This window comes from Pseudomonas baltica, assembly GCF_031880315.1.
Taxonomy (GTDB): domain Bacteria; phylum Pseudomonadota; class Gammaproteobacteria; order Pseudomonadales; family Pseudomonadaceae; genus Aquipseudomonas.
In genome coordinates this window covers 1,321,842-1,377,881 of record NZ_CP134771.1, presented here as the reverse complement: position 1 = coordinate 1,377,881, position 56,040 = coordinate 1,321,842, and the positions used below count along the sequence as shown (strand labels likewise).

Below are 56,040 nucleotides of genomic sequence, written 5' to 3'. Positions count from 1 at the left end.
AGCAAGGTGTTTCTGATGCCGGTGGGCAGCGTCGCCGGCATCGCGCCGGGCGCCCGCGTAGTGCCATTGGCCGATACCGGCCGCCTGCCCATGGGCATGACCATGCTCGGGCGGGTGCTTGACGGTGCCGGCCGCGCGCTCGACGGCAAGGGCGGGATGAAGGCCGAAGACTGGGTGCCGATGGATGGCCCGACCATCAACCCGCTCAAGCGCGACCCCATCAGCCAGCCGCTGGACGTGGGCATCCGCTCGATCAACGGCTTGCTCACCGTCGGTCGCGGCCAGCGCCTGGGGCTGTTCGCCGGTACCGGGGTGGGCAAGAGTGTGCTGCTCGGCATGATGACGCGCTTTACCGAGGCCGACATCATCGTGGTCGGGCTGATCGGCGAGCGTGGCCGTGAGGTCAAGGAGTTCATCGAGCACAGCCTAGGGCCCGAAGGTCTCAAGCGCTCCGTGGTGGTCGCTTCGCCAGCGGACGATGCGCCGCTGATGCGCCTGCGGGCCGCCATGTATTGCACGCGTATTGCCGAGTATTTCCGCGACAAGGGCAAGAACGTCTTGTTGCTGATGGACTCCTTGACCCGTTTTGCCCAGGCTCAGCGCGAAATCGCCCTGGCCATCGGCGAGCCGCCGGCGACCAAGGGCTATCCACCGTCGGTGTTTGCCAAATTGCCCAAGCTGGTGGAACGTGCTGGCAACGCCGAGGCAGGGGGCGGCTCGATCACGGCGTTCTATACCGTACTGTCCGAGGGCGACGATCAGCAGGACCCCATCGCCGACTCGGCGCGTGGCGTACTCGACGGCCATATCGTGCTGTCTCGTCGCCTGGCCGAGGAGGGGCATTACCCGGCCATCGACATCGAGGCCTCGATCAGTCGGGTCATGCCCTCGGTAGTCAGCCCGCAGCACATGACCCAGGCTCAGCAGTTCAAGCAGCTGTGGTCGCGTTATCAACAGAGCCGCGATTTGATCAGCGTCGGCGCCTACGTGGCCGGCGGTGATCGCGAGACCGACTTGGCGATCGCGCTGCAGCCCACGTTGGTGCGCTACCTGCGCCAGGGTCTGCAGGAAAACGAAAGCCTGCAGGACAGTAGCGACCGCCTCGCGGCCGTGTTCAATCCTGTGGCGCCAGGCTGATAGACCATGGCGATGAGTCGAGCGGCGCGTCTGGCGCCCGTGGTGGAAATGGCCGAGAGCGTCGAGAAAAAGGCGGCGCAGCGGATGGGGCATTTTCAGGGCCAGGTCAACCTGTCTCACGCCAAGCTCGCGGAGCTGGAAAAATTTCGCAGCGACTATCAGCAGCAATGGATGACCCACGGTAGCCGCGGCGTCTCCGGGCAGTGGCTGATGAACTATCAGCGCTTCCTCAATCAGCTTGAGACCGCCGTGGCCCAGCAGCACAAGAGCCTGGCGTGGCACCAAGGCAACCTCAACGGCGCCCGGGTCGTGTGGCAAAAAGCCTATGCGCGCGTCGAGGGCCTGCGCAAGCTGGTGCTGCGCTATGCTGAAGAAGCGCGGCGGCTCGAGGATCGACGCGAACAGCGATTGCTCGATGAATTGGCGCAGCGCCTGCCGCAACGCGAGCAATACTGAGGCCGCGACGAGAAAAACATTTTTTTACCGCCCGCCGGGGTTGCTGGAGGCGTGTGGCGATGCTAAACCTTTGTCAGTATTGGCAATAATCCTGAAGGAATATCCCATGACCGATGTAACTGCCAAACCTTCTGAAGATGGGAAAACATTGACCATCGAGATCAGGGGACGCTTCGACTTTGGCGCCCATCAGGCGTTTCGTGATGCTTATGAAAGGGTTCACCCCAAGCCGGCGAAGTTCATCATCAATCTCAAGGATACGAACTACCTCGACAGTTCCGCTTTGGGCATGCTGTTGCTGTTGCGTGATCATGCGGGTGGCGATCACGCGCAGGTGCAGGTTATCCACAGCACTCCCGATGTACGCAAGATCCTCGGCATCTCCAACTTCGACAAGCTGTTCAACATCTCTTGACCCTGCCCAAGCCCGACCCGCTAACGGTGTTGATCGCCGACGACAACATGACCGATCGCATGTTGCTGTCCTCTATCGTCCGCCGGCAGGGCCATTACGTGGTGCAGGCCGAGAACGGTGAAGAAGCGGTGCGGGTATTCGAAACCCAGCGTCCGCAACTTGTACTGCTCGACGCGATGATGCCGGTGATGGATGGCTTCGAAGCGGCGCGGCGGATCAAGGCCATGGCCGGCGAAGAGCTGGTACCGATCATCTTCCTGACGTCCATGACCGAAGAACAGGCACTGGTAGCCTGCCTCGAAGCCGGCGGCGACGATTTTCTGGCCAAGCCCTATAACCAGGTGATACTGGCCGCCAAGATCACCGCGATGGATCGCCTGCGACGCCTGCAGGCCACGGTCCTGGAGCAGCGCAACCAGATCTCCCAGCACCATGAATACCTGCTCAACGAGCAGCGAGTCGCCAAGGCGGTGTTCGATCAGATCGCCCACTCCGGTTGCCTCAGCTCGCTGAACATTCGTTACATGCAGTCGCCCTATGCCTTGTTCAACGGCGACCTGCTGCTGGCCTCGTTCACCCCGTCGGGCGACATGCACGTGCTGCTCGGCGATTTTACCGGCCATGGCCTGCCGGCGGCCGTCGGTGCCATGCCGGTGGCCGAAGTGTTCTATGGCATGACCGCCAAGGGCTACGGCCTGGCGGAAATCCTGCGGGAGATGAACGCCAAGCTCAAGCGCATCTTGCCGGTGGACATGTTCTGCTGCGCCACGATGCTCAATGTCAGCTTCCAGCGCTTGCAGGTGGAGGTCTGGAACGGCGGGCTGCCGGACGGCTACATTCTCTGTCAGGGCGGCGAGCGTATCGCGCTGCAATCGCGCCATCTGCCGCTGGGCGTACTATCGCGCCAGAGCTTCAACGACAAGACCGAGGTGCACTCGCTCAGTCAGGGCGACCAATTGTTCCTGCTGTCCGATGGCGTGATCGACACCGCCAACGGCGAGGACCAATTGTTCGGAGCCGAGCGGCTCGATACCGTATTGAGTAACAACCGCTGGCCGCATCGGTTGTTCGAGGAAATACAGAGCGCGCTCGATGAGTTCCGTGGCGAATCACGGGACGACGTCAGCATGGTGCAGATTTTCGTGGTCGAGACGGCCAGCTTGCCGCACACCCCGGTGATTTTTTCCGACAGCGGCCAGTCGAGTCCGCTGGACTGGTCGGCCGCTTTTGAATATCGTGGGGAAACCTTGCGTCGCTTCAACCCGCTGCCCAACTTGCTGCAGTCGCTGCAAGAGGTGCATGGTCTGCGAGTTCAGAGTGGCGCTCTCTATAGCGTGTTGACCGAGCTATACTCCAATGCGCTGGAGCATGGTGTGCTGGGCCTGGACTCGGCGCTCAAGCGTGACGCTCAGGGGTTTGCCCAGTATTACCGTCAGCGCAACGAGCGTCTCGACGCATTGGCCGAAGGCTTCATCCGCCTGCAGTTGCGGGTATCGCCGGATGCGCAGGGCGGTGGTAGGCTGACCATTCGCGTCGAAGACAGCGGTAATGGTTTCGATGTACCCGAGATACTGGCACGTCCCACACCGTCCCAGGGGCTGTCCGGGCGTGGGATGAGCCTGGTCCGGCAGCTCAGCGAGCATGCAGTCTGGGCTGAGGACGGGCGCAGTGTATGTGTCGAATTTTCCTGGCAGCGTCCGGTCGGCAATTGAACCGGTGATTCTCCAGCTGGCGGTATGCCCAATACCCAGCTTGATCAAGGAGCGAACAAGTGATGACCGAATCAGCAACCAATCCCCATGTCGACGAGAAAGTGCTGTCCGCGCTGCAGGAGGTCATGGAAGATGAATACCCGGCGCTGCTTGACACCTTCCTCAGTGACTCCCAGCATCGCCTCCTGGCATTGCAGGCGGCCTCCGACCCCCAGGCGATCAGCCAGGCGGCGCACAGCTTCAAGGGCAGCAGCAGCAATATGGGTGCGCTCGTGCTGGCGCAGTTATGTTCCCGACTCGAACAATGCGCCAATCAGCCAAATGGTGGCGACATCCAGCAATTGATTCGCGAAATCGACCATGAATTCGGTGAAGTGAAGCCCGTCTACGAGCGTGAACGCGAGCGATATTCCGCCTGATCGCCCGAGCCGGGCGTATTGGCCCGGCTTTTGCTTTGTCTCTGCTATCTGTGCCACTGATTGCCGCGCAGCGGAGACCTTCCCATGCCTGTTGCCTCAAATCCATTACTGCAAACTGCGTCTACCAACCAGACGTCCGCCGCCAATGCCTTGCTGTCCAGCAAGCCACAGGAAGCTCCGCCCTCGGGCGCCGACAGCTTTGCTTCGGTGTATTCACGCCAGAGCCAGGCTGACTATGCGCAAAAAGCTGACGCTGCCCAGGCCTATTCCGACAAGCTGGCCAATGCGGCCGCCAACAAGTCGTCGTTTGCCAGCCAGCCCGATCCGGCCAAGCCCATCGTTGCCGATAGCGGCAAGGATCTGCCTGCCAAGGCCAAACCAGCGGCTGACGACAACAAGGTGGACAGCACCAAGGTAGACAACAACAAGGTCGACAGCACCAAAGGCAATGACAAGAAGGTCGCCAGCAAGGACAAAGACAAGGATCAGGATCAGGACACCACGGCCAAGGCCGGTGATGCCAAGGCGACCAAGAGCGACAAGGCCGATGAAGCGGCGGCCAGCGATGATGCCAAGGCGGATGACGCCCTTGTCAAAGCCACGGACCCTGCGGTCGATCCTGCTACGTTGCTCAAGCCAGCGGTTGATCCGCTGGCGACCGCTGCTGCGCCTGCTGCAACGACCCCTGCCGTGGACCCGAACCTGCTGGCGATGGTCGCGCCGCAAACCACTGCGGCCAAAGATGCGGCCAAGGACGCCAGCAAGTCGGACGACGATTTCGATCCGAACGCCGATCCCCTCGCCGACATGCCGGCTTTGCGCCTGGCCCTGGAGCAGAATGCCAAGGCTCAGGGCACGACCTCCGCTCACGCGGCCGATAACAACCAGGCAGCCAATGGCACCCAGCAGGCTGACGACAATGCTGCCGCCGCCGGCCTGACCACGCTGATCCAGCAACAGGCTGGCGCTGAAGGCAAAGCCGGCAGCGGTGACAAGGGCTTGGGCGCGGCCGCCACCGAGGAGGGCGTCAAGGGCATCAAGGGCGGTATCGGTGATACCGGCGCCACAAACTTTGGCGATCGCCTGAGTGCCTTGACCCAGGCCACCGGCAAGTCGGTGAGCAGCGCGCCCGCCACACCGCCGGCATCTCCTCTGGCCATGAACCAGTCGGGCTGGACCGAAGGCGTGGTCAACCGGGTGATGTACCTGTCGAGCCAGAATCTCAAGTCCGCCGACATTCAGTTGTCGCCGGCCGAGCTGGGGCGCCTGGACATCAAGGTCACCATGAACAGTGACCAGCAGACCCAAGTGACCTTCATGAGCGCCCACGTGGGCGTGCGCGAGGCACTGGAAAACCAGCAAGGGCGCCTCAAGGAGATGTTCGCCCAACAGGGGCTCGGTCAGATGGACGTCAATGTGTCCGACCAGTCGCGTCAACAGCAGCAAAGCGGCCAGCCTCAGGCTCAACAGACTTCCGGCGGCAGCGGCGGGCGTCTGGGGCGCAGCGATGGCGTGGACAGCGACGTCACGGTCAGCGATGCCTCGTCCGTTATCCACAGCACCTCGGTGATCGGTACCAGCGCGGTGGATTACTACGCTTGATGTCTACCCCCTTCGCGGGCAGTGCCCGCTGCCACAGGCGCCTATGTGTACCTGTGGCAGCGAGTTCTGAGCGCGAAGAGGCCATCTGCTGCACCCCATTCATGTCGTCTTTGACACCTCCAATCAGACTTCTGGCATAACACTTGCTCTCCCCTAATCGTGCGGTAGTTTAAAACCGATTAGCGACGGATTATTGGCATGGCGCAGAGCGAAGAAGCGAAAGACCCCGCAGTCAAAGGCAAAGGCAAACTCAAGTTCATCATCATCATCGTTGTCGCCATGTTGGTGGTCATTGGTGGCTCGGTGGGCGGCACCTGGTTCTTCCTGCACAAATCCATGGCCAAGCCAGACGACCATCCCGCCGTGGCGACGACCCCGGCCGGCAAGGCGCCGGCTATCTATGAAGCGCTGTCACCGGCGTTTGTGGTCAACCTCGATCAGAATGGTCGCCAGCGCTATCTGCAGGTCAGCATCACCCTGATGACCCGCGATCAAGCGGGCCTGGATGCCCTCAAGGTGCACATGCCGGTGATCCGCAACAACCTGGTGATGCTGTTCTCGGGGCAGAGTTTCGATGCACTGGCAACGCCGATCGGCCAGGAGATGTTGCGTCAGAAAGCCACCGCGAGTGTGCAGGAAGTGGCGCAAAAGGAAGTCGGCAAGCTGGTCGTCGATCAGTTGCTGTTCACCAATTTCGTATTGCAGTAGGAGCACGACATGGCCGTGCAGGATCTGCTCTCCCAGGATGAAATCGACGCGCTGTTGCATGGCGTCGACGATGGCCTGGTTCAAACCGAAAGCAATGGCGAACCCGGCTCGGTCAAAAGCTACGACCTGACCAGCCAGGACCGTATCGTGCGGGGGCGGATGCCGACCCTCGAGATGATCAACGAACGGTTCGCCCGCTACACCCGCATAAGCATGTTCAACATGCTGCGCCGGTCCGCCGATGTGGCGGTGGGTGGCGTGCAGGTGATGAAATTCGGCGAGTACGTGCATTCGCTGTACGTGCCCACCAGCCTCAACCTGGTCAAGATCAAGCCCCTGCGTGGGACCGGGCTGTTCATTCTCGACGCCAAGCTGGTATTCAAGCTGGTGGACAACTTTTTCGGTGGCGATGGCCGTCACGCCAAGATCGAAGGCCGTGAATTCACGCCCACCGAGCTGCGCGTCGTGCGCATGGTGCTCGACCAGGTTTTCGTCGACATGAAAGAGGCGTGGCAGGCGATCATGGATCTCAACTTCGAGTACATCAACTCTGAAGTGAACCCGGCCATGGCCAACATTGTCGGTCCTAGTGAGGCGGTGGTGGTGTCTACATTCCACATCGAGCTAGATGGCGGTGGCGGCGATCTGCACGTGACCATGCCGTATTCGATGATCGAGCCGGTGCGCGAAATGCTCGATGCCGGTTTCCAGTCCGATCTCGACGATCAGGACGAGCGCTGGAGCAAAGCCCTGCGTGAAGACGTGCTGGATGTGAGCGTGCCGTTGGGCGCCACCGTAGCGCGTCGCCAGCTCAAGCTGCGGGATATCCTGCACATGCAGCCGGGCGACGTGATCCCGATAGAACTGCCGGATGAACTGGTCCTGCGCGCCAATGGCGTGCCGTCGTTCAAGGCCAAGCTGGGGTCCCACAAGGGCCACCTGGCACTGCAAGTCATCGAGCCGATAGAGCGCCGCTGAACAGCGCGTTATGCGGCCTGTAATCACTGAATTTTTGCCTGTCGAGGACCCTCATGGCTGACGAAAACGAAATAACCTCCGCGGAAGACCAGGCGCTTGCCGATGAATGGGCCGCGGCCCTGGGCGAATCCGGTGACGGTGGTCAGGGCGATATCGATGCGCTGCTGGCGGCCGATGCTGCGTCCAAGCCACAGGGCACGCGCTTGCCCATGGAAGAGTTCGGTTCCATGCCCAAGGCGAGCCACGCGGTGAGCCTCGAAGGCCCCAACCTGGACGTGATCCTGGATATCCCGGTGACCATCTCCATGGAGGTTGGCGCCACCGAGATCAACATCCGCAACCTGCTGCAACTCAACCAGGGCTCGGTGATCGAACTCGATCGTCTGGCCGGCGAACCCCTCGACGTGCTGGTCAACGGCACCTTGATCGCCCATGGCGAGGTGGTGGTGGTCAACGAGAAGTTCGGCATCCGCCTGACGGACGTGATCAGCCCCAGCGAACGTATCAAGAAGCTGCGCTGATGAAGCGCTGGCTGATGGCGCTCGCCGTTCTGCCGTTCTCGGCTCTGGCCGCCACCGTCGGGGCGCCGGCAACCAACGAAGCGGGTCCTGGGGCCGCAGGGCCTGCCGCGACGGTGGCGGCTGCAACCGGCGGCAGTATGGCCGGGCAGTTGACCCAGCTGATGCTCGGGCTGCTGGTGGTTCTGGCGGTGATCGTTGCCCTGGCCTGGGTGGTCCGCCGTGTCCAGCAGGCCGCGCCTCGGGGTGGGCAGGTCATCGATATCGTCAGTGCGCGGGCGCTGGGGCCGCGCGATCGGCTGGTGCTGGTACAGATTGGCGACGAGCAGGTCCTGCTGGGGGTCAGCCCGGGCCGGATCACCTCGCTGCATGTCATGAAGGAGCCCGTGCGCAGCCCCGCTCGCAGCGAGCAGGCTGCGCCCGAATTCGCCCAGCGCCTGATGGAACTGCTGGGCAAGGATCAGAAGGATAAGAAGTAATGGGCGCCGTGCGCATCCTCTTGACGCTGTTGCTGGTGGTCGTGGCGCCTATGGCGCTGGCCGCCGATCCGCTGTCGATCCCGGCCATCACCCTGTCCAATGGTGCCAACGGCCAGCAGGAATATTCGGTCAGCCTGCAGATTTTGCTGATCATGACCGCGCTGAGCTTCATCCCGGCGGGCGTCATGCTGATGACCAGCTTCACGCGGATCATCATCGTCTTCTCCATCTTGCGTCAGGCCCTGGGCCTGCAGCAGACACCGTCCAACCAGTTGTTGACCGGCATGGCGCTGTTCCTGACCCTGTTCATCATGGCGCCGGTGTTCGACCGCGTGAACACCGACGCCTTGCAGCCCTATATGGCCGAGAAGATGAGCGCCCAGGATGCCTTGGCCAAGGCCCAGGTGCCGTTGAAGGATTTCATGCTGGCGCAAACCCGGCAGAGCGATCTGGACCTGTTCGTGCGCTTGTCCAAGCGCACCGACATCATCGGGCCGGATCAGGCACCCTTGACCATCATCGTCCCGGCGTTCGTGATCTCCGAGCTCAAGACGGCGTTTCAGATCGGTTTCATGATCTTCATTCCGTTCCTCGTCATCGACCTGGTGATCGCCAGTATCCTCATGGCCATGGGCATGATGATGCTGTCGCCGCTGATCATCTCGTTGCCATTCAAGATCATGCTGTTCGTGCTGGTCGACGGCTGGGCCCTGATCATTGGTACCTTGGCTGGCAGTTTCGGCGGTGTCTGACGCCATTGCCGATTGCAGGAGAATCGCCCCATGACTCCAGAAGTCGCGCTTGACCTGTTTCGCGATGCCCTGTGGCTGACCGTGGTGATGGTGTCCTTTTCGGTCTTGCCCAGCTTGATCGTCGGGCTGATCGTGGCGATGTTCCAGGCCGCCACGCAAATCAACGAGCAGACCCTGGGCTTTCTGCCGCGCCTGCTGGTGATGCTGGTGACCGTCATCGTCGGCGGGCCCTGGGTGGTGCAGACCTTCATGGACTACATCACGCGCCTGTACACCAGCATCCCGCAGTTGATTGGCTGACCCGCAGTGCTGCAACTGACCGATCTGCAGATCAGCACCTGGGTGGCGACCTTCATCCTGCCGCTGTTCCGCGTGGCCGCGCTGCTGACCACCATGCCGATCTTCGGTGCCAATACCGTTTCGCGGCGTATCCGCCTGTACCTCGCGGTGGCCATTACCGTGTGCATCGTGCCGGGGTTGCCGCCGATGCCGCAGGTCAATCCGCTGGACCCGAGCGGCATGCTGCTGATCGCCGAGCAGATCATCGTCGGGGCGATGATGGGCTTGTCGCTGCAGATGCTGTTTCAGGTGTTCGCCATCGCCGGGCAGATCCTGGCGGTGCAGATGGGCATGTCGTTCGCGTCCATGATCGACCCCACCAATGGCGTGTCGTCGGCGGTAGTCGGGCAGTTTTTCACCATGCTGGTAACGCTGTTGTTCCTGTCGATGAACGGCCATCTGGTGGTGTTCGAGGTACTGACCGAGAGTTTCACGACGCTGCCCGTAGGCCACGCACTGTTCACCAATAACCTCTGGGAGCTGGTGCTGCGCATGGGCTGGGTGCTGGGCGCCGCGCTGATGTTGGTGCTGCCGGCGATCACGGCGCTGCTGGTGGTCAACATCTGCTTCGGGGTGATGACCAAGGCTGCGCCGCAGTTGAACATCTTTTCGATCGGCTTTCCGCTGATCCTGGTGATGGGCATGGTGATCCTGTGGATCAGCATGGCCGATCTTCTTAGTCAGTATCAGCCGATTGCCGCCGACGCGTTGCAGTGGCTGCGCGGCATGATCAGGGCGCAATGAGCCATGGCAGAGAGCGAGAGCGGCGGCGACAAGACAGAAGACCCCACAGACAAACGCAAGCGCGACTCGCGCGAACAAGGTGAGGTCATTCGCTCCAAGGAGCTCAATACCGTTGCGGTGATGCTGGCGGGGACCGGCGCCATCCTGACCTACGGCGGCGCCCTGGCGCAGACCTTCGTGACCTTGATGCAGAAGAGTTTCACCCTGCCGCGCGAAGTGATTATGGATCAGCGCTATATGCAGATATTTCTGCTGCAGGCCGCCAAGGACGCGTATATGGCCACCCAGCCGATCCTGGTAGTGCTGTTGTTGGCATCCCTGCTGAGTCCGTTGGCGCTGGGTGGCTGGTTGTTCGCGCCAGGCGGGATGGCGCCCAAGTTCAGCCGCATGAACCCGCTGAGCGGCATCAAGCGCATGTTCTCGATCAACGCCTTGATCGAGCTGATCAAGGCGATGGGCAAGTTTGCCGTGATTCTGCTGGTGGCTTTGCAGGTGCTGCGCAGGGATCAGGCGCAGTTGCTGGCGATCGGCAAGGAGCCGTTGGAGCAGGCCATCATCCATAGCGTCCAGGTAGTGGGCTGGAGCGCGCTGTGGATGGCCGCCGGGCTGTTGATCGTCGCCGCGATCGATGTGCCGATCCAGATCTACCAGGGCCGTCAGAAACTGTTGATGACCAAGCAGGAAGTGCGCGACGAGTACAAGGACGCCGAGGGGCGGCCCGAGGTCAAGGGCCGGATCCGTCAGCTGCAGCGCGAAGCCTCGCAGCGGCGCATGATGGCCAACGTGCCGACGGCCGACGTGATCATCACCAACCCAACCCACTATGCGGTAGCGCTCAAGTACGACCCGGAGCAGGGCGGGGCGCCGGTATTGCTGGCCAAGGGTACGGATTTCGTGGCCCTGAAGATCCGCGAAATCGCCGTGGCACACGAGATTCAACTGCTGGAGTCGCCGGCCCTGGCGCGGTCTATCTACTACTCCACCGAAGTCGATACGCAGATCCCCGCCGGCCTCTACCTGGCGGTGGCCCAGGTGCTGGCGTACGTCTATCAGATTCGCCAGTACCGCGCCGGCCGCGGCAAGCGCCCCAAACCCCTCGACGACCTGCCGATTCCAGAGGATCTCAAGCGCGACGCCGATCCGGATGACGCTGATCTTCCTTGACTCCCTCAGGGGTTTTTTAGCGGTTTCGAAAGTTGGAAGGCTTCTTGCACAAGCACTATTGCGCCCGCCCAGGCGTCAAAAGTTTGCTTGCGATCATGAGGAAGACCGGTGGACCGTTCCCAACTTATCAACACCGCCCGCAGCAACATCGTCGGCCTGAGCCGCGGCAACATCGGCGTACCGCTGTTGCTGCTGGTGATGCTGGCCATGATGATGCTGCCGGTGCCGCCGTTCCTCCTGGACGTGTTCTTCACCTTCAACATCGCGCTGTCCATCGTCGTCCTGCTGGTGTGCGTGTATGCCATGCGCCCGCTCGATTTCGCCGTGTTCCCGACCATCCTGCTAGTGGCGACGCTGCTGCGCCTGGCGCTCAACGTCGCGTCGACACGGGTAGTCATGCTTCACGGACATACGGGTCACGAGGCGGCGGGCAAGGTGATCCAGGCGTTTGGCGAGGTGGTGATCGGCGGTAACTATGTGGTCGGTATCGTGGTGTTCGCGATCCTCATGATCATCAACTTCGTGGTGGTGACCAAGGGCGCCGGGCGGATTTCCGAGGTGAGTGCGCGTTTCACCCTCGATGCCATGCCCGGCAAGCAGATGGCCATCGACGCCGACCTCAATGCCGGCTTGATCGACCAGGCGGGTGCCAAGGCCCGTCGTTCCGAGGTCGCTGCCGAGGCCGAGTTCTATGGGTCGATGGACGGTGCCAGCAAGTTCGTCCGCGGTGACGCCGTCGCCGGCCTCTTGATCCTCTTCATCAACCTGCTTGGCGGCATGGCCGTGGGCATGTTCCAGCACGGCTTGACCTTCGCCGATGCCGGCAAGGTCTATGCACTGTTGACCATCGGTGACGGTTTGGTGGCGCAGTTGCCATCGCTGCTGTTGTCCACTGCCGCCGCGATCATGGTGACCCGGGCCTCCGGCTCGGAAGAAATGGGCAAGCAGATCACCCGGCAGATGTTTGCGTCGCCCAAGGCCCTGGCGGTCTCGGCGGGGTTGATGCTGATCATGGGCTCGGTGCCCGGCATGCCCCACGTCGCGTTTATCAGCCTGGCGGCCGTGGCGGCCGGTGGTGCCTACCTGTTGTGGAAAAAACAGAACGAAGTCAAAGAGTTGCTGGTCATAGAGGCGCAGCGTCAACAAGACTTGCTGCCATCGCCGACGCGCAATCAGGAAACCAAGGAGCTGGGCTGGGACGACGTCACGCCCATCGACATGATTGGCCTGGAAGTGGGCTACCGGTTGATCCCGCTGGTGGACCGCAACCAGGGTGGGCAACTGCTGGCACGGATCAAGGGGGTGCGCAAGAAGCTCTCCCAGGACCTGGGCTTCCTCATGCCGACCGTGCATATTCGCGACAACCTCGACCTGGCGCCCAGCGCCTACCGCCTGACCTTGATGGGCGTGATCCTCGCCGAAGCGGAGATCTATCCCGATCGCGAGCTGGCAATCAACCCCGGCCAGGTGTTCGGTACGCTCAACGGTATCAACGCCAAGGATCCGGCTTTTGGCCTGGACGCGGTGTGGATCGAACTCAGTTTGCGTAGCCAGGCGCAGTCATTGGGGTACACTGTCGTCGATGCCAGTACTGTAGTGGCCACTCACCTGAACCAGATTCTGCAAAAGCACGCCCATGAATTGATCGGGCATGAAGAAGTCCAGCAACTGCTGCAAGTGCTGGGCAAGGGCTCGCCCAAGCTGGCCGAGGAGCTGGTACCCGGCGTGCTGTCGCTGTCGTCCTTGCTCAAGGTCCTGCAGGCGTTGCTCGCTGAACAGGTGCCGGTGCGCGATATCCGCAGCATTGCCGAAGCCATCGCCAACAACGCGGGTCGGAGTCAAGATACCGGCGCGCTGGTCGCTGCGGTGCGCGTCGGATTGTCCCGCGCCATCGTGCAAAGCATTGTGGGCATTGAGTCCGAGTTGCCAGTTATCACCTTGGAGCCAAGGTTGGAACAGATTTTGCTCAATAGTCTGCAGAAGGCTGGAATGGGTCAGGAAGACGGCGTTTTGCTGGAGCCAAGCATGGCAGAGAAACTCCAGCGTTCGCTGATCGATGCCTGCCAGCGTCAAGAAATGCAAGGCCAGCCGGCGATTCTGCTGGTGGCCGGGCCGGTACGAGCGATGTTGTCGCGCTTTGGCCGGTTGGCGGTTCCGAATTTACATGTACTGGCGTATCAGGAAATTCCTGACAACAAGCAAGTTACGATCGTCGCGACAGTAGGGCCCAACGGCTGAGGGTGATGGGTTATGCAAGTTAAGCGTTTTTTCGCAGCCGATATGCGTCAGGCCATGAAACTGGTCCGTGACGAGCTGGGCGCCGAAGCCGCGATCATCGGCAACCGTCGGATCGCCGGCGGTGTGGAACTGACTGCCGCGCTGGATTACAAGCTCTCGGCACTGGCGCCGCGGGTGCCTAACGTCGAGCTCGAAGACGAGCTGCGCAAGACCCAGTCGCGCATCGTTACCGCTCAGGCGGAACTCGGCCAGCGTGGCGAGAGCCCTGCGCACACCAATCGCCAGCTGTTTGCCGGGCTGCCGCTGACGGCGGCCGAGCCATTGATCGAAGCGCGTTTCGAAGAGCCTGCGCGTCCGGCGGCGCCTGTCGCGCCAGCCCAGCCTGGAGTCGACCAGCGCCTGTTCGACTCCATGCGCTCGGAGCTCAACGGCCTGCGCGAACTGCTCGAAGTGCAACTTGGCTCGTTGGCCTGGACCCAGCTGCAGGGCAGCCGTCCGCAGCAGGCCAACCTCTGGCGCCGTCTGCAGCGCATCGGCCTCAGCGGCCCGTTGTCGCGCGACCTGCTCGCGCTCACCGCCGATATCGAAGAACCCCGTCAGGCCTGGCGCATGCTGCTCGCGCACCTGACCCGGATGATCGTCACCCCTGAAGTCGAGCCTCTGGAAGAGGGCGGTGTGATCGCCATGGTCGGCCCTGCCGGCATGGGCAAGACCACCACCCTCGCCAAGCTGGCCGCCCGTTACGTCCTCAAGTACGGCGCGCAGAACATTGCACTGGTGAGCATGGACAGCTTTCGTATCGGTGCACAGGAGCAACTCAAGACGCTGGGGCGCATTCTCAATGTCTCGGTGACCCACGTCGACCCTGGGCAATCCTTGGGGCAGGCGCTCGAGCCGCTGTTGCGCAAGCGCGTGGTGTTGATCGACACCGCCGGCCTGCAAGCCAGCGACCCGGCCCTGCGCCTGCAACTGGAGAGCCTCGCCGGTCGCGGTATCAAGGCGCGCAATTACCTGGTCCTGGCTACCACCAGCCAGAAGCAGGTGCTGACCGCGGCCTATCACAGTTACAAGCGTTGTGGCCTGTCGGGCTGCATCCTCACCAAGCTGGACGAAAGCGCCAGCCTGGGCGAGGTGTTGAGCCTGGCCATCCACCACGCCTTGCCCGTGGCCTATCTGACTGATGGCCCGCGCATCCCGGATGACCTGCATTTGCCGCGCAAACATCAATTGGTCACCCGCGCGGTGAACATGCAAATGCAAGAGGAGCCCAGCGAAGAGGCCATGGCCGATATGTTCGCTGATCTCTACCACAGCCCCGGCAAGCGCGCGGGTTGAGGTAAACAAACAATGAAAACGTTGCAATCCACCTGCATCGATGGTCTGCCAGGCAATCTTCAGATGATGAAGCGCAGTCAGTCGTGTGGCCTCGGTCTAAGTGACAAGGTAAAGAACGAACATGGGTAGCATGCATCCCGTACAGGTGATCGCCGTAACCGGCGGTAAAGGTGGCGTCGGCAAGACCAACGTGTCGGTGAACCTCTCACTGGCGCTGGCGGAACTTGGCCGCAGAGTCATGTTGATGGACGCCGACCTCGGTCTGGCCAACGTCGACGTGTTGCTCGGCCTGACGCCTAAACGCACGCTGGCAGACGTCATCGAAGGGCGCTGCGAGTTACGTGACGTGCTCCTGCAGGGGCCCGGCGGGATTCGTATCGTGCCGGCTGCCTCCGGGACCCAGAGCATGGTGCATCTGACGCCTGCCCAGCATGCCGGCTTGATCCAGGCCTTCAGCGACATCGGCGACAACCTCGATGTGCTGGTGATCGACACCGCAGCCGGCATCGGCGACTCGGTGGTCAGCTTTGTGCGCGCCGCTCAGGAAGTCTTGCTGGTGGTGTGCGACGAGCCCACCTCGATCACCGATGCCTACGCATTGATCAAGCTGCTCAACCGCGACTACGGCATGAATCGCTTCCGGGTCCTGGCCAACATGGCCCAGAGCCCGCAGGAAGGTCGCAACCTGTTCGCCAAGCTGACCAAGGTAACTGACCGTTTCCTCGACGTGGCCCTGCAGTATGTGGGCGCCGTGCCGTACGACGAATCGGTACGCAAGGCTGTGCAGAAACAACGTGCCGTCTACGAGGCCTTCCCGCGCTCCAAATGCGCGCTGGCCTTCAAGGCGATCGCCCAAAAGGTCGACACCTGGCCCTTGCCTGCCAACCCACGCGGGCACCTGGAGTTCTTCGTCGAACGTTTGGTTCAGCAAACCAGTGCGGGACCTGTCTCATGAGCGCAAGCGGATATCGGATGTACAACAAGGCGTCGCGCGAGTCTCAGCAGTATCAACTGATCGAGACCTACGCGCCGCTGGTCAAGCGCATCGCCTACCACCTGCTGGCGCGCCTGCCGGCCAGCGTGCAGGTCGAGGACCTGATTCAGGCCGGGATGATCGGCCTGCTTGAAGTTTCGACCAAGTACGACTCCAGCAAAGGCGCTAGTTTCGAGACCTATGCCGGTATCCGCATCCGTGGCGCCATGCTCGACGAGGTGCGCAAAGGTGACTGGGCGCCGCGTTCGGTGCATCGCAATACGCGCATGGTCAGTGACGCGATTCGTGCAATTGAAGCAAAAACCGGTCGCGACGCTAAAGATCACGAGGTTGCGGCCGAACTCCAGATGAGTCTGGATGATTATTACGGGATTCTGAACGATACCTTGGGCAGTCGCCTGTTCAGCTTCGATGATCTGTTGCAGGACGGCGAGCATGAAGGCCTGCACGAGGAGGGCGCCAGCGGTAGCCCGGAACCGTCACGCGGCCTGGAAGACGAGCGCTTTCAGGCAGCCTTGGCCGACGCCATCGCCAACTTGCCGGAACGGGAAAAACTGGTGCTGTCGCTGTACTACGACGAGGAACTCAACCTCAAGGAGATCGGCGAAGTGCTGGGGGTCAGCGAATCGCGGGTCAGCCAGCTGCACAGCCAGTGCGCGGCGCGCTTGCGCAGTCGCCTGGGTGAATGGCGGGCAAGATGAAGTATTGAAAAGGCCCGGTGGCCTGAGCCGAGCACCTGTGGGAGCAAGGCTTGCCCGCGAAGGCGTCCGTACTAACGCCTTCGCGGGCAAGCCTTGCTCCCACAGGAGGCAGCCCACGCCACAGGGTCGAAGCAACACTGCGGTCTTGATGTGAAAATAACTGGTTTTGATTGATCGCGCACCCAGGTGCTGGGTGCGTTAAAGACTGCTTGGAGGTCTACTTGGACAAGAACATGAAAATCCTCATCGTCGACGACTTTTCGACGATGCGGCGGATCATCAAGAACCTGCTGCGCGATCTGGGGTTCACCAACACCTCGGAAGCCGACGACGGCCTCACAGCGTTGCCGATGCTGCAAGCGGGCAGCTTCGACTTTCTGGTGACCGACTGGAACATGCCCGGCATGTCCGGCATCGACCTGCTGCGTCAGGTCCGCGCCGATGAACGTCTCAAAAGCCTCCCAGTGTTGATGGTGACGGCCGAAGCGAAGCGTGAACAGATCATCGAAGCTGCCCAGGCCGGCGTGAACGGCTATGTGGTCAAGCCTTTCACTGCGCAAGTGCTGAAAGAAAAAATCGAGAAGATCTTCGAGCGCGTCAACAGCTGAATGACGCCACGGGGGCAGCAGTATGGACAAGCAATCCAGTTTGGGTGACTTCGAGTCGACCCTGAAAAAGAATGCCCAGGAGTTGGTCGAACGCCTGGAACAAGGCAAGTTCGGCGAAGCGGTGCAATTGATTCACGAGTTGAACCAAACCCGTGACCGCGGCCTGTATCAGGAGATTGGCAAGCTCACCCGTGAGCTGCACAGCGCCATCGTCGACTTCCAGATCGATCCAAACATGCCACAGGCCGAAGAGGTGTCGCAGATAACCGACGCCACCGAACGGCTGTCCTATGTCGTGCGTCTGACCGATGCCGCCGCCAACCGCACCATGGACCTGGTGGAGCAAAGCACGCCGCTCGTGGGCTCGTTGGCCGACGACGCCGCCAGCCTGCGCCAGGACTGGCAGCGCTTCCAGCGCCGCGAAACTTCGCCCGATGAATTTCGCGAGCTAGTCAAGCGTGTGGACGGTTTTCTGACCCGCAGCGAAACCGATGCGCGGCAAGTCTCCTCGCACCTCAACGACATTTTGCTGGCCCAGGATTACCAGGACCTTACCGGTCAGGTGATCAAGCGGGTCACGCAAATGGTCACTGAAGTCGAAAGCAATCTGCTCAAACTGGTGCTCATGGCCAGTCAGGTTGACCGTTTTGCAGGGATCCAACACGACCATCAGCAACTGCGCGACGAAAAAGATAAAGAAAAACATCCCACCAGGGGTGAAGGTCCGCAGATTCATGCCGATAAACGTGATGACGTTGTATCCGGACAGGATGACGTCGACGATCTGCTGTCCAGCCTGGGGTTCTAGTTTCCAGATACTGATGACGGTCAACGAATTCCAGGGAGCACCCACATGAGCTTCGGCGCCGATGAAGAAATCCTTCAGGATTTCCTGGTAGAGGCCGGCGAGATCCTCGAGCAACTCTCCGAACAACTGGTAGAGCTCGAGAGCCGGCCAGATGATGCGGATTTGCTCAATGCCATTTTTCGCGGATTCCACACTGTTAAAGGCGGCGCCGGCTTCCTCCAGCTCAATGAGCTGGTGGAGTGCTGCCACATCGCCGAAAACGTCTTCGACATCCTGCGCAAGGGTGAGCGTCGCGTTGACTCGGAGCTGATGGACGTGGTGCTTGAGGCACTCGACGCCGTCAACAGCATGTTCGGCGAAGTGCGCGAACGCACCGAGGTCACGCCAGCCACGCCCGAGTTGTTGGCAGCGCTGGCGCGGTTGGCCGAGCCGGCCAGTGCCGACGAAGTCGCCGCAGCGCCTGCCCCGGTTGAAGTCGTGGCTGAAGAGCCTGTCGATATCACCGATGACGAATTCGAATCCCTGCTCAACAGCCTCAGCGCTTCCAAAGCCGAAGCTGAGGCCGAGGGCCAGGCACCTGCTGCGCCAGCCCCTGCTGCTGCAGCGCCGACGCCCGCCAGCGGTGACGAAATCACCGATGACGAGTTCGAGTCGCTGCTCGACCAGTTGCATGGCAAAGGCCAATTCTCGGCACCGGCCGCAGCACCTGCCAGCCCCGCTGCAGGCGCAGCGACCGGCAAGGCCGCGGCCAGCGATGAAATTACCGACGACGAATTCGAAGCCTTGCTCGATCAGTTGCACGGTAAGGGCTCATTCGCGCCTGACGCCGTTGCGCCAGCCGCTGCGGCTCCGGCTGCGCCTGCAGCCAATGCCGCGCCGGCAGGCTCGGCGGATCTGATCTCGGACGATGAGTTCGAGTCCTTGCTCGATGAGCTGCATGGCAAGGGCAAATTCACCGAAACCGCCGTGGCCACCGCCCCGGCGAAAGCTGCTGCGCCAGCCGCTGCCAAGCCCGCGCCTGCCCCGGTGGCCAAGGCTGAGCCAGCGCCTGCCGCCAAGGCCGAACCTGCCAAGGCCGCTGCCCCGGCGCCCGCTCGTGCGCCAGTGCCAAGCGGCGAAAAGCCTGCCACCACCGAGGCGGAAACCACTGTACGGGTCGACACCGCGCGGCTGGACGAAATCATGAACATGGTCGGCGAACTGGTACTGGTGCGTAACCGTCTGGTGCGCCTGGGTGCCAACAGCGCCGACGAGTCGATGCAAAAAGCCGTGTCCAACCTCGATGTGGTCACCGCCGACCTGCAGACTGCGGTCATGAAGACCCGCATGCAGCCGATCAAGAAGGTCTTCGGGCGCTTCCCGCGCCTGGTTCGCGACCTGGCGCGCCAGCTCAAGAAAGAAATCAACCTGGAGCTGGTGGGCGAAGAAACCGACCTCGACAAGAACCTCGTCGAGGCCCTGGCCGACCCGTTGGTCCACTTGGTGCGCAACGCTGTCGACCACGGCGTCGAAACCCCCGAAGAGCGTGAAGCTTCAGGCAAGGCGCGCGGCGGCAAGGTCGTGCTTTCGGCTGAACAGGAAGGCGACCATATCCTCTTGTCGATCTCCGACGACGGCAAGGGCATGGACCCGCAGGTGCTGCGCAACATTGCCGTCAAGCGTGGCGTCATGGACAAGGATGCCGCCGATCGCCTGAGCGACACCGAGTGCTACAACCTGATCTTCGCCCCGGGCTTCTCGACCAAGACCGAGATATCCGACGTGTCGGGCCGCGGTGTGGGCATGGATGTGGTGAAAACCAAGATCTCCCAGCTCAACGGCACCATCAACATCTATTCGACCAAGGGCCAGGGCTCGAAGATCGTCATCAAGGTTCCGCTGACGCTGGCGATCATGCCGACCCTGATGGTCATGCTCGGCAACCAGGCCTTCGCCTTCCCGCTGGTCAACGTCAACGAGATCTTCCACCTCGACCTGTCGCGGACCAACGTGGTCGACGGCCAGGAAGTGGTCATCGTGCGCGACAAGGCCCTGCCGCTGTTCTACCTCAAGCGCTGGCTGGTGTCCTCGGCCGCTCATGAAGAACAACGTGAAGGCCATGTGGTGATCCTCTCCGTGGGCACCCAGCGCATCGGCTTCGTGGTCGACCAGTTGGTGGGCCAGGAAGAAGTGGTGATCAAACCGCTGGGCAAGATGCTGCAGGGCACGCCAGGCATGTCGGGTGCCACCATTACCGGTGACGGTCGCATCGCCCTGATCCTCGACGTACCGAGCATGCTCAAACGCTATGCGGCACGGCGTATCTGATTAACGGCAGGGCAGCCTCCGTGCTGCCCGGCCTAATGGAGTGTTTATGGCAGTCAAGGTTCTGGTGGTGGATGATTCCGGTTTCTTCCGCCGCCGTGTCTCGGAAATTCTTGCCTCGGATAGCACTATCCAGGTCGTCGGCACCGCTACCAACGGTCGCGAAGCCATCGATCAGGCCATCGCGCTCAAGCCCGACGTCATCACCATGGACTACGAGATGCCGATGATGGACGGCATCACTGCGGTGCGGCATATCATGCAGCGCTGTCCGACGCCGGTATTGATGTTTTCCTCCCTGACCCACGAAGGCGCCCGAGTGACCCTCGATGCGCTGGACGCCGGGGCCACGGATTTCCTTCCAAAGAATTTCGAAGACATCTCGCGCAATCCCGAGAAAGTCCGGCAGATGCTGTGCGAGAAGATTCACACCCTCGCGCGCAGCAACCGCCGCAGCAGCTTTGCGACTGCGGCGCCTGCTTCGCGGGCAGAACCCGCTCCCACAACCAGAGCCGCCCCCGTTGGCGCTGCGCCTGTGGGCGCTAGGCCTGCCCGCGAAAGCGTCACCCGCAGCCCGGCACCTTCTCCCGCTGCACGCAGCCCGGCCCCGCGCCCCGCCGCTGATGCCCCGGCGCAGCCGTTGTCGCCACCGCCCAAGCGTAAATCCTACAAGCTGGTCGCCATCGGTACCTCCACGGGCGGCCCGGTCGCGCTGCAACGGGTGCTCACCCAACTGCCGGCCAATTTCCCGGCGCCTATCGTGCTGGTTCAGCACATGCCGGCGGCCTTCACCAAAGCCTTCGCCGAGCGCCTCGACAAGCTCTGCCAGATCCAGGTCAAGGAAGCCGAGGACGGCGACGTGCTGCGCCCTGGTCTGGCGCTGTTGGCACCTGGCGGCAAGCAGATGATGGTCGATGGCCGCGGCACGGTGAAGATCCTGCCCGGCGATGAGCGTCTCAATTACAAGCCCTGCGTGGACATCACCTTCGGTTCCGCAGCCAAGTCCTACGGCGACAAAGTGCTGGCGGTGGTGTTGACTGGCATGGGCGCCGACGGCCGAGAAGGCGCACGTCTGCTCAAACAGGGCGGCAGCCAGATCTGGGCCCAGGACGAAGCCAGCTGCGTGATCTATGGCATGCCCATGGCGATCGTCAAAGCCAACCTCGCCGATGCCATCTACAGCCTTGACGACATCGGTCGGCACCTGACGGAGGCCTGCGTCTGATGGATGTGTTGAGCCTGATAGGGATCATCCTGGCCTTTGTCGCGATCGTCGGCGGCAATTTTCTCGAAGGCGGCAGCATCACCGCATTGCTCAATGGCCCGGCGGCGTTGATCGTCATCGGCGGCACCCTGGCTGCAGCGCTGCTGCAGACACCCCTGAGTGCCTTCGCGCGCTCGCTGGTGATCATTCGCTGGATCATCTTTCCGCCACGCATCGACCTGGCCCGGGGCATCGACAACGTCGTGACCTGGAGCCTGATCGCGCGCAAGGATGGTCTGCTGGGGCTCGAGTCGGTAGCCGACACCGAGCTTGACCCCTACGCCCGCAAAGGCTTGCAACTGCTGGTCGACGGCGCCGAGCCGGAGGCCATCCGCAGTATCCTCGAAGTAGATTTCCTGACCCAGGAAAGCCGCGACATTCAGGCCGCCAAGGTATTCGAATGCATGGGCGGTTACGCGCCCACCATCGGCATCATCGGTGCGGTCATGGGCCTGATTCACGTGATGGGCAACCTCGCCAATCCGTCGCAGCTGGGCAGCGGTATTGCCGTGGCGTTCATCGCCACCATCTACGGCGTGGCCAGTGCCAACCTGGTGCTGCTGCCCACGGCCAACAAGCTCAAGGCGATCGCTCATCGCCAGGCCCGGTATCGGGAAATGATGCTCGAAGGCATCCTGTCCATCGCCGAGGGTGAGAACCCGCGGTCCATCGAACTGAAGCTGCAAGGCTTCATGGAGTGATGGAGTAGCCATGTCTCGCCGCCGCCATCGACAGCCCGAGGAACACGAGAATCACGAACGCTGGCTGGTGTCCTATGCGGATTTCATCACCTTGCTGTTCGCCTTCTTCGTGGTCATGTATTCGATTTCCTCGATCAACGAGGGCAAATACAAGGTGTTGTCCGAAACGCTGGTCGGGGTATTCAACGATCAGGCCAAGACCACCAAGCCGATCAACATCGGCGAGGACCGTCCGCAGACCATCACCCCGGCCCAGCCACTGGTGCAGGATGCCGATCAGACCGAAGCGGCGATGGGCAAGGCCGATGCCCTGCAGACCATCGCCGACGATGTGCGCAACGCCTTTGGCGACCTGATCTCTTCCAATCAACTGACCGTGCGCGGCAACGAATTGTGGATCGAGATAGAACTCAAGTCCGGGTTGCTGTTCGGCAGCGGCGATGCGATCCCCAGCGATCTGGCGTTCACGATCGTCGACAAGGTCGCGGGCATTCTCAAACCCTTCGACAACCCGGTGCATGTCGAAGGCTTTACCGATGACCAGCCGATTCGCACGGCGCAGTACCCGACCAACTGGGAGCTGTCATCGGCGCGGGCCGCCAGTATCGTGCGCATGCTCGCCATCGATGGCATCGCGCCGCAGCGCATGGCCGCAGTGGGCTATGGCGAGTTCCAGCCGATCGACACCAACACCACTGCCGATGGGCGCGGACACAACCGGCGCGTGGTGCTGGTGATCTCGCGCAACCTTGAGGTGCGCCGTAGTTTGACCGGCTCTGGCACTTCTGGCGCAACGCCGGATGCAGCATTGCGTCGTGCTGGCACACAAAGTGCACCGGCTACGACAAATCCACCGGCGAAGAGCGGTGCCGTCAAAAGCCCGTCACCCAAGCCGTGAGTCATCCACACCTGGATCTCGGGCTGCGCCACGCGTGCAGCCGAGAGGAAGCCGCACAATGAGAGTCTGGGCAGTAGCCAACCAGAAAGGTGGGGTCGGCAAAACCACCACTTCGATCGCCCTCGCCGGGTTGCTGGCCGAGAGCGGCAAGCGCGTGGTCGTGGTCGATCTCGATCCGCATGGGTCGATGACCAGCTATTTCGGCTATAACCCCGACGAACTCGAACACAGCTGCTACGACCTGTTCCTGCACAAGGGCGGCGTGCCCGACGGCCTGCCGGGGCAGTTGCTGCAGTCGACCAGCCACGAGAACATCTCGCTGCTGCCGTCGAGTACGGCCCTGGCTACGCTGGAGCGTCAATCGCCTGGCCATGGTGGCCTGGGCCTGGTGATCGCCAAGAGTCTGGCGCAACTGTGGCAAGACTTCGACTACGCCATCATCGACAGCCCGCCGTTGCTCGGCGTGCTGATGGTCAACGCCCTCGCGGCGAGCCAGCAATTGGTGATCCCGGTGCAGACCGAGCATCTGGCCGTCAAGGGCCTGGAGCGCATGGTGAGCACCTTGGCGATGATCAATCGCTCGCGCAAGCAGCCTTTGCCGTTCAGTATCGTGCCGACCCTGTTCGATCGGCGCACCCAGGCTTCCCTTGGCACCCTGCGGGTGTTGCGCGACGCCTGGCCGGAGCAGGTCTGGCAAGGCTACATTCCGGTCGATACGCGCTTGCGCGATGCCAGTCGGGCGGGGTTGACGCCCTCGCAGTTCGACGGCAAGAGCCGCGGCGTGGTTGCCTATCGCGCGTTGCTCAAGCACCTGTTGACGCAACTGCTCGTAACGCAGGTGGCGTGATGAATCGTCCCTCGAATCGCAACTCCCGTCCCCAGCTGGCCTTGCAGTCTTATCTGGATGCGTTGCTGCAAGACATCACTGAAGAATTGCCACCGAGCAACGATGAGCGCCTCGAGGCTCAGGATGTATCCCCAGAGACCGCCGCAGAAGCCGTCACCGACGAGTTCCAGGCGGCTGTGCTCGAAGAGCAGGCGCGGGATGCCGCCAAGGCCCCGCATACGCCTGCGCCCGCTGTGGCACAGCCTGCCCTGAGCGACAAGCCGGTAACCCCGCTGAGCCGCTGGGCCGAGCCTGAGCCCAGAGTTGCGCAGCCGTTGTTGCTGCCCAGCGAGCCGCCGCTGTTCGAGCTCGACGAGCCGGATCTGCAGCTGGAATTGCCAGTGCTTGAAGTGACCCGCGCCGCCGAGCCCGTGGAATTGTCCTTGGCCTCGAGCCCGGCAAGCGTGGTGCCGGCACCTGCCGAATCTTCACTCGCACGTGTCGACGCACTGGTAGATGTACACAAGTCGCCGACCGGCGCTCAAGTCCCGGCGCCAATCACCGATAACAAGCATAACGCCAGTACTGATGGCCCACCGGCGCTTGGTGCCGATGGCCGCCCACTGTGGGCGAGCGAGCCGTTCGAATGCTTGTTGTTCGACGTCGCCGGGCTGACGCTGGCGGTGCCGCTGGTGTGCCTGGGGTCGATCTACTCCCTGGCAGGCCAGGAGCTGACGCCGTTGTTCGGTCAGCCTGAATGGTTCCTGGGGATACTGCCCAGCCTCAGCGGCAACCTGAAGGTGCTGGACACCGCCCGTTGGGTGATGCCGGACCGCTACCGGGATGATTTCAAGCAGGGCCTGCAGTTCGTGATTTCAGTACAGGGCTATGAGTGGGGGTTGGCGGTGCATCAGGTCAGCCGTTCGTTGCGGCTGGACCCGAACGAAATCAAGTGGCGCTCCCAGCGCGGCCAACGGCCATGGCTGGCGGGCACCGTGATCGAACACATGTGCGCCTTGCTCGACGTCGCGGCGCTGGCTGAGTTGATTGCCAGTGGCGGCGCCAAACAGATGGAAGCCGCGGCCATTCAGGCGGCCAAGGCTGCAGCCAAACCGGCTGCCAGGGCGAAAAGATAACGGCACGGGGCATGAGCCTCGGCGCCACCGAATGTTGCACTGAACACACACCGCCGCAGGCGGTTTTCGAGAGGTTAGGGGTATGAATAAGTCGTCTGCACAGGGTTCCGAAGATCCGATTCTGCAGTGGGTCACCTTCAAGCTCGATAACGAGACCTACGGCATCAATGTGATGCAGGTCCAGGAAGTGCTGCGCTACACCGAGATCGCTCCGGTACCCGGCGCGCCTTCCTACGTGCTGGGCATCATCAACCTGCGCGGCAACGTGGTCACGGTCATCGACACCCGCCAGCGCTTCGGCCTCAACTCCAGCGAAATCAGTGACAACACCCGGATCGTCATCATCGAGGCCGACAAGCAAGTGGTCGGCATCCTGGTCGACAGCGTTGCCGAAGTGGTTTACCTGCGTCAGTCCGAAGTCGAGACCGCACCGAACGTCGGTAACGAAGAGTCCGCCAAGTTCATTCAGGGCGTGTGCAACAAGAACGGCGAGCTGCTCATCCTGGTCGAACTGGACAAGATGATGAGCGAAGAAGAGTGGTCGGACCTGGAGAATATCTGATTGTTCGCCGAGATCGCGGTCATCGTCCTGGCCCTGTTGTGGGCCGGTTCGGTGGCGATGTTTCTGTCCTATACCCGCAAGCAGAAAACCCAGGAATTGCAACGCGCCGAGCTTGATGCCCGGCGCGACTTGCGCATCCGCGAGCTGGCCAAGCGCATCGACGACTACCAGCAGGGCACCGTGCGCATGGGCGATGCCATCCATGAACTGCGCGCGGTGGTCGCGCCGTTGCCGGACAAGCTGCTGCAACTCGAGCAGCGCGATCCGGAGAGCCTGTCCTTTGCTCAAGCGGCCAAGCTGGTGGGGATGGGGGCTTCTATCGATGAGCTGACTCAGGCGTGCGGGTTGACCCAGGCTGAGGCGGAGTTGATGAAGAAGCTGCATCGGTCTTGAGGATCATCAGCGGCGTTCCTTGTACCCAGTCTTGAATCTCTAGTGGATTCACTGGCCTCTTCGCGAGCAAGCTTTACTCCCACAGCTGTATGACTGTGGGAGCAAAGCTTGCTCGCGAAGACGGTTGCACGGCCGCCGCAATCAATCCGATGTCAACCGATGCGTGGTTGGCGTCACATCCTTCTCTGCCGGTCCTGTCGGCTCGACAAAATCCCCCGGCTTCTTGCCCTGCAACCGCCACGCAAAAGCGATGATCACCGCAATCGTGCGGTACAACTCCTGCGGAATACTGTCGCCCAGCTCCAGCCGCGCCAGCATCTTCACCAATTCGGCATTCTCGTAGATCGGCACTTCGTATTCCCGCGCGACGGCGAGGATGGCTTCGGCCAGTTCGTCGTCGCCCTTGGCGGTGAGGGTGGGGGCGTTCTGGCGATCGTAGCTCAGGGCGATGGCCTGGCGCGGTGTTGGCTGTTTCATGCGTTTTCGTCCACCCAGCGGTGTTCCAGATGTGTGCGTTTGCCGCGTGGCGCTACTCCTTGGTGGCAATCCAGATCGGCGACTTGCAGGCCGGCGCTCACCAGTTGTTCGCGCAGGTAGCCCAATTGCGCGGCGATCATTTGCGCGGTGCCGGGCACTTCGGCCCACAGTTGGCTGCTGAGGCTGCCCTGTTGCAGTTGTGCCTGCACTTGCAGTGGGCCGAGCGGTGACAGGTCGAAGGCCAGTTCCACGCGCCAGATACGTTCCTGGGGGTTCTGCGCGGACTCGCGGCGCTCTTCACTTTCCTGCTTTTGTGGCGGCGGGTCCTCGCGCTGGATCTTTACCTGCAAGGGCACGATATTGGCCATGTCGCGCATGGGGATTTCCAGCTGCCAGGTGGTTTGCAGCTTGTTGTCGGCATCGCTGCCGCTTTCGTCGAGGCTCGCCAGTTGGTGGCTCTGCACCCGCGACAGCGCGGCGGTGGCCAGGCGCAGCAGATGTTGCAGATCGTTTTCGCCCTCCATTGCCGGCAGCATCCGAGCGGGCAGGGGGAAACCGCCGACTTGTGGCTTGGCGCTGACCTGGCCGAGCATGCCCAGGGCGCTGCGCACATAGCCAGGCAGGCTCTGGGCAAGAAGGATGGCGGCATTGGCCGGGTTGAACGGCTGTCCACCGGTATTCGGCAGGGTGCTGGTCAGCTGGCTGACCAGTTGCAACAGTGCGCTCTTCAGGTCGGTCGGAGGCAAGCCTTGCAGCAGGCGTGGTTCCATGAACAGGCCGCTGTCTTGTAGGGCCAATGCAACACCGCGCGAGTCGCTCAACTGGCGAATGTCGGGCAGTTGGCTGAGCACGCGGCTGGCGGCGCTTTGCAAGTCGGCGCTCAAGGAGCCGCGGCTGTCGAGGTCCTGCAATAGATTGAGCAAACCGTCGAGGGAGCCCTGGCGGTTTTGCTGGGCATTCAGTTGCCCGGCCACCGCGAGTTGATCGAGGCGCCCGCTCAGAGGCACGAAGTTCAGCTCCTGGCTGCCCTGCACCTGGGCGCTGAGCAGGCTGCCGACGCGCAGTGGCTGGGGGCTGTCGATAGTCAGGGTCTCGCCGACCAGTGCGCTGTTGAGCACGGTGACCAGCGAGCGGTAGATCGAGGCAGTGGGGGTATTGCTGGTAGTCGGCTCGGCGGGCAGCAGCTGGCTGGTGATCACCTTGGCCTGTAGCAGCGTGCCGACCGGGACTTTCTGGGTGTCCAGCGCTGTCAGGTTGCTGGCCCGGTTTTGCGCCACGGCGACGGTCAATGCGTCACTGCTGGTCTGGCTGACCAATAGCAGCGTGCCTTGGCTCAAGGGCTGGAAGCTACTGACTTGCACGTTGGTCTGCTGGCCGCTCGGCAAGTTCAGGCGCAGGGTGAGAAGGAAGTCGGTGGCGGCCTGTTTGAGGGCAACCACTTCGGCCTGCACGGTTTCGCCACTGGGCACCACGTCTGCGGCGGGGGTCAGCAGGCTCATCAATTCGCCGACGGCGGCCGACTGGCGAGTGGCGGCGGCCAAGGCGGCGGTGGCGGGCAGGCTGTTGATTTCGCTGGTCATGCGGTTCCTGCGTCAGTGAGTTGTGTGCAGGTCGTGCCGGCCCCTTCGCGGGCAAGCCTTGTTCCCGCAGGATTCACGGTGCCTGAGTTGTACACCTGTGCGAGCGAAGGCGCCGGCGTAGTCAATACATCTTCGTCAGGACGAGTGGCAAATTGCCCCTGTAGAGCGCTGGCACACCGGTTATAATGCCGCGCCATGTAGTCCCGCCAAGATGAAAACATCGTTAACGCGGGCGCCCAGCCTTGATCGTGATCGGCCCGGCACTCACTATAGCGGCCGTGCCTGAGCCAACTTGAACGGCAACGCACCGACATTTGAACCATAAGGCAATGCATTGACCCCTCATCTCGAAGCCGTAGCGCTGGCATGTGAGCGTGACTGGCGCGTGCTTTTCGAGCACCTCGAGCTGCAACTCGGCGCCGGCGACATGCTGCAGATCAGCGGCCCCAATGGCAGTGGCAAGACCAGCCTGCTGCGCCTGCTGGCCGGGCTCATGCAGCCCAGCGCCGGCCAGGTGCTGCTCGATGGGGTGGCCCTGACGGAGCGTCGTCAGGCCTTGGCAGCGCAGTTGCTGTGGATCGGTCATGCGGCCGGCATCAAGGACCTGCTCACCGCCGAAGAGAACCTCGCCTGGCTGTGCGCCTTGCACCGGCCGGCATCGCGCGAGGCCATCTGGACGGCGCTGGAAGCCGTCGGCCTGCGCGGTTTCGAAGATGTGCCTTGCCATAGCCTGTCGGCCGGTCAGCAACGGCGCGTGGCGCTGGCACGCTTGTATCTGGACAGCCCGCCGTTATGGATTCTCGACGAGCCGTTCACCGCGCTGGACAAACAAGGCGTCGCCCAGCTCGAACAGCACCTGGTGCAGCACTGCGAACAGGGCGGTCTGGTGGTGTTGACCACCCACCACAGCCTGAGTGTCACCCCCGGCGGTTATCGCGAGCTCGACCTGGGGCAATTCGCACCATGAGCCAGGTATTCGGTCTGCTGCTGCGCCGCGAAGCACGTCTGCTGGCACGTCGGCCTGCGGAGTTGGCCAACCCGCTGGTATTCTTCGCCATCGTGGTGGCAATGTTTCCGCTGGCGGTGGGCCCGGATGCGCAGTTGTTGACGACCCTGTCCCCCGGCTTGATCTGGGTGGCGGCATTGTTGTCGGTACTGCTGTCGCTGGACGGGCTGTTTCGCAGCGATTTCGAGGACGGCTCGCTGGAACAATGGGTGCTGTCGCCCCAGCCGCTGCCCTTGCTGGTGCTGGCCAAGGTGGTCGCGCACTGGGCGTTTTCCGGCCTGGCGCTGGTCATCCTGGCCCCGGTATTGGCGCTGATGCTGGGCCTGCCCAGCGATTGCCTGGTGGTGCTGCTGGCCTCGTTGCTGCTGGGCACGCCGATCCTCAGCCTGCTCGGCGCGGTGGGGGCGGCGTTGACGGTCGGCCTGCGCCGAGGCGGGCTGTTGCTGGCCCTGTTGATTTTGCCGTTGTACATCCCGGTGCTGATCCTCGGCAGTGGCGCGCTGCAAGCCGCCCTGCAAGGTCTGCCGGCTACGGGCTACCTGCTTTGGCTCGGTAGCCTGACCGCCCTCGCGGTCACCCTGACACCCTTTGCGATCGCCGCCGGGCTGAAGATCAGCGTCGGCGAATAACGAGGCCTGACCGCGCAGACGGCCAGCCAGGACATTGGATACACCGTGATGAAGAGCAGCGTGTTGAGCTGGACCTGGTTCCACAAATTGGGCTCGCCCAAATGGTTTTACGGCCTTAGCGGCCGGCTGCTGCCGTGGTTCAGCGTGGCCGCCGTGCTGTTGCTGGGCATCGGCGTGGTCTGGGGCCTGGCCTTCGCACCACCGGACTACCAGCAGGGCAACAGTTTTCGCATCATCTACATCCATGTGCCGACCGCCATGCTGGCGCAGTCCTGCTACGTGCTGATGGCCGTGGCCGGGGTGGTCGGGCTGGTGTGGAAGATGAAGATCGCCGACGTCGCGCTGCAATGCGCCGCGCCCATCGGGGCGTCGCTCACCGCCGTAGCCCTGCTGACCGGGGCCATCTGGGGCAAGCCGACCTGGGGCAGCTGGTGGGTCTGGGATGCGCGGCTCACCTCGATGCTGATCCTGCTGTTCCTCTATCTGGGCCTGATCGCTCTGGGCCAGGCCATCAGCAATCGCGACAGCGCCGCCAAGGCCTGTGCGGTGCTGGCGATTGTCGGGGTCATCAACATCCCGATCATCAAGTACTCGGTGGAGTGGTGGAGCACCCTGCACCAGGGCGCGACCTTCACTCTCACCGAACGGCCGAAAATGCCCGCGCAGATGTGGCTGCCGCTGCTGTTCACAGTGTTGGGGTTCTATTGCTTCTTCGCAGTGGTGCTGCTGTTGCGCATGCGCCTCGAAGTGCTCAAGCGCGAAGCCCGCAGCAGTTGGGTGAAGGCCGAAGTCGCCGCACAGCTGGAGAGCCGATCATGAGTTTCGCCTCGTTCAGTGATTTTCTCGCCATGGGCCGTCATGGCCTGTATGTCTGGTCGGCCTACGGTATTTGCCTGTTGGCGGTGATCTGGAACCTGGCCGTGCCGATGCTGGCACAGCGTCGTCATTTGCAGGAAGAGGCGCGCCGTCTGCGCCGGGAGCAATCACAGTGAACCCGCTGCGCAAAAAACGCCTGTTGATTATCGTTGGCGTGCTCGCTGGCGTCGGCCTGGCCGTGGGCCTGGCCCTGAGTGCCTTGCAGGAAAACATCAACCTGTTCTACACCCCCACCCAGATCGCCAATGGCGAGGCCCCCCATGGCAAGCGCATTCGTGCCGGCGGCATGGTGGTCAAGGGCTCCTTGCAGCGCTCGGCCGACTCGCTGGACGTTCGCTTTGTGGTGACCGATTTCGACAAGTCGGTGCCCATCACCTACCGCGGCATCCTGCCCGACCTGTTCCGCGAAGGGCAGGGCATCGTCGCGCTGGGCGAGATCAACGACCAGGGCGTGGTGGTCGCCGACCAGGTGCTGGCCAAGCACGACGAGAAGTACATGCCGCCGGAAGTCACCAAGGCACTCAAGGACAGCGGTCAGGCCGGTCCCCAATCCATGCCGGGCAGTGCCCGCGACAATCAGGGGTAACGCCATGAACGCTGCATTGATGATGCCCGAGCTGGGCCATTTGGCGATGATCCTCGCCCTGTGTTTCGCCGTGGTGCAGGCCACCGTGCCACTGGTCGGGGCCTGGCGTGGCGAGCGCCTGTGGATGAGCCTGGCGCAGCCCGCCGCCTGGGGCCAGTTCGCCTTTTTGCTGTTTGCCTACGCCTGCCTGACGTATGCCTTCATGACCGACGATTTTTCGGTGGGCTATGTGGCCGAAAACTCCAACAGCGCCTTGCCCTGGTACTACAAGTTCAGCGCCGTGTGGGGTGCCCACGAAGGTTCGTTGCTGCTGTGGACGTTGATCCTCGGCGGCTGGACCTTCGCCGTGTCGATCTTCTCGCGCCAGTTGCCGCAAGAGATGCTCGCCCGGGTGCTGGCGGTGATGGGCATGATCAGCATCGGTTTTCTGCTGTTTCTGACCCTGACGTCCAATCCCTTCGCGCGGATCCTGCCGCAGGTGCCGAGCAACGGTCGCGACCTCAACCCATTGCTGCAGGACCCCGGCCTGATCGTCCATCCGCCGATGCTGTACATGGGCTACGTGGGCTTCTCGGTGGCCTTCGCCTTCGCCATCGCCGCGCTGCTCGGCGGCCGCCTGGATGCCGCCTGGGCACGCTGGTCGCGGCCGTGGACCATCACCGCCTGGGCGTTCCTGGGCTTTGGCATCACCCTCGGTTCCTGGTGGGCCTACTACGAACTGGGCTGGGGCGGCTGGTGGTTCTGGGACCCGGTCGAGAATGCCTCGTTCATGCCTTGGTTGGTGGGCACGGCGCTGATCCACTCGCTGGCCGTGACTGAAAAGCGCGGCGTGTTCAAGAGCTGGACGGTGTTGCTGGCCATCGCCGCGTTCTCGCTGAGCCTGCTGGGGACCTTCCTGGTGCGCTCCGGTGTGCTGACGTCGGTGCATGCGTTCGCTTCCGACCCGGCGCGCGGGGTGTTCATTCTGATCTTCCTGCTGGTGGTGATCGGCGGCTCGCTCACGCTGTTCGCGCTCCGTGCGCCGGTGGTCAAGAGCCACGTCGGCTTCGGCCTGTGGTCGCGGGAAACCCTGCTGCTGGGCAACAACCTGGTGCTGGTGGTGGCGGCGTCGATGATCCTCCTCGGCACCCTCTACCCGCTGGCGCTGGACGCCATCAGCGGCGCCAAGATGTCGGTCGGCCCACCGTATTTCAACGCGCTGTTCGTGCCCTTGATGGGCTTGCTCATGGCGTTGATGGCGGTAGGCATGCTGGTGCGCTGGAAGGACACACCGGTCAAATGGCTGGGCAACATGCTTACCCCGGTGTTGATCGGCAGCGCCGTGCTGGCGCCACTGTGCGGGTTGTTGGTGGATGATTTCGACTGGCAGGTGCTGACCGTGTTCGCCCTGGCCGCGTGGATCGTGCTCGCTGGCGTGCGTGACCTGCTCGACAAGACCCGCCACAAGGGCCTGCTCAAGGGCATGGGCAGCCTGACCCGCAGCTACTGGGGCATGCACGTGGCGCATCTGGGCATCGCCATCTGTGCCTTGGGCGTGGTGCTGTCGAGCAACAACAACGCCGAGCGCGACCTGCGCATGGCGCCGGGCGAGTCGGTGGACCTGGCCGGTTATCACTTTACCTTCGAGGGCGCACGTCACTACCAAGGCCCGAATTTCACCGCCGACCGCGGCACCATGGTGGTCACCCGCGACGGTAAACCGGTCACCCGTCTGTTCCCGGAAAAACGCCTGTACACCGTGCAGCAGTCGATGATGACCGAGGCCGGTATCGACGCCGGTTTCAGCCGCGACCTGTATGTGGCCATGGGTGAACCGCTGGAAAACGGCGCCTGGGCGATCCGCGTACACGTCAAGCCGTTCGTGCGCTGGATCTGGTTCGGCGGTTTGTTTACCGCCTTTGGTGGTGCTTTGGCGGCCACCGATCGGCGTTATCGGGTCAAAGTCAAAAGCAAGGTGCGTGATGCCCTGGGTCTGACGGGAGCTGCCGTATGAAGCGTTGGATGTTGGCCGTGCCGCTGTTGTTGTTCCTCGGCGTGGCGGTGTTTTTGTACCGCGGGCTGTATCTGGATCCCTCGGCCTTGCCGTCGGCGATGATCGACAAGCCGTTCCCGCAATTCTCCCTGCCTACAGTGCAGGACAACCGTACCCTGAGCCGCGCCGATATCATCGGCAAGCCGGCGCTGGTGAATGTCTGGGGCACCTGGTGCGTGGCGTGTCGGGTCGAGCATCCGGTGCTCAACAAGCTGGCGCAGCAGGGCGTGGTGATCTACGGCATCAATTACAAGGATGAAGACGCCGCCGCCGAGAAGTGGTTGACCGAGTTCCACAACCCCTATCTGCTGAACATCGCCGATGCCCAGGGCTCCCTGGGCCTGGATCTGGGGGTGTATGGTGCGCCCGAAACCTTTTTGATCGATGCCAAGGGCGTGATTCGCTACAAGCATGTCGGCATCATTGATGAAGCCGTCTGGCACGACCAACTGGCGCGCTTGTATCAAGGCCTGGTCGATGAGGCCAAGCCATGAAGCGCTGGCTGGCCGGACTAATGTTGTGCGTTGGGTTGATCGGCATCGCCCATGCGGCCATCGACACCTACGAGTTCGCCAACGACGCCGAGCGCGTGCGTTTTCGCACACTGACCCAGGAGCTGCGTTGCCCCAAGTGCCAGAATCAGGACATCGCTGATTCCAACGCGCCCATCGCCGCTGACCTGCGCCGGGAGATCTTCCGCATGCTCGGCGAGGGCAAGGACGATCAGCAGATCATCGGCTTCATGGTCGATCGTTATGGCGACTTCGTGCGCTACAAGCCGGCGCTGACGATGCGCACCGCGCTGCTGTGGTTCGGGCCCTGGGCGTTGCTGCTGGGCGGGGTGGTGATCATTGTGTTGATCGTGCGCCGCCGGCGCCGCGCGTTGGCCGGCACCTCGCAAGACCTTTCCGATGCGGAGCGCCAGCGCCTCGCCCATCTGCTGGATAAAGAACACCCATGATTGAATTCTGGTTGGCCGCCGGGCTGCTGTTGTTGATTGCCCTGGGGTTTCTGTTGATACCGGTGCTGCGTGAACGCCGCGCGCAACAGGAGGAGGACCGCACCGCGCTGAACGTGGCGCTGTACGAAGAGCGTGTGGCCGAGCTGCAGGAGCAGCAGACCGACGGCGTGCTCAGCCGCGCGCAGCTCGACAGCGCTCAGGCCGAGGCGGCACGCGAACTGCTGGCCGATACCGACGGCACCCAGCCCAAGGTCGACAAGCGCCTGGGCAAGACGGCGCCAGCGGTCATTGCACTGTTGGTTCCAGTGCTGGCCATGGCCATGTACCTGCACTTCGGCGCCAGTGACAAGGTCGAGCTGACCAGCGAGCTGGCCAAGCCGCCCACCTCGGTCGAGGAGATGACCCAGCGCCTGGAGCGCGTGGTCGCTGCGCAGCCGGATTCGGCCCAGGGCCTGTTCTTCCTTGGCCGGGCTTATATGTCGCAGAACCGCCCGGCGGATGCCGCACGGATTTTCGAACGTACCGCCGCGGTGGCCGGGCGTGAACCGCAGTTGCTCGGGCAGTGGGCGCAGGCCTTGTATTTTGCTGCGGGCAAGCAGTGGTCAGCGCAGATTCAGGCATTGACCGACGAAGCGCTGAAGGCCGACCCCAAGGAAGTCACCAGCCTGGGCTTGCTGGGTATCTCGGCTTTCGAGGGCAAGCGTTACCAGGACGCTATCGATTACTGGCAGCGTCTGCTGGTGCAATTGCCCGCCGATGATGGTTCGCGGGCGCCGTTGCAGGGCGGTATCGATCAGGCCAAGGCGCGGTTGCTGGCGAGTGGCGGGCAAGTGACGGCGTCGTCGGATGCCGCCAAGGCGCCGGCGACCGTGGGCATCAAGGTGCGGGTCGAGCTCGGCGAGGCGCTCAAGGCCAAGGTACAGGCCGGTGACACGGTGTTCGTGTTCGCGCGCGCCACCAACGGCCCGCCGATCCCCTTGGCGGTCAAGCGCCTGACGGTGGCGGATCTGCCGGTAACGGTCGAGTTGGCGGATGCCGATGCGATGCGCCCGGACCTGAAACTGTCGAGCTATCCAGAAGTCCAACTGATGGCACGGGTGTCCCGTGCCGGGCAACCGGTGAAAGGCGAGTGGATCGGCCGCGGCGCGCCGCTGGCGAGTGATACGACGGCGATGCAGCATCTGACGATCGATACTCCGGATTTGTGATCCTGGTTGAGATCTTTGCTGTGGGTGCCAGCCGCGAGGAGGCCCTGAAGATCAGCCAAGAACCGCCTGCTACCCACCGATCCGCTTACCAACCGCTCCTGACCCAAGAGTACCGTTCATGCCTGTTTACGCTCGTCTTTCCCTGTTGAGCCTGGTGTTGGGGTTGAGTGCCTGTGCGGTGCAGCAACCCCAGCATACCGACCTGCCGCCGCTGCAGACCGTGCCGTCGACGCCCATGGTCAAGCCGCTGCCGCCGAGCACGCCAGGCACCCCGGCGCCCACCACCCAGGTGCCACGCACCTCGGCGAGCTTCGCCCCACCCCCGGGCGGCGCCAGTCACTGGGACCAGCGCCTGGGCGTCTATGTGCTGGATGCGGTGCCTAACGTCTACTATCGCCAGCGCACCTATTACCGCTGGGACGCCGGCTGGACCTGGGCCACCAGTCTCAACGGCCCTTGGGAGTCGACCGACAGGACCGGCGTACCCCCCGGGTTAGGGCATTTGCATCCTTGATTGATGCGGCGCTGCAGATGGCTTCGTCCTGGGCAGAGCCCAGTCCCACAGGGACCCGCGTACACCTGTGGGGGCGAGCTCTGCTCGCGAAGAGGCCGGCCCTGATACCCTGATCGGCCTACAACCGATTGCCCTCCAGCAACTGCGCCACACTCTCGGCCACCAACTCGGTGCCCTTGGCATTGATGTGGTTGTAATCCCGGTACCAGGACGCCGCATCGCCGATCAAGCAGCGCTGGTTCTTGCAGAACGCGGCATCCAGGCTCACCAGAGTGATCAAGCCCTGATCCTGCTCTTCCTCGAACACATGCCGGGTATAACGCTGCAGCTCGGCGTGGCGCTCGATCGGCACCGACACCGCGCTGATCGCCTGCAACTTGTCGTCCTCGCTCTCGTCCTGGTCCTGCGCCAGACGGTAGTACAGGCTCTTGGGATCGGCGCGCTGCTGCGGCACCTGGGCGATCACATCGACACTGACCCCCAGCGCTCGATACGCCTCGACGGTGCGCGCCATGCTGGCCTCGAACACCGCCCGTGACGCCTGCTGGCTCAACGCGTGGCTGTCCTGGCTGATCAGAAAGTTGTCGTTCATGGTTTCGCGGTCATAGCCGGGCTCGGTGTATTGTGTCCAGCGCGCCACCAGAATCAAACGCTTGATGCCGTGGCTTTTGACGTACTCGAACTCGCGGCTGGCCAGGCTCTCGCACACACCCGGATCGTAGTTGTGCGACACCACGTCGACCCCCAGCAGCGGCGGGCAGCCGCCCAGGCCGATGTGCACGATGCCCATGCCCAACTGTTTGCCGGCCACATCGAAGGCCGGCAGGATCGCCTCGGAATGGCTGTCGCCGAACACGGCGATGTCATTGCCAGGGTTGCCATCGACATCGCCCACGCGGCAGAAATCGATACCCCAGCCGTTACCGTCGTAGTCCTTGTCGCAGGTGGCGCGAATATCCGGATTATCGAAAGCGTTCAAGTTGGTCGGGTCCGGCGGATAGCGCTCGGCGAAACCCTGGGTAAGGGTGCCGGCCATCCCGACCGCGACAAACAGTAGCGAGGCGAAGGCGCCCAGGCGAAAGATCTGCGCCTGGCTGAATGCCTGCCTGTCGCGAAAACGCCGCTCCACAAAGCGCCAGCTCAACCACGCCAGCACCAGAGACAGCACCGTCATGCCCAGCATGGTCATCAGGCTGGGCGGTAGCAGGCTGATGTGCCGAGCAAAGGCGAACACCGGTTGGTGCCACAGGTAGGCGCTGTAGCTGATCAGGCCGATGCCGACCATGGGCCGCAGGCACAGCAGCTTGCCGACCCAGGTCTGCGGGCTGGCGAAAACGATGATCAGCGCCGCGCCCAGGGTCGGCAGCAGGGCATTGAGGCCTGGGAACGGCGTGGCCTGGCTGAACGCACAGATGGCATAGACGATCAGCCCGAGGCCGAGCAGTGCGCCGAGCTCCCCCAGCATCCCGGCGCGCTGGTGGCTGCGCGGACGCCAGGAAAAATAGAAGGCGATCAGCGAGCCGACCAACAGCTCCCAGGCGCGCGAATGCAGTAAATAGAACGATGCTGGCGATTCACGCAGCACGCCACGTTCGGCGACCACCAGGCTGACCAGCGTGGCCGCCAGTAGCATGGCGAAGATCCAGCGGCGTGCGAACAGCTTCCAGGCGAGCAGCAAAAACACCGGGAAGAACAGGTAGTACTGCTCTTCCACGGCCAGGGTCCAGGTGTGCAGCAGCGGCTTGAGCTCGGCGGCGGTGTCGAAGTAGCCGCTTTCGCGCCAGAACACAAAGTTGGACGAAAACAGCGGTACCGCCATCAGGCTCTTGGCGAACGCTTGCAACGCCTCGGGCTCCAGCCACCACCAGGCGAAGGGCAGGGTGGCCGTCAGGACCACAAACAGCGGCGGCAGAATCCTGCGTGCACGCCGCTCGTAAAAGCGCAGCAGCGAGAATGTGCCGGCCATCAACTCGCCGAGAATGATCGAGGTAATCAGGTAACCGGAGATCACGAAAAAGATATCCACACCCACGAATCCGCCCGAAAAGAGCTCGATGCCGGCGTGGAACAGGATCACCGGCATGACCGCAAGGGTGCGCAGACCGTCGATTTCCGGGCGGTAGGCCAGGGTGTTGTGCTGGGGGGCGCTCATGTGAGTGGTCTGCTCTTTGAATAAGAGTGAGAGAGGCGCACATTTCGGCTCAGCCAGTGCATGAGGGGGCAGATCAAGTTGAACGGCGAAGATGAAGATTGCGCTGTGGTGACGCGTTGCGTATTCAGTTGTCCATTGCTTCAGGCCACACTGCATCGGTGACCAAGGAAGCGCTGCCTGAGCGTGGGTCGTGCCTGCGCGAGCGTCCTCGCGCTAGGCGCTGAAGTCTTTAATTCAACCAAGAAGGTCCAGACCTCATGCAAACCAAGTTTTCCAGCCTGTTCCACAAAACTGCCCTGACGTGCGCCTTCACCGCTGCGGCCTTGCTTGGCAGCAGCTTCGCCAGCGCTGCGGATGCACCTGCACCGCAGGGCGTGCGCGGTGCGATCACCGCACTGGATGGCAACGACCTCAAGGTGCACACCACCCGCGGCGAAGACCTCACCGTGCACCTCAGTGACGACGTGCAAGTGCGCGCCGTGACCCTGGGCAGCATCGACGAGATCAAGCAAGGCAGCTACATCGGTACCGCCGCCATCCCGCAGCCTGATGGCACCCTCAAGGCGCTTGAAGTTCACGTGTTCCCGCCCGCGATGGCAGGCACCGGTGACGGCCACCGCGCCTTCGATCTGACCAAGGACAGCACCATGACCAACGGCAGCGTGGGGGACCTCAAGGTCGCCAATGGCCGGACTCTGACGCTGACCTACAAGGGCGGCGAGAAGAAAGTGTTCGTGCCCGAAGACGTGCCGATCGTCAATCTGGTGCCGGGTGATCGCAGCCTGCTCCAGCCGGGCGTGAAGATCGTCCTGTTCGCCCAGAAAGCCGCCGACGGCAGCCTGAGCGCCAAGTTCGTCTCGGCCGGCAAGGATGGGGTCAAGCCTCCGATGTAAGCCTTGCAACCCTGGATCTTCAGGAGCCCGGCACACCTGTAGCGAGAGGGCGTAGCCCCGATGACGGACTGATAGCCACCGCAATGTCGGCGGTACGAGGGCTATCGGGGCAAGCCCTGGCTACAAGTGGATGCGCAAGGCGTTACTGCATCAACATCTGCGCCACATCCCCGCTCACCCGCGTCACTCCCTTGGCGCTCAGATGGTTGTAGTCCTTGTAGTACGAATCCTGATCGCCGATCAGGCAGCTCTGCCCCTGGCACAGCGCGTCGTCCAGGGTCACCAGGCGAATGCGCTGCTGCTGGTCATCCATGGCGAACAAATGACGCGTGAACGCCTGCAATTGCTGATGCTTGCCCAGCGACACCGAGAGCGCATCCACCGTGGCCTGCTTTTGGGCCTGACTCTCGGCGGTCTCCCGCGCCAGGCGGTAATACAGATTCTTGGGGTTGGCCAATTGCTGCGGCACCTGCGCCACCACCAGCACTTGCACCCCTAGCGCCCGATAGGCATCGATGGTGCTTTCAAGCGCCTTGGCGAACACCGCCCGCGAAGCCTCCTTGCTGCGCACCTGGCTGTCGCCGTTGACCAGAAAGTAGCCGGTCATGCGCTCGTGGTCGTAATCGCCATCGGTGTACAGCGTCCAGCGCGAGACCAGGATCACCTTCTTGATGCCGTTGCGCTTCACGTAGTCGTATTGGCGCTGCGCCAGATTCGCACAGGCGCCGGGGCTGTAGTTGCCGACCACCACGTCCACCCCCAGCAACGGCGGGCAGCCGCCGACGCCCAGGTGGGCGATAGTGACGCCCAGGCGCTTGCCGGCGCTGTCGAATGCCGGCAGCAGGGCCTCTGAGTGGCTGTCACCGAACACCGCGACCTGGCTGCTGGCCTGGGCCTTGGGCGCACCGAAGAAGCAAAAGTCTATGCCCCAGCCCTGACCGTCGTAATTGACGTCGCAGGCGCTGCGGATGTCCGGGTCTTCGAAGGCGCTCATCAGCGCCGGGTCGACGTTGAAGCGGTTGGCAAAACCGTTGCCGAGAAAACCGCTCACCCCAAAGCCGATGAACATCACCGAGGCCAGGGCGCCGTAGCGCCAGATCTGCCCGCGGCTGACCCGTTGGCGATCGCGAAAGGCGCGCTCGACAAAACGCCAGCTCAGCCACGCCAACCCCAGCGACAACCCGGTCAGCGCCAGCATGGTCAGTGGCGCGGGGGCCACCAGGCTGCTGTTGCGGGCGAAGGCGAACACTGGTTGATGCCACAGATAGGCGCTGTAACTGATCAACCCGACGGCCACCAGGGGTCGGCTGGCCAGCAGCGCTCCGACCCAGGTCCCGCGCCGAGCGCAGAGAATGATCAGCGCCGCGCCCAAGGTCGGCACTAGCGCGTTGAGCCCTGGGAACACCGTGCTGTGATCGAAGCCGAACACACCATAGGCAATCAGCCCGAGGCCCGCTGGCCCACCCAGCTGCTGCCATGCCGTGACAGGCGCGCTTTCAGCGAAGGGCTTGCGCACGTAATGGAAAGCGATGAACGAGCCCACCAGCAACTCCCAGGCGCGAGCATGCAGCAGGTAGAAGGCTGCCGAAGAGTCCGCCGCCGCACCCCGCTGTGCGAGCGCCAGGCTGATCAGAGCCAGCACTATCAGCAGCGGCACGATCCAGCGCCTGCCCAATTTGAAGCCGGCCATCAGCAGCAAAGGGAACAGCACGTAGTACTGCTCTTCCACCGCCAGGGTCCAGGTGTGCAGCAATGGCTTGAGCTCGACGCCGGTGTCGAAGTAGCCGGTCTCGCGCCAGAACAGCACGTTGGACGAGAACAGCGGCACGGCAATCAGGCTTTTGGCGAACGACTTCAAATCCTGGGGATCGAGCCAGTGCCAGGCCAGCGGCACGCACACCAGCATCATTACGCACAGCGCCGGCAGAATCCGCCGCGCACGGCGCTCGTAGAAGGTCAGTAGCGAGAAACTGCCAGCTTGCAGCTCGGCAAGGATGATCGCAGTGATCAGGTAGCCGGAGATCACAAAAAAGATATCCACCCCGATAAAGCCGCCACCGAACAGCCCGAAGCCTGCGTGGAACAGCATGACCGGGAGGACCGCCAAGGCGCGCAGGCCGTCGATTTCCGGACGATAGGGCAGAGCAGGGTGATGACGTGCGCTCATGTGCGACGGCCCCGTGGGTGGTGAACTGGAATGGCAAGCGTCGAGCGCGCAGGCACGGGGGCTGACACGCGGGCAGGCTACCGCCTGACGAGATTCGTAGTAAAGAAGGGGGGTGAAGCGAGAAGGGTGGAGCGTTGTAGGCGGATTTTTACCCCAAGCGAGGGATGTTGTCCATATGTAGCGTGTTTGTATCGGGGGTTGATGTGGTGGCCGGTCTGGCTTCTTCGCGAGCAAGCTTGGCTCCCACGGGTGCACGGCTCAGGAACAGCGTGCACTGTGGAAGCAAGGTTGCGCGTTCGGCGGCGAAAAGGCCATCGAGGCCGCCACCGCCAACAAGCCTGACTCAGCGCTTACTGCTTGTAGATCTGATCAAACACCCCACCATCGGCGAAGTGGGTCTTCTGCACGGTAGGCCAGTCGCCAAAGGTCTTCTCCACCGACAGGAAGTCGACTTTCGGGAAGCGATCGGTGTACTTGGCCAGTACCGCCGGGTCCCGTGGGCGCAGGTAATTGGCGGCGGCAATCTCCTGACCTTCAGGCGACCACAGATACTTCAGATAGTCCTCGGCCAGGGCGCGGGTGCCTTTCTTGTCGACCACCTTGTCGACCACGGTCACCGGCGGCTCGGCCTCGGCGGAGACGCTCGGGTAGACCACCTCGAACTGATCGCGGCCGAACTCACGAGCGATCATCTCGGCTTCGTTTTCGAAGGTCACCAGCACGTCGCCGATCTGGTTGGTCATGAAGGTCGTGGTAGCACCCCGGCCGCCGGTGTCGAGCACCGGAACGTTCTTGAACAGCTTGGCGACGAATTCCTTGGCCTGGGCTTCGTTACCGCCGTTCTTGAGCGTGTAACCCCACGCCGACAGATAGGTATAGCGGCCATTACCCGAAGTTTTCGGGTTGGGCACGATCACCTGCACACCGTCCTTGACCAGGTCATTCCAGTCTTTCAGGCCTTTGGGGTTGCCCTTGCGCACGATAAACACGGTCGCCGAGGTAAACGGCGCGCTGTGGTTCGGCAGACGGGTGATCCAGTCCTTGGGCACCAGGGCGCCATTGTCGGCGAGGGCGTTGATATCGGTGGCCATGTTCATGGTAATGACATCGGCCTGCAGGCCATCGATCACCGAGCGCGCCTGCTTGCTGGAGCCGCCGAACGACATCTGTACGGTGACCGGCTCTTTATGCTGGGCCTCCCAGTGCTTGCTGAAAGCGGCGTTGTAGTCTTTGTAGAAATCGCGCATTACGTCGTAGGAAACGTTCAGCAGCGGGGGTTGCGCCGCCTGAACGATGCCCGCAAGCGTGAGTCCGGCGGCCAGCAGGGTGGCAGTTAACGATTTGTTCACTGGTGGGGCGTCCTTGTGGGTGTTAGGTGGCAGCATTATGCCCGCGACTATAGCTGCCGCGAATGGGCGCCTGAAAGAACCAAAGCGTCTGTGCTTATAGCGCCTTTTAAGGGCAACCACGGATCCTCTGGGAGCGGGCTTGCGCGTCCGGCGGCGAAGGCGTCACCAGCCGTGCCGAAGTGCATTGATCGAGCGGTGAATCATCCTGCGCTTTCGCCGCCGGACGCGCAGCCCGCTTCTACAAGGGCGCGCGTTGCTTCAGCGATCAGGCTCGCAGCCTTTGAGCACCATGCGGATGATGGTCTGCGCGGCCGCCTCGTAATCGCTGTCGTCCAGGCGTGCCTTGCCCGTGACCACGGCGATCTGCCAATCGAAGTCAGCGTACGTCTGGGTCGCCGCCCAGATGCTGAACATCAGGTGCTGGGCGTTGATGGGGGCGATGGCGCCGCGTTCGATCCAGCGCTCGATGCACTGGATATTGTGGTGGGCCTGGGCATTGAGTTGCTCGACCTGACTGGCGCCCAGATGCGGCGCGCCGTGCATGATTTCGCTGGCGAACACCTTGGAGGCGAAGGGCAGGTCGCGGGAGATGCGGATTTTTGCGCGGATATAGGCACTGAGCACCGCCTGCGGGTCGCCGTCGACGTTGAACGGCGTCGAGGCGGCGAGGATCGGCTCGATAATGCTTTCGAGCACCTCGCGGTAGAGGTTTTCCTTGGACTTGAAATAGTAGTAGACGTTGGGCTTGGGCACCCCGGCCTTGGCGGCGATGTCGCTGGTCTTGGTGGCGGCGAAGCCCTTGTCGGCGAACTCTTCGCTGGCCGCCCGCAGGATCAGCTCTTTATTGCGCTCGCGAATACTGCTCATGTGGCCCGGCATTCCTGTGGCGGTGGCCTCGGCCCCGGCAATGGTGGGGCTTGGCGAACGGAGCGGCATGGTAGCACCGGCCTCGCGCAGCGCTCAAGGCAGCGATTTATCCACAGGCACGGTATGCTTGCCGGCTTCACTGACATTCTCTTGAAAGGATCTCACCGCCATGGCCGCAAGCAGCCTGCTGGTATTAATCGACGACATCGCCGCCGTTCTCGACGACGTGGCCCTGATGACCAAATTGGCCGCCAAGAAAACCGCAGGCGTGCTTGGCGATGACCTGGCGCTTAACGCCCAGCAGGTCACCGGCGTTCGTGCGGAGCGGGAAATCCCGGTGGTCTGGGCGGTGGCCAAGGGCTCGTTTCGCAACAAGGCGATCCTCGTGCCGGCCGCCCTGGCCATCAGCGCCTTCATCCCTTGGGCGGTGACGCCGCTGCTGATGGTCGGTGGCGCCTTCCTGTGTTTCGAAGGCTTCGAGAAGCTGGCGCACAAGTTCCTGCACACCCCGGAAGAAGACCACGTCGCGCAGAAGGATCTGTCCCAGGCCGCCGCCGACCCGCAGGTCGATCTGGTGGCGTTTGAAAAGGACAAGATTCAGGGCGCGGTACGCACCGATTTCATCCTCTCGGCAGAAATCATCGCCATCACCCTGGGCACCGTCGCCGACGCGCCGTTGACCCAGCAGATCATCGTCGTCGCGGGCATCGCCATCGTCATGACCGTCGGCGTCTACGGCCTGGTGGCTGGCATCGTCAAACTCGACGACCTGGGTCTGTGGATGAGCAAGAAATCCGGCGCCGCGACCCAGGGCATCGGCCGGGCCATTCTCAGCGCCGCCCCCTATATGATGAAAACCCTCTCGGTGGTGGGCACGGCAGCGATGTTTCTGGTGGGCGGCGGGATTCTGGTCCATGGCATCCCCCCGTTGCACCACGCAGTCGAAGCCTTTTCCAGTGGTCTGGGCGGGTTAGGGGCCAGCGTGGCCGCGCCGTTGGTCAATGCGCTGTTCGGAATCGTTGCCGGCGCCGTGGTGTTGGCTGCCGTTACCCTGTTCAGCAAACTGATAAAGACCGTTCGTCGGTAAAAAACTAGCGAGCGGGCTCGCTCCCGAAAAACTTTCCAGCGCTGCCGTAGCCGCTCTGGAATGCGTCTTCGGGAACCAGCGCTCTCGCTGCAGACGCCAGCCTGTGCGGCGTTTTGGCCCTTGCGCAACTGCCATAGGCGAACCTTGAAACATTTATTAATAGTTTTTTAACATCAATCTATAATAAATATGCACTTATCATTTTTGAGGCACTGCGCCAGTATCCGACCCCAATAAAAACCCGCCCGTGACCGCGTGCGAGACAACAGCGTTGGAGACCCCCTGATGAGCACCAGCCCATCCACCCAGAGCCCGTCGAAAGTCGGTGCCGTTATCCGTGTGACCTCGGGTAACTTTCTGGAACAGTTCGATTTTTTCCTGTTCGGCTTCTACGCCACCTACATCGCCGCCGCGTTCTTCCCGTCGGGCGACGAATTTGCGTCCTTGATGATGACCTTCGCCGTGTTCGGTGCCGGGTTCCTGATGCGTCCGTTGGGCGCGATCATCCTCGGCGCCTATATCGATGACGTCGGTCGTCGTAAAGGCTTGATCGTGACCTTGAGCATCATGGCCAGCGGTACGCTGCTGATCGTGTTGGTGCCAGGCTACGCCACCATTGGTCTGGCAGCGCCGCTGCTGGTGCTGCTGGGCCGTTTGCTGCAAGGCTTTTCGGCCGGCGCAGAGCTGGGTGGGGTGTCGGTGTACCTGGCTGAAATGGCCACACCGGGCAAGAAGGGTTTCTATGTGAGCTGGCAGTCGGCTAGTCAGCAGATCTCCATCGTGGTCGCGGCCGCGCTGGGCTATGGCATCAACCAGTGGATGGGGGCCAGCGTGGTCGCCGATTGGGGCTGGCGCATTCCGTTCGCGGTCGGTTGCATCATTGTGCCGTTCATCTTCGTCCTGCGTCGCAATCTGGCCGAAACCGAAGACTTCAAGAACCGCACCGTGCGCCCGACCATGAAGCAGGTGTTCGCGACCTTGCTGACCAACTGGCGCCTGGTGATTTCCGGGATGCTGATGGTGGCCATGACCACCACCGCGTTCTATCTGATCACCGTGTATGCACCGACCTTCGGCAAGACCGTACTCAACCTGAGCACCTCGGACGCCTTGCTGGTGACCCTGCTGGTGGCCGTCTCCAACTTCATCTGGCTGCCGATCGGCGGCGCGTTGTCCGACCGTATCGGCCGCAAGCCGCTGCTGGTGGGCATGACGGTGCTGGCCATCGCTACCGCCTACCCGGCGCTGTCGTACCTGGCCGCCGCCCCGACCTTCTCGCGCATGCTGGTGGTGCTGCTGTGGCTGTCGTTCCTGTATGGCATGTACAACGGCGCCATGGTCGTGGCCCTGACTGAAATCATGCCGGTGGAAGTGCGTGTAGCCGGTTTCTCTCTGGCTTACAGCCTGGCCACCGCCGTGTTCGGCGGGTTCACCCCGGCGATGTCGACCTGGTTGATCCACGAGACTGGCGACAAGGCTGCCCCGGGCTATTGGATGAGCTTCGCCGCCGCCTGCGCCTTGGTCGCGACGCTGTACATCTACCGCCGCGCCAAAGGCGCCCAGCTCAGCGCTGCGGTCTGATGCTGCTGGCATGGCCGCGCTCGCGGCCATGCTGAACCCCTTAGCAAGGGAGCTTGCTCCCGATTCGATACATCTGACATGCCGGTGTGTCTGAACTCTATTTCGGCGGCAAGCCCCCCCTCGCTACATCGCTCTTACAATAAAAAAGAGAATCCCGTTATGAACAAATTGTTGCTCAAATTCGCCGCCGGCGCCTTGGCGGCCAGTCTCTGCGTGGCCGCGCAGGCCGCCGACCTCAAGGTCATGACCTCGGGAGGCTTCACCGCCGCCTACAAGCTCCTTGCTCCCGGGTACGCGCAAACCAGCGGCGACACTCTCGACACCATCCTCGGTCCGTCCATGGGCAAGGCCCCGGAAGCCATCCCCAATCGCCTGGCGCGTGGCGAGCAGGCCGACGTGGTGATCATGGTCGGCTACGCCCTCGACGACCTGATCAAGCAAGGCAAGATTCTCCCTGGCTCGCGGGTCGAATTGGCGGATTCGCGGATCGGCATGGTGGTCAAGGACGGCGCGCCCAAACCGGATATCCACACGCCGGCGGCTTTCAAGGCGGCGTTGTTGAAGGCGCGGTCGGTGGCCTATTCCGATAGCGCCAGCGGCGTCTACGTGGAAAAGGAGATGTTCGCAAACATGGGCATCGAAGCACAGATGAAGGACAAGCAGCACATGGTTCAGCGCACCCCGGTGGCCGAGAAGGTCGCGGCGGGGGAGTATGAACTGGGTTTGCAGCAGGTCAGTGAATTGCTGCCGGTCAAGGGCGCGACCTTCGTCGACAAGATCCCCGAATCGCTGCAATCGGTAACGCGTTTTGCCGCCGCCATTCCAGCCAACGCCCCACACCCGAAGGAAGCCAAGGCGCTGCTCGATTACCTGTCGTCGCCGCAAGTGCAGGCGCAGGTGCGCGATACCGGGTTGGATTCGGTCAGCCGCTGAGTTGACGGGGTGACCGGGCTGGCCTCTTCGCGAGCATGACTGGCCACATTTTCGCGGCCAACGAGCCTCAATCCAATGGCGCTTTCATCTCCAGAATCAACCGCTCCAGTTCCAGCGCGGCCGGGCTCAGTGCTCGGCCATGGCGCTTGATCAAACCAACGCTGCGCAGCACCTGCGGTTCGATCAGCGGCACCTTGGTCAAGGTCGCATGCTCGCCCATCGGCAAGGCCATGGCCGGCACCGCCGCGATGCCCAGCCCAGCCTCCACCAACCCGACCATGGTCACCACATGGCGCGTCTCGCAGATGCTCGGGCGTTGCGGCGTCAGATGTGCCAGCGCCTGATCCAGTAAAAGGCGATTGCCGGAGGTGCGGTCCACCGTGATGTAGTCGTGGGTCCAGTACTCCTCCCACGTCACGCTCGCGCGCCCCGCCAACGGGTGATCGTGACGGCACGCCACTACATAGTGCTCCTCCACCAACGGCTCGAAAGCCACCTCCCTGTTCAGATTGCCCATGAACGTCAGGCCGATGTCCGCCGCGCCGGTGGCGACCGCACCCTGCACATCGTGGGCGCTGGAATCGATGATGCGCAGGCGGATCTTGGGGTACAGCTGGTGATAGGCCTTGACCACCCGCGGCATGAAAAAGTACGCCGTCGACGGCACGCACGCCACCGACACCTGGCCCATGCGCGTCGACGCGACATCGCTGATGCCCATCAAGGCATCGTCCAGATCGTCCAGCAGGCGCTCGGCCTTGGGCGCGAAAGCACGGCCAACCTGCGTCAGGCTGACCCGCCGCGTGGTGCGCTCGAACAACCGCACGCCCAGCGCTGCTTCGAGCTTCTCGATGCGGCGGCTCAGGGCCGGTTGGGAGATGAGGATGGCGTCGGCGGCCTTGCGGAAACTGCCATGATCGACCACGGCACGGAAGGCCTGCAGGTCGTTGAGGTCGAAGTTGATTGCCATAGGGGAGAGGTGCCAGATTGATAGGTGGGGCGCATCAGTGATGATAATCGATGTGTTGGATGAATTGTGGAAGTGGGTGTCAGGTGGTTCGGTTGTGAACCCCCCCTATCGTTTTGGGCACGCGCAACCACTTCATGCCCCTACCGCATGACATCCTGCCATTTCCTCGCTTGTCCTGCCCCCGCCTGCTGTCGATACTCGGATCTTTGCCCCGATCGAGACCGACATGAGCGACCAGGCGCCTGACTACCGCTTCACCCCCGCCTTTGCCAACCCCAGCGGTTCGGCCATCCGCGAGTTGTTCAAGTACCTGTCGCAACCGGGCATGATCTCCTTCGCCGGCGGCTACCCGGCGGCGGAGTTTTTTGATCGGACGGCGCTGCGCCAGGCCAGTGAACAGGCACTGCGCGACACGCCGCTGGATTGCCTGCAATACGGCGCGACGGAGGGGCTGCTGGACTTGCGCGAGCAATTGGCGGCGCTGATGGCCAGCAGGGGCGTGAGCACCACTGCGCACGACCTGGTGGTGACCACAGGCTCCCAGCAAGGCTTCGATCTGCTGATCAAGGTGCTGCTCAATCCCGGTGACAGCGTGCTGGTGGAGCGCCCGACCTATCCCGCCGCCGTCCAGGCGCTGCGCCTTGCCGGGATGCAGATGCTCAGCGCCGCTACCGACGCTGAGGGGCTGGATACCGAGGCGCTGGCCGCACAGTTGGCAGACCAGCCGCGCGGGGCCATTCGTTTGCTCTACTGCGTGCCGACCTTCGCCAACCCCACCGGTGCCTGCCTGCCCTTGGCGCGCCGCTTGAAGCTGCTGGAACTGGCGGCGCAGCATGATTTTCTGCTGGTCGAGGATGACCCTTACGGCGCGCTGCGTTTCGAGGGCGAGGCGGTGGCGTCGTTGCTGCAATTATCGTTGCAAGTGCCGGGTGCGGCGGGGCGGGTGATACATCTGTCGAGTCTGTCGAAGATCCTCGCGCCCGGGCTGCGGGTAGGCTGGATGATCGCGCCGCCTGCGGTACGCCAGCGCTGCCTGATCGCCAAGCAGACCAGCGATCTGTGCACCTCGCCCTGGACGCAGCGCATTGCGGCCAACTATCTGGCCAGCGGCGCGCTGGATCGGGCGTTGCCAGCGCTGGTGGCGGGGTATCGCGCCAAGTGCCGGACCATGCTCGCCGGCTTGCAGACGATGACGGAGTATCTCGAGGTGGCGCCACCGGCGGGCGGGATGTTCGTGTGGGGACGCTGTCGCGACGGGGTCGACGCGCAGGCGGTGTTGCAGCGGGCAATCAAGGAGAACGTGCTGTTCGTGCCGGGCAGTGCGTTTTATGCGCATGCGCCGGATCCGAGCAGCATTCGGCTATCTTTTGCGGCACCGGGGGTAGAGGCGATCGAGGAGGGATTGCAGCGGTTGCGGCGAGCGTTTTAGCTAAAGGTTGCGAGCAATATCGCTTTCGCGGTCAAGCCTTGCTCGCACAGGTGCACGACGCCAGATCGGTCAACTCTGTGGGAGCAAGGCTTGCCCGCGAAGGCGTCGGTCGCGTTGAAGCGATAGTATTTAGTAGAACACTTTAACCAACGCACTCGCCGTATTCTGGTTGGTCTCGAAGCCCGAAGTGCTGTCGATACCATACTTGTTCTTCCAGTAGTCATACTCGAAGCCCACATACAACTTTTGCGGGGTAAAGCCCATGGCTTTGCCCAGGTCATATTTAACCTGCGGGTTGAAGTGCAAGTTGGCGTGGTATTCGCCACGGCTGTTCTTGTCGTTATCGACCACCCAGTCCATATAACCGTCGATCAGCACATCGGAACGTCCCATCGGGATGGTGTAGGACCATACCGGGGTGATCTGCCAGACATGGTCGCCCGGACGCGGGCCGCGGCTGGTGCGGTTATAGAAGTTCAGCTGGAAGTAGTCGAAGCCCGGGATCGCCAGGTCGAAACCAGGGCCGATCAGGAAGGACTCGTTGTCGCCCTCGCCAAACTCGTAAGTGGCCGCCAGCAGCACGTCGGTAACGGGGCCGAAGGCGATCTTCTGACCGAGGATCTTGCCAGCCGACAGGCGCGGGCTGAACTCGCCGTAAAGGGTGTGGTGGCCGTTGTTGCTGGTGGTCTTGCCTGGATAGGTGATGCTGTCGACGAACAGGAAGTTATCGCCGTACTTCCAGCTGTCGGCATGTTCGAAGGTAAACGTCTGTTGCATCTCGGGGTCAACCTTGAAGTTCTTGCCCCATAGGTAAGTCAGGCTGTTGCTCTGCCATTGCAGCCAGTCGCCCGCCATCGCCTGGCCCCCCGCCAATGCCAACGTGCCCGCCAACATCAGGCTCGAAAGAGTGCGCTTCATTCAATTGCTCCCGGGTGAAATGAGTTCGGTTTATTAAGGGTGGCGCTCTGTGTTGGCGCCTTATACGGCAAACTTTAAAGTCGTCCGCTCGGTCAGATTTGTCGTTGCGCAGTTCTGATAGCAAGAGGCGGGCCACAAGTCACAAATTGTTGCAGGAATGCGGTTTTACGATGATATTTTGTCCAGATGGTCTGATTTAAAGGCGCTGCGGCGAGTTGCACGGCAATGTCTTTAAGTTGATCAAGTGGTCAGAAAAGTTTGCTGGAGGCAGGGATGCTCCGTTACGGCGCAGGGCTCCCGAAAGTGGGGCGTTCGGACAGGTTTTTTCGGAGGGCCAACGGGCGGGGGATTGTTTCAGATGCTATACAGCAGGGACGGCCTCTGAGCCGCCGAACGCGCACCCTTGTTCCCACAAGCAGGTCTATCGCCTTTCACCTGTGGGAGCAAGGGTGCGGGTTCGGCGGCGCAGAGCCTGGTGAGATCAGCGCAAATCAGCCATGGATCGGCAACACCAGCAGATCCTCTTCGGCAAAGAAAAACTCATCGCAGTTATTGCCCTCGCCACTGCGATCGACCACCAGAAAATCATCTTCCTGTTCGATGGTCAGGATTGGGTGATGCCACACGCCGCGATGGTAATTGACGCCTTGCTGACCATCGCTGACGAAGGCCCGCACCTCGCTCGACTGCGGTTCGTCGCCCAGCGGCGCGACCACTATCAAGAACGGCTTGCCCCGCAGCGGCATGAACGCCTGGCTGCCCAAGGGATGGCGTTCGAGCATGCGTACGGTCAAGGGCATCGCCAGCGCCTGAGCGCGGAAGATGCTGATGATGGCTTTGTCGTCCGGGGTGGCGGTGTGCACATCGGCCAGGCGATGAAAACGTTGGGTCGAGCCGTTGTTGATCAGGAAGTGATCGCTGCCGGTGGTTTCGATGACATCACCGAAGGGCGCGAAGGCGGCTTTGCTGAGGGGTTCGATGATGAGGGTACGCATTGCTGGGTGCTCTTGGGGCAGTGGTGGGAGTGTAGATGCAACTTTTGCACCGGCATCTGCGGGAATATCTTGTGCAATCGGGGCTGGCCTATTCGCGAGCAAGCTTTGCTCCCACACTGTGGGAGCAGGCTCGCGCGATCGGCGGCGAAGGCGTCCTCGACGTTTACCGCGCCACCTTGCCTAACACCCGCAGCCGGCTCACACCGCCATCGGGGAATACGTTCAGGCGGATATGCGTGATCGCCCCGAGGTCCTTGATCTGCTCCGCAAAGCTGTGCTCCTGGTGCATCTGCAGTTTCTGGCTGGGCAGCAATTCGCGCCAGAACAGGCTCTGGGTTTCGATCTGGCTGTCGGTGCCGCCTTTGACGAACGCGCCCTGGATCGAGCAGCTGTCCGGGTAGTTGCCCTTGAAGTGCAGGGTGTCGACTATCACTTGTTCGACCACGCCGGCATGGCCCAGGGCGATGATCACCCAGTCGTTGCCAGGGGTGCGACGCCGGGCGGTTTCCCAGCCGTCGCCCATGTTCACCCCGCGGCCGGGGTTGAGCAGGTTGCCCATGCTGCCGTAATGCTCGTCGGAACAGGCCAGTGCGCGGCCGCCGTTCAGCGACGACACCAGGTCGAGCTGTTCGCTGGCATCGACTGCAGACCAATCGCGGTGCGGCACGCCGTACACGCGCAAACGCGCAATGCCGCCATCCGGGTAGATATTGAAGCGTAGGTGGCTGAACGCCTGGGCGTCGCTGATGGCGTGGTAGTGATGGCTGTTGCCTTGCAGCTCCACCGCCGGAAGGATTTCCACCCACTGGGTGCTCTCGGTCGGGCCGCCCTCGGCGACGAAGCAGGCTTCGAGCGACGCCGACGGCGGGAAGTTGCCGGTGAAGAACGAGGTATCGATGTCGACGCCTTTGATCGAACCGGCCACGCCGAGGCGAATCACTGCGCTGTCGTAGCCTTCGAAACGCTTGCGGCGCGATTCCCAGCCGTCCATCCACTTGCCGTTGTCGTCGAACACGCCCTCTTTCCATACCGCAGGCGTGGGCTGGAACAGGCGGTTGACGTCGGCGAACCAGTCGTCGGTGACCGACAGCGCCCGGGTGCCCAGGCGCGCGTCGGCCAGGTTGACGTATTTTTCGAAGGGTGCGGCGTAGGTTTTCATTGGACGTGGCCTCGAATTAGAGAGTCAAAGAGCTTGCAGACGGAACAATGCGATTTTGTTGATCTCGGCCAGGGCGCAGGCGAACTCGACTTCGGCCGAATGGTGGATGCGCTGCTCGAAGGCGGCCAGGATCTGATGCCGGTCGCTGCCCTTGACCGCCATGATGAACGGGAACCGGAAACGTGCCTTGTAGGCCTCGTTGAGTTCGGTAAAGCGCGTGAATTCGGCCGGCGTGCACAGGTGGATACCGGCGCCCGCTTGCTCGTTGGTGCTGGCGGCGGTCAGCTCGCCCTGAATGGCGGCCTTGCCGGCCAGGTCCGGGTGCGCATTGATCAGTGCCAGTTGTGCGGCGTGGTCAGCGTGCAGCAGCACAGCGCTCATGCGCTCGTGCAGGGGTTCGATATCGTCCGTCAACGGTGCCTTATCGAAGGCCTGTTCGGCGACCCAGGGGGAGTGCTCGTAGATATCACCGAAGGTGGCGATGAACTGCTCGCGGCTCAGGGTCGATGGCCGCAGCGTTTTGAAAGCGGTCATTGCGCGGCCTCGAACGGGTGAGTGGCGTGCCAGTGGCGCGCGATGTCGACGCGGCGCGTGAACCACACCTGCTCGTGGCCTTTGACGTACTCGATGAAGCGCTTGAGCGCCGCCAACCGCGCCGGCCGCCCGATCAAGCGACAGTGCAGGCCGATGGAGAGCATCTTCGGTGCTTCGGCGCCTTCCGCATAGAGCACGTCGAAGGCGTCCTTGAGGTACTGGAAGAACTGCTCGCCATTGTTGAAACCCTGTACCTGGGTAAAGCGCATGTCGTTGGTGTCCAGGGTGTAGGGGATCACCAGGTGCGCCTTGCCGGTGGGGGTGTGCGGCTCCCAGTAGGGCAGGTCATCGTCGTAGGTGTCGCTGTCGTACAGAAAGCCACCTTCTTCCATCACCAGCCGGCGCGTGTTCGGGCCGGTACGGCCGGTGTACCAGCCCTGCGGCCGCTCACCGCTGATCTCGGTGAGGATCCGAATGGCCTCGGCCATGTGCGCACGCTCGGTGGCCTCGTCCAGATACTGATAGTCGATCCAGCGCAGGCCATGGCTGCAGATCTCGTGGCCATCGGCAACCATGGCGCGGATCACGTCCGGGTGGCGCTGGGCGGCCATGGCTACGGCGAAGATGGTCAGCGGGATATCGAACTGCTTGAACAACTTGAGGATGCGCCACACGCCGGCCCGGCTACCGTACTCGTACAACGACTCCATGCTCAGGTTGCGCACGCCCTGCAGCGGCTGGGCAGCGACCATCTCGGACAGAAAGGCTTCGGATTCCTTGTCGCCATGGAGGATATTGCGCTCGCCACCTTCTTCGTAATTGAGCACGAACGACAGGGCGATGCGCGCGTTGCCGGGCCACTGTGGATGCGGGGGCGTGTTGCCATAGCCAATCAGGTCGCGGGGGTAGTCGGCGCTGCTCACAGGAGGCATCCTTTTATCAAGTGCGAGAGGCGGCTTCGATCAGGCCGCGATTTTTGGATTGTATACAACTAAAGATTGATTTTGTAACCTGAGTGTCGCAAATTCCTCAGGCCTGACGTTTTCAGGCTACACCACCCCTTCGGCCTTTCGGCTACCGAAAAAGGACACCCTCCATGGGCAAGATCACCACACACGTGCTGGACGCCGCCCACGGCTGCCCCGGCAGTCAGATCGCCGTCGAGTTGTATCGAGTCGAGGGCCAGGCGTTGATCCTGCTCAACAGCGTCGTGACCAACAGCGATGGCCGCTGTGATCAGCCGGTGTTGCAGGGTGAGGCGTACCGCAGCGGTGTGTATCAGTTGCAGTTTGCGGTAGGGGATTACTACCGGGCGCGGGGCACGGTGCTCCCTGATCCGGCATTTCTCGATGTGGTAGTGCTGCGCTTCGGGATCGATGAAGCACAGGATCATTACCATGTGCCGTTGTTGGTGTCGCCGTACAGTTATTCGACTTATCGGGGGAGTTGATCTCAGGTTGCAGTTCCTAGACTGCTGTTGCGTAGGTGGCCTGATTGAGCTTTAGGCGAGCCGATAGGTTATGTAGCGGAGTATCTTTGCGAGGGCTTCGGGGTATTGATTTAGCCATGAAGCGCTTTGGAGTCTTGAGCAGATTGACTGGATGATGTCCGGTGGGAACGGCTTTATTTACAGGGTCTGCAGCACAATACACATAGCTGTTCAGCCCTCCTTCTCCGAAAGGGCTCAGCGAATCAGGACTTTGAAATCGAGCGATTGCTGTATTGAATACTCTGTAACCATTACCCAGCCAGTAGTGGCCTGTCAGCGGATCGATATGTTCGCCATTGAAACCACTTGAGGTCGATGGGTCATTGGCGTGGTGACCGAAAGGCAAATAGTTACGCCAGACTTTCTCAGTGGTCACTCCGGCAACTGAACGTTGCGCATCGGTGCACAGTAAAGCAATCGTGTGTGCGGCTTGTTGATGTCCAGTGATGGGGGAGTCCTCGAAAATGTCGACTAGCGTCGCGCAGCCTCCCTTAGCGGCATAGCTGGCAGATCTGCTAGGTCCACCACCCCCGCGACTCGTGGCAGGCTTTGCGGCTGTGCTACCCTCCCACCCCACAAAAACTCCCCAATCGAACGGAACTCGTCGAGTCGACTCATGAAAAAAGCAGTAAGCATTGTAGCGGGCGTAGTCGTGGTAATCGGTGCACTGGCGACAGCAGGCGCCTGGTACACCGGCACGCAACTTGAAGGCGTGTTGAACACCGGCGTGGCCAACGCCAACCAGCAGTTCGACACCAATATGGTCGGGCCGGACGGCAAGGCGGTCATGCACCTCGAATTGCTTTCGCTGGAGCGTCACCTGTTCAGCAGCACTGCGCACTACCGTTTGCAAGTGCATGGCAAAGGTCTTGGCGATGATGGCCAGCCGGTCGAACTGTTGTTCGTCGATCATATCGAGCATGGCCCGCTGCCCGCGTCGCGTCTCAAAAGCCTCAATCTGCTGCCGGTAATGGCCACCAGTAATCTGGCACTGGAGCCTGGCCCGTCCACGGCACAATGGTTTGCCGTCAGCAAGGATCCGGTGCCGTTGAGCGCCCATATCAGCATTCACTACGGTGGCGACAGCAGCGGCACGCTGAATTTCGCACCGTTGGAAATGAAATCCGACAAAGGCACGTTCACCTTCTCCGGGCTCAAGGCAGATGTGTCGGCAGGCGCCAACGCCGACAATTACGCGGTCAATGGCCTGGCAGCCGATCTGCAGGTGCAGGGCACCGACGATCAGGGCCGCCCCGTGCACATGCAGCTCAAGGACCTGAGCTTCAACCTCGGCGGCACCCGTGGCCAGTCCGGCTTCTACCTGGGCCACAACGATGCCAAGGTCGGGCTGGTGACGGTGCAACTGCCGGACGTATTGCCGTTCGAGCTGCAGGGCATGACGACCACCTCTATGGCGCAGGAAGCGCAAGGCATGCTGGGCGGTGAAATGAGCTACA

General features: G+C 62.4%; 58 protein-coding genes (2 of these 58 running past the window's edge). 45 read left to right on the top strand and 13 right to left on the bottom strand.

Features of this window, described 5'->3' with window-relative positions; translation table 11 throughout:
- From fliI to REH34_RS05845, 28 genes are all read left to right on the top strand, one after another.
- Window positions 1-1,137, top strand: the 3' portion of a protein-coding gene (fliI, locus tag REH34_RS05980; RefSeq protein ID WP_226505744.1) for a flagellar protein export ATPase FliI. The gene continues 222 nt to the left of window position 1, outside the view; 1,137 of the gene's 1,359 nt are visible here — the last part of the coding sequence; the start codon falls outside the window, past its left edge; its stop codon occupies window positions 1,135-1,137.
- 6 nt (window positions 1,138-1,143) lie between these two features.
- The gene (gene fliJ / locus REH34_RS05975) at window positions 1,144-1,593 is read left to right on the top strand and encodes a flagellar export protein FliJ (protein WP_226505743.1); all 450 of its coding nucleotides are present in this window, start codon (window positions 1,144-1,146) and stop codon (window positions 1,591-1,593) included.
- 106 nt (window positions 1,594-1,699) lie between these two features.
- The gene (locus REH34_RS05970; protein WP_226505742.1) at window positions 1,700-2,008 is read left to right on the top strand and encodes an STAS domain-containing protein; all 309 of its coding nucleotides are present in this window, start codon (window positions 1,700-1,702) and stop codon (window positions 2,006-2,008) included.
- A 2-nt stretch (window positions 2,009-2,010) separates the two neighbouring features.
- Window positions 2,011-3,720 (top strand): fused response regulator/phosphatase, encoded by a 1,710-nt coding sequence (locus REH34_RS05965; protein WP_226505973.1) that lies wholly within the window; start codon window positions 2,011-2,013, stop codon window positions 3,718-3,720.
- Between the two features lie 62 nt (window positions 3,721-3,782).
- Entirely contained in the window at window positions 3,783-4,139 is a 357-nt protein-coding gene (locus REH34_RS05960; protein WP_311971083.1) for an Hpt domain-containing protein, read from the top strand.
- An 84-nt stretch (window positions 4,140-4,223) separates the two neighbouring features.
- Window positions 4,224-5,741: a flagellar hook-length control protein FliK gene (locus REH34_RS05955; protein WP_311971082.1), complete on the top strand. Its 1,518-nt coding sequence runs from the start codon at window positions 4,224-4,226 to the stop codon at window positions 5,739-5,741.
- 198 nt (window positions 5,742-5,939) lie between these two features.
- Window positions 5,940-6,449 (top strand): flagellar basal body-associated protein FliL, encoded by a 510-nt coding sequence (fliL, locus tag REH34_RS05950; protein ID WP_226505739.1) that lies wholly within the window; start codon window positions 5,940-5,942, stop codon window positions 6,447-6,449.
- A gap of 9 nt (window positions 6,450-6,458) precedes the next feature.
- Complete coding sequence (gene fliM, locus REH34_RS05945; RefSeq protein ID WP_226505738.1) at window positions 6,459-7,427, top strand: flagellar motor switch protein FliM; 969 nt, start codon at window positions 6,459-6,461, stop codon at window positions 7,425-7,427.
- A 53-nt stretch (window positions 7,428-7,480) separates the two neighbouring features.
- Window positions 7,481-7,948: a flagellar motor switch protein FliN gene (fliN, locus tag REH34_RS05940; protein ID WP_311971081.1), complete on the top strand. Its 468-nt coding sequence runs from the start codon at window positions 7,481-7,483 to the stop codon at window positions 7,946-7,948.
- Window positions 7,948-8,424: a flagellar biosynthetic protein FliO gene (gene fliO, locus REH34_RS05935; RefSeq protein ID WP_311971080.1), complete on the top strand. Its 477-nt coding sequence runs from the start codon at window positions 7,948-7,950 to the stop codon at window positions 8,422-8,424. Before fliN ends, fliO begins: the two co-directional genes overlap by 1 nt.
- On the top strand, window positions 8,424-9,176 hold the full coding sequence (fliP, locus tag REH34_RS05930) for a flagellar type III secretion system pore protein FliP (protein ID WP_226505735.1): 753 nt from the start codon (window positions 8,424-8,426) through the stop codon (window positions 9,174-9,176). Before fliO ends, fliP begins: the two co-directional genes overlap by 1 nt.
- Before the next feature lie 30 nt (window positions 9,177-9,206).
- Window positions 9,207-9,476, top strand: a complete 270-nt coding sequence (fliQ, locus tag REH34_RS05925; RefSeq protein WP_226505734.1) for a flagellar biosynthesis protein FliQ — start codon at window positions 9,207-9,209, stop codon at window positions 9,474-9,476.
- 6 nt (window positions 9,477-9,482) lie between these two features.
- Window positions 9,483-10,259 (top strand): flagellar biosynthetic protein FliR, encoded by a 777-nt coding sequence (gene fliR, locus REH34_RS05920; protein WP_226505733.1) that lies wholly within the window; start codon window positions 9,483-9,485, stop codon window positions 10,257-10,259.
- Between the two features lie 3 nt (window positions 10,260-10,262).
- Window positions 10,263-11,423 (top strand): flagellar biosynthesis protein FlhB, encoded by a 1,161-nt coding sequence (gene flhB / locus REH34_RS05915; protein WP_226505732.1) that lies wholly within the window; start codon window positions 10,263-10,265, stop codon window positions 11,421-11,423.
- 108 nt (window positions 11,424-11,531) lie between these two features.
- Entirely contained in the window at window positions 11,532-13,661 is a 2,130-nt protein-coding gene (gene flhA, locus REH34_RS05910) for a flagellar biosynthesis protein FlhA (RefSeq protein ID WP_226505731.1), read from the top strand.
- Window positions 13,662-13,673: 12 nt separating this feature from the next.
- Window positions 13,674-14,996, top strand: a complete 1,323-nt coding sequence (flhF, locus tag REH34_RS05905; RefSeq protein ID WP_226505730.1) for a flagellar biosynthesis protein FlhF — start codon at window positions 13,674-13,676, stop codon at window positions 14,994-14,996.
- A 121-nt stretch (window positions 14,997-15,117) separates the two neighbouring features.
- Window positions 15,118-15,951, top strand: a complete 834-nt coding sequence (gene fleN, locus REH34_RS05900; RefSeq protein WP_226505729.1) for a flagellar synthesis regulator FleN — start codon at window positions 15,118-15,120, stop codon at window positions 15,949-15,951.
- On the top strand, window positions 15,948-16,691 hold the full coding sequence (fliA, locus tag REH34_RS05895; RefSeq protein ID WP_226505728.1) for an RNA polymerase sigma factor FliA: 744 nt from the start codon (window positions 15,948-15,950) through the stop codon (window positions 16,689-16,691). Before fleN ends, fliA begins: the two co-directional genes overlap by 4 nt.
- 233 nt (window positions 16,692-16,924) lie before the next feature.
- Entirely contained in the window at window positions 16,925-17,299 is a 375-nt protein-coding gene (locus REH34_RS05890; protein WP_226505727.1) for a chemotaxis response regulator CheY, read from the top strand.
- A gap of 22 nt (window positions 17,300-17,321) precedes the next feature.
- Window positions 17,322-18,107: a protein phosphatase CheZ gene (locus REH34_RS05885; protein WP_226505726.1), complete on the top strand. Its 786-nt coding sequence runs from the start codon at window positions 17,322-17,324 to the stop codon at window positions 18,105-18,107.
- Between the two features lie 45 nt (window positions 18,108-18,152).
- The gene (locus REH34_RS05880; RefSeq protein WP_311971079.1) at window positions 18,153-20,414 is read left to right on the top strand and encodes a chemotaxis protein CheA; all 2,262 of its coding nucleotides are present in this window, start codon (window positions 18,153-18,155) and stop codon (window positions 20,412-20,414) included.
- 46 nt (window positions 20,415-20,460) lie between these two features.
- Complete coding sequence (locus REH34_RS05875; protein ID WP_311971078.1) at window positions 20,461-21,636, top strand: chemotaxis response regulator protein-glutamate methylesterase; 1,176 nt, start codon at window positions 20,461-20,463, stop codon at window positions 21,634-21,636.
- Window positions 21,636-22,376: a flagellar motor protein gene (locus tag REH34_RS05870; RefSeq protein ID WP_226505723.1), complete on the top strand. Its 741-nt coding sequence runs from the start codon at window positions 21,636-21,638 to the stop codon at window positions 22,374-22,376. The genes REH34_RS05875 and REH34_RS05870 overlap by 1 nt, the downstream gene beginning before the upstream one ends.
- A gap of 10 nt (window positions 22,377-22,386) precedes the next feature.
- Complete coding sequence (gene motD / locus REH34_RS05865; RefSeq protein ID WP_311971077.1) at window positions 22,387-23,274, top strand: flagellar motor protein MotD; 888 nt, start codon at window positions 22,387-22,389, stop codon at window positions 23,272-23,274.
- Between the two features lie 58 nt (window positions 23,275-23,332).
- The gene (locus tag REH34_RS05860; RefSeq protein ID WP_226505721.1) at window positions 23,333-24,121 is read left to right on the top strand and encodes a ParA family protein; all 789 of its coding nucleotides are present in this window, start codon (window positions 23,333-23,335) and stop codon (window positions 24,119-24,121) included.
- Window positions 24,122-24,297: 176 nt separating this feature from the next.
- Window positions 24,298-25,236 (top strand): CheW domain-containing protein, encoded by a 939-nt coding sequence (locus REH34_RS05855; RefSeq protein WP_409373313.1) that lies wholly within the window; start codon window positions 24,298-24,300, stop codon window positions 25,234-25,236.
- Between the two features lie 82 nt (window positions 25,237-25,318).
- Window positions 25,319-25,798: a chemotaxis protein CheW gene (locus REH34_RS05850; RefSeq protein WP_226505719.1), complete on the top strand. Its 480-nt coding sequence runs from the start codon at window positions 25,319-25,321 to the stop codon at window positions 25,796-25,798.
- Window positions 25,799-26,191 (top strand): DUF2802 domain-containing protein, encoded by a 393-nt coding sequence (locus REH34_RS05845; RefSeq protein ID WP_311971075.1) that lies wholly within the window; start codon window positions 25,799-25,801, stop codon window positions 26,189-26,191.
- Window positions 26,192-26,332: 141 nt separating this feature from the next.
- Here REH34_RS05845 and REH34_RS05840 read toward each other — a convergent pair whose 3' ends face one another.
- Together REH34_RS05840 and REH34_RS05835 are read right to left on the bottom strand one after the other, a co-directional pair.
- Window positions 26,333-26,668 (bottom strand): EscU/YscU/HrcU family type III secretion system export apparatus switch protein, encoded by a 336-nt coding sequence (locus REH34_RS05840; RefSeq protein ID WP_311971074.1) that lies wholly within the window; start codon window positions 26,666-26,668, stop codon window positions 26,333-26,335.
- A complete protein-coding gene (locus REH34_RS05835; RefSeq protein ID WP_311971073.1) occupies window positions 26,665-28,248 on the bottom strand; it encodes a flagellar hook-length control protein FliK in 1,584 nt (527 codons plus the stop codon). The genes REH34_RS05840 and REH34_RS05835 overlap by 4 nt, the downstream gene beginning before the upstream one ends.
- A 334-nt stretch (window positions 28,249-28,582) precedes the next feature.
- On the opposite strand from REH34_RS05835, the gene ccmA reads away from it, so the two are divergent.
- The 10 genes from ccmA (at window position 28,583) to REH34_RS05785 (ending at window position 36,060) form a co-directional block, all read left to right on the top strand.
- Entirely contained in the window at window positions 28,583-29,215 is a 633-nt protein-coding gene (ccmA, locus tag REH34_RS05830; protein WP_311971072.1) for a cytochrome c biogenesis heme-transporting ATPase CcmA, read from the top strand.
- Window positions 29,212-29,883, top strand: a complete 672-nt coding sequence (ccmB, locus tag REH34_RS05825) for a heme exporter protein CcmB (RefSeq protein ID WP_226505714.1) — start codon at window positions 29,212-29,214, stop codon at window positions 29,881-29,883. Before ccmA ends, ccmB begins: the two co-directional genes overlap by 4 nt.
- 60 nt (window positions 29,884-29,943) lie before the next feature.
- Entirely contained in the window at window positions 29,944-30,702 is a 759-nt protein-coding gene (locus tag REH34_RS05820) for a heme ABC transporter permease (RefSeq protein ID WP_311972052.1), read from the top strand.
- Window positions 30,699-30,875, top strand: coding sequence for a heme exporter protein CcmD (gene ccmD / locus REH34_RS05815; RefSeq protein WP_311971071.1), 177 nt, complete (start codon window positions 30,699-30,701; stop codon window positions 30,873-30,875). Before REH34_RS05820 ends, ccmD begins: the two co-directional genes overlap by 4 nt.
- The gene (gene ccmE / locus REH34_RS05810; RefSeq protein WP_311971070.1) at window positions 30,872-31,345 is read left to right on the top strand and encodes a cytochrome c maturation protein CcmE; all 474 of its coding nucleotides are present in this window, start codon (window positions 30,872-30,874) and stop codon (window positions 31,343-31,345) included. The genes ccmD and ccmE overlap by 4 nt, the downstream gene beginning before the upstream one ends.
- 19 nt (window positions 31,346-31,364) lie before the next feature.
- Window positions 31,365-33,338: a heme lyase CcmF/NrfE family subunit gene (locus REH34_RS05805; protein ID WP_311972051.1), complete on the top strand. Its 1,974-nt coding sequence runs from the start codon at window positions 31,365-31,367 to the stop codon at window positions 33,336-33,338.
- The gene (locus REH34_RS05800) at window positions 33,335-33,871 is read left to right on the top strand and encodes a DsbE family thiol:disulfide interchange protein (protein ID WP_226505711.1); all 537 of its coding nucleotides are present in this window, start codon (window positions 33,335-33,337) and stop codon (window positions 33,869-33,871) included. Before REH34_RS05805 ends, REH34_RS05800 begins: the two co-directional genes overlap by 4 nt.
- Window positions 33,868-34,338 (top strand): cytochrome c-type biogenesis protein, encoded by a 471-nt coding sequence (locus REH34_RS05795; protein ID WP_226505710.1) that lies wholly within the window; start codon window positions 33,868-33,870, stop codon window positions 34,336-34,338. Before REH34_RS05800 ends, REH34_RS05795 begins: the two co-directional genes overlap by 4 nt.
- Entirely contained in the window at window positions 34,335-35,546 is a 1,212-nt protein-coding gene (gene ccmI, locus REH34_RS05790; protein ID WP_311971069.1) for a c-type cytochrome biogenesis protein CcmI, read from the top strand. The genes REH34_RS05795 and ccmI overlap by 4 nt, the downstream gene beginning before the upstream one ends.
- A gap of 118 nt (window positions 35,547-35,664) precedes the next feature.
- Complete coding sequence (locus tag REH34_RS05785) at window positions 35,665-36,060, top strand: hypothetical protein (protein WP_311971068.1); 396 nt, start codon at window positions 35,665-35,667, stop codon at window positions 36,058-36,060.
- 118 nt (window positions 36,061-36,178) lie between these two features.
- Here the strand turns inward: REH34_RS05785 and REH34_RS05780 are convergent, their stop codons facing one another.
- Window positions 36,179-38,212 carry an acyltransferase family protein gene (locus REH34_RS05780; protein ID WP_311971067.1) on the bottom strand — a complete coding sequence of 678 codons (2,034 nt, stop codon included), beginning with the start codon at window positions 38,210-38,212 and terminating at the stop codon, window positions 36,179-36,181.
- Window positions 38,213-38,469: 257 nt separating this feature from the next.
- Here REH34_RS05780 and REH34_RS05775 point away from each other — a divergent pair, with 257 nt between their 5' ends.
- Window positions 38,470-39,105 carry a hypothetical protein gene (locus REH34_RS05775; protein ID WP_226505706.1) on the top strand — a complete coding sequence of 212 codons (636 nt, stop codon included), beginning with the start codon at window positions 38,470-38,472 and terminating at the stop codon, window positions 39,103-39,105.
- Window positions 39,106-39,247: 142 nt separating this feature from the next.
- Here REH34_RS05775 and REH34_RS05770 read toward each other — a convergent pair whose 3' ends face one another.
- The 3 genes from REH34_RS05770 to REH34_RS05760 all read right to left on the bottom strand — a co-directional run bounded on the left by REH34_RS05770 (window position 39,248) and on the right by REH34_RS05760 (window position 43,488).
- Window positions 39,248-41,272, bottom strand: a complete 2,025-nt coding sequence (locus tag REH34_RS05770; RefSeq protein WP_311971066.1) for an acyltransferase family protein — start codon at window positions 41,270-41,272, stop codon at window positions 39,248-39,250.
- 350 nt (window positions 41,273-41,622) lie between these two features.
- The gene (locus REH34_RS05765; RefSeq protein ID WP_409373252.1) at window positions 41,623-42,657 is read right to left on the bottom strand and encodes a sulfate ABC transporter substrate-binding protein; all 1,035 of its coding nucleotides are present in this window, start codon (window positions 42,655-42,657) and stop codon (window positions 41,623-41,625) included.
- Between the two features lie 222 nt (window positions 42,658-42,879).
- A complete protein-coding gene (locus REH34_RS05760; RefSeq protein WP_311971064.1) occupies window positions 42,880-43,488 on the bottom strand; it encodes a TetR/AcrR family transcriptional regulator in 609 nt (202 codons plus the stop codon).
- Window positions 43,489-43,657: 169 nt separating this feature from the next.
- Between REH34_RS05760 and REH34_RS05755 the strand changes: the two genes are divergently transcribed.
- The 3 genes from REH34_RS05755 (at window position 43,658) to REH34_RS05745 (ending at window position 47,089) form a co-directional block, all read left to right on the top strand.
- The gene (locus REH34_RS05755; RefSeq protein ID WP_311971063.1) at window positions 43,658-44,575 is read left to right on the top strand and encodes a DUF808 domain-containing protein; all 918 of its coding nucleotides are present in this window, start codon (window positions 43,658-43,660) and stop codon (window positions 44,573-44,575) included.
- Window positions 44,576-44,860: 285 nt separating this feature from the next.
- A complete protein-coding gene (locus tag REH34_RS05750) occupies window positions 44,861-46,156 on the top strand; it encodes an MFS transporter (protein WP_311971062.1) in 1,296 nt (431 codons plus the stop codon).
- 159 nt (window positions 46,157-46,315) lie between these two features.
- Complete coding sequence (locus REH34_RS05745; RefSeq protein ID WP_226505700.1) at window positions 46,316-47,089, top strand: substrate-binding domain-containing protein; 774 nt, start codon at window positions 46,316-46,318, stop codon at window positions 47,087-47,089.
- A 67-nt stretch (window positions 47,090-47,156) separates the two neighbouring features.
- Here the strand turns inward: REH34_RS05745 and REH34_RS05740 are convergent, their stop codons facing one another.
- On the bottom strand, window positions 47,157-48,059 hold the full coding sequence (locus REH34_RS05740) for a LysR family transcriptional regulator (RefSeq protein ID WP_311971061.1): 903 nt from the start codon (window positions 48,057-48,059) through the stop codon (window positions 47,157-47,159).
- A 226-nt stretch (window positions 48,060-48,285) separates the two neighbouring features.
- On the opposite strand from REH34_RS05740, the gene REH34_RS05735 reads away from it, so the two are divergent.
- Entirely contained in the window at window positions 48,286-49,488 is a 1,203-nt protein-coding gene (locus REH34_RS05735) for a PLP-dependent aminotransferase family protein (RefSeq protein ID WP_311971060.1), read from the top strand.
- Window positions 49,489-49,617: 129 nt separating this feature from the next.
- Here the strand turns inward: REH34_RS05735 and REH34_RS05730 are convergent, their stop codons facing one another.
- The 5 genes from REH34_RS05730 to puuE form a co-directional block, all read right to left on the bottom strand.
- Complete coding sequence (locus tag REH34_RS05730) at window positions 49,618-50,406, bottom strand: outer membrane protein OmpK (protein ID WP_226505697.1); 789 nt, start codon at window positions 50,404-50,406, stop codon at window positions 49,618-49,620.
- A 491-nt stretch (window positions 50,407-50,897) separates the two neighbouring features.
- Window positions 50,898-51,401 carry an ureidoglycolate lyase gene (locus REH34_RS05725; protein WP_226505696.1) on the bottom strand — a complete coding sequence of 168 codons (504 nt, stop codon included), beginning with the start codon at window positions 51,399-51,401 and terminating at the stop codon, window positions 50,898-50,900.
- Between the two features lie 163 nt (window positions 51,402-51,564).
- The gene (gene alc / locus REH34_RS05720) at window positions 51,565-52,560 is read right to left on the bottom strand and encodes an allantoicase (protein WP_311971059.1); all 996 of its coding nucleotides are present in this window, start codon (window positions 52,558-52,560) and stop codon (window positions 51,565-51,567) included.
- 24 nt (window positions 52,561-52,584) lie between these two features.
- Window positions 52,585-53,094, bottom strand: a complete 510-nt coding sequence (uraD, locus tag REH34_RS05715) for a 2-oxo-4-hydroxy-4-carboxy-5-ureidoimidazoline decarboxylase (protein ID WP_311971058.1) — start codon at window positions 53,092-53,094, stop codon at window positions 52,585-52,587.
- Window positions 53,091-54,017: an allantoinase PuuE gene (gene puuE, locus REH34_RS05710; RefSeq protein WP_226505693.1), complete on the bottom strand. Its 927-nt coding sequence runs from the start codon at window positions 54,015-54,017 to the stop codon at window positions 53,091-53,093. Before puuE ends, uraD begins: the two co-directional genes overlap by 4 nt.
- A gap of 173 nt (window positions 54,018-54,190) precedes the next feature.
- Between puuE and uraH the strand changes: the two genes are divergently transcribed.
- Entirely contained in the window at window positions 54,191-54,544 is a 354-nt protein-coding gene (gene uraH, locus REH34_RS05705; RefSeq protein WP_311971057.1) for a hydroxyisourate hydrolase, read from the top strand.
- A gap of 16 nt (window positions 54,545-54,560) precedes the next feature.
- Here uraH and REH34_RS30140 read toward each other — a convergent pair whose 3' ends face one another.
- Complete coding sequence (locus REH34_RS30140; RefSeq protein ID WP_409373251.1) at window positions 54,561-54,959, bottom strand: RHS repeat-associated core domain-containing protein; 399 nt, start codon at window positions 54,957-54,959, stop codon at window positions 54,561-54,563.
- A 240-nt stretch (window positions 54,960-55,199) separates the two neighbouring features.
- Here REH34_RS30140 and REH34_RS05695 point away from each other — a divergent pair, with 240 nt between their 5' ends.
- A protein-coding gene (locus REH34_RS05695) for a YdgA family protein (RefSeq protein ID WP_226505691.1) crosses the window boundary here: on the top strand, window positions 55,200-56,040 show its 5' portion. It continues 656 nt past the right edge of the window; the window shows 841 of its 1,497 coding nt (coding positions 1-841); it begins with the start codon at window positions 55,200-55,202; the stop codon falls past the right edge of the window.

Excerpts from the sequence above, each read along its gene's own strand:
- fliJ (WP_226505743.1), top strand. The coding sequence starts at position 1,144 with ATGGCGATGAGTCGAGCGGCGCGTCTGGCGCCCGTGGTGGAAATGGCC.
- REH34_RS05970 (WP_226505742.1), top strand. The coding sequence starts at position 1,700 with ATGACCGATGTAACTGCCAAACCTTCTGAAGATGGGAAAACATTGACC.
- REH34_RS05960 (WP_311971083.1), top strand. The coding sequence starts at position 3,783 with ATGACCGAATCAGCAACCAATCCCCATGTCGACGAGAAAGTGCTGTCC.
- REH34_RS05955 (WP_311971082.1), top strand. The coding sequence starts at position 4,224 with ATGCCTGTTGCCTCAAATCCATTACTGCAAACTGCGTCTACCAACCAG.
- fliL (WP_226505739.1), top strand. The coding sequence starts at position 5,940 with ATGGCGCAGAGCGAAGAAGCGAAAGACCCCGCAGTCAAAGGCAAAGGC.
- fliM (WP_226505738.1), top strand. The coding sequence starts at position 6,459 with ATGGCCGTGCAGGATCTGCTCTCCCAGGATGAAATCGACGCGCTGTTG.
- fliN (WP_311971081.1), top strand. The coding sequence starts at position 7,481 with ATGGCTGACGAAAACGAAATAACCTCCGCGGAAGACCAGGCGCTTGCC.
- fliO (WP_311971080.1), top strand. The coding sequence starts at position 7,948 with ATGAAGCGCTGGCTGATGGCGCTCGCCGTTCTGCCGTTCTCGGCTCTG.
- fliP (WP_226505735.1), top strand. The coding sequence starts at position 8,424 with ATGGGCGCCGTGCGCATCCTCTTGACGCTGTTGCTGGTGGTCGTGGCG.
- fliQ (WP_226505734.1), top strand. The coding sequence starts at position 9,207 with ATGACTCCAGAAGTCGCGCTTGACCTGTTTCGCGATGCCCTGTGGCTG.
- flhB (WP_226505732.1), top strand. The coding sequence starts at position 10,263 with ATGGCAGAGAGCGAGAGCGGCGGCGACAAGACAGAAGACCCCACAGAC.
- flhF (WP_226505730.1), top strand. The coding sequence starts at position 13,674 with ATGCAAGTTAAGCGTTTTTTCGCAGCCGATATGCGTCAGGCCATGAAA.
- fleN (WP_226505729.1), top strand. The coding sequence starts at position 15,118 with ATGGGTAGCATGCATCCCGTACAGGTGATCGCCGTAACCGGCGGTAAA.
- fliA (WP_226505728.1), top strand. The coding sequence starts at position 15,948 with ATGAGCGCAAGCGGATATCGGATGTACAACAAGGCGTCGCGCGAGTCT.
- REH34_RS05890 (WP_226505727.1), top strand. The coding sequence starts at position 16,925 with ATGAAAATCCTCATCGTCGACGACTTTTCGACGATGCGGCGGATCATC.
- REH34_RS05885 (WP_226505726.1), top strand. The coding sequence starts at position 17,322 with ATGGACAAGCAATCCAGTTTGGGTGACTTCGAGTCGACCCTGAAAAAG.
- REH34_RS05880 (WP_311971079.1), top strand. The coding sequence starts at position 18,153 with ATGAGCTTCGGCGCCGATGAAGAAATCCTTCAGGATTTCCTGGTAGAG.
- REH34_RS05875 (WP_311971078.1), top strand. The coding sequence starts at position 20,461 with ATGGCAGTCAAGGTTCTGGTGGTGGATGATTCCGGTTTCTTCCGCCGC.
- REH34_RS05870 (WP_226505723.1), top strand. The coding sequence starts at position 21,636 with ATGGATGTGTTGAGCCTGATAGGGATCATCCTGGCCTTTGTCGCGATC.
- motD (WP_311971077.1), top strand. The coding sequence starts at position 22,387 with ATGTCTCGCCGCCGCCATCGACAGCCCGAGGAACACGAGAATCACGAA.
- REH34_RS05860 (WP_226505721.1), top strand. The coding sequence starts at position 23,333 with ATGAGAGTCTGGGCAGTAGCCAACCAGAAAGGTGGGGTCGGCAAAACC.
- REH34_RS05850 (WP_226505719.1), top strand. The coding sequence starts at position 25,319 with ATGAATAAGTCGTCTGCACAGGGTTCCGAAGATCCGATTCTGCAGTGG.
- REH34_RS05840 (WP_311971074.1), bottom strand. The coding sequence starts at position 26,668 with ATGAAACAGCCAACACCGCGCCAGGCCATCGCCCTGAGCTACGATCGC.
- REH34_RS05835 (WP_311971073.1), bottom strand. The coding sequence starts at position 28,248 with ATGACCAGCGAAATCAACAGCCTGCCCGCCACCGCCGCCTTGGCCGCC.
- ccmB (WP_226505714.1), top strand. The coding sequence starts at position 29,212 with ATGAGCCAGGTATTCGGTCTGCTGCTGCGCCGCGAAGCACGTCTGCTG.
- ccmD (WP_311971071.1), top strand. The coding sequence starts at position 30,699 with ATGAGTTTCGCCTCGTTCAGTGATTTTCTCGCCATGGGCCGTCATGGC.
- REH34_RS05805 (WP_311972051.1), top strand. The coding sequence starts at position 31,365 with ATGATGCCCGAGCTGGGCCATTTGGCGATGATCCTCGCCCTGTGTTTC.
- REH34_RS05800 (WP_226505711.1), top strand. The coding sequence starts at position 33,335 with ATGAAGCGTTGGATGTTGGCCGTGCCGCTGTTGTTGTTCCTCGGCGTG.
- REH34_RS05795 (WP_226505710.1), top strand. The coding sequence starts at position 33,868 with ATGAAGCGCTGGCTGGCCGGACTAATGTTGTGCGTTGGGTTGATCGGC.
- ccmI (WP_311971069.1), top strand. The coding sequence starts at position 34,335 with ATGATTGAATTCTGGTTGGCCGCCGGGCTGCTGTTGTTGATTGCCCTG.
- REH34_RS05785 (WP_311971068.1), top strand. The coding sequence starts at position 35,665 with ATGCCTGTTTACGCTCGTCTTTCCCTGTTGAGCCTGGTGTTGGGGTTG.
- REH34_RS05780 (WP_311971067.1), bottom strand. The coding sequence starts at position 38,212 with ATGAGCGCCCCCCAGCACAACACCCTGGCCTACCGCCCGGAAATCGAC.
- REH34_RS05775 (WP_226505706.1), top strand. The coding sequence starts at position 38,470 with ATGCAAACCAAGTTTTCCAGCCTGTTCCACAAAACTGCCCTGACGTGC.
- REH34_RS05770 (WP_311971066.1), bottom strand. The coding sequence starts at position 41,272 with ATGAGCGCACGTCATCACCCTGCTCTGCCCTATCGTCCGGAAATCGAC.
- REH34_RS05765 (WP_409373252.1), bottom strand. The coding sequence starts at position 42,657 with ATGCTGCCACCTAACACCCACAAGGACGCCCCACCAGTGAACAAATCG.
- REH34_RS05760 (WP_311971064.1), bottom strand. The coding sequence starts at position 43,488 with ATGAGCAGTATTCGCGAGCGCAATAAAGAGCTGATCCTGCGGGCGGCC.
- REH34_RS05755 (WP_311971063.1), top strand. The coding sequence starts at position 43,658 with ATGGCCGCAAGCAGCCTGCTGGTATTAATCGACGACATCGCCGCCGTT.
- REH34_RS05750 (WP_311971062.1), top strand. The coding sequence starts at position 44,861 with ATGAGCACCAGCCCATCCACCCAGAGCCCGTCGAAAGTCGGTGCCGTT.
- REH34_RS05745 (WP_226505700.1), top strand. The coding sequence starts at position 46,316 with ATGAACAAATTGTTGCTCAAATTCGCCGCCGGCGCCTTGGCGGCCAGT.
- REH34_RS05740 (WP_311971061.1), bottom strand. The coding sequence starts at position 48,059 with ATGGCAATCAACTTCGACCTCAACGACCTGCAGGCCTTCCGTGCCGTG.
- REH34_RS05735 (WP_311971060.1), top strand. The coding sequence starts at position 48,286 with ATGAGCGACCAGGCGCCTGACTACCGCTTCACCCCCGCCTTTGCCAAC.
- REH34_RS05730 (WP_226505697.1), bottom strand. The coding sequence starts at position 50,406 with ATGAAGCGCACTCTTTCGAGCCTGATGTTGGCGGGCACGTTGGCATTG.
- REH34_RS05725 (WP_226505696.1), bottom strand. The coding sequence starts at position 51,401 with ATGCGTACCCTCATCATCGAACCCCTCAGCAAAGCCGCCTTCGCGCCC.
- alc (WP_311971059.1), bottom strand. The coding sequence starts at position 52,560 with ATGAAAACCTACGCCGCACCCTTCGAAAAATACGTCAACCTGGCCGAC.
- uraD (WP_311971058.1), bottom strand. The coding sequence starts at position 53,094 with ATGACCGCTTTCAAAACGCTGCGGCCATCGACCCTGAGCCGCGAGCAG.
- uraH (WP_311971057.1), top strand. The coding sequence starts at position 54,191 with ATGGGCAAGATCACCACACACGTGCTGGACGCCGCCCACGGCTGCCCC.